This window comes from Rhodobacter sp. NTK016B, assembly GCF_017303295.1.
Classification (GTDB): Bacteria; Pseudomonadota; Alphaproteobacteria; order Rhodobacterales; family Rhodobacteraceae; genus Pararhodobacter.
On sequence record NZ_JAFKOK010000016.1, the window covers coordinates 1 to 54418 of the forward strand.

Consider the following 54418-nt stretch of genomic DNA (forward strand, 5'->3'; position numbering starts at 1 on the left):
ACTGCGACCTAAGTCGTGGGAGAGTAGGTCACCGCCAAACCTGATAAGAAACAGAAAATCATTCTATTGCGATAGTCATTCATACAAACGAGCCGCCCTTCGGGGCGGCCGTTTGCGTTTCGGGCACTGATTTCATCGCGATGGCTTTGCCCCGAGACGCGTCAGGCCATTTGCTGCAGGTTGGCGATCATCTTTTTCATCACATGGATGAACACCTCGATATCTTCGGGGGCGATCCCATGGATGAGCTCACGTTCGCGTTCAAGCGCTACGTCAAGCATGGCCTCGTACAATGCGAGGCCACGGGCATTGAGTGTCCATGTCTTTCGCCGCAGATCCTGTTCGGTCGCCTCGTGTTCGAGATAACCCAGCGCGTCGAGCTTGGACAGCGAGCGGCTGGCAGCGCCTTTGTCGAGTTCGATGATCTGGCAGATGCGGGTGGCCGAGGCGCCGGGTTCCATCACCACACTGGACAGAACGCGCCAGTCGACGATGCCGATCCCGAAGCGTTCAAGGTAGAGCGCGGATGAGCCCCGCGCGAGCTTGTTGTGCACCACGGTGATGAAGTAGGGCACGTATCGGCTGATATCGAGAACGGTCTGGCCGTCACGGATATAGGTCGAGGCTGAAACACTGTCTTCGGGGGCCGTTAGGCTCTCGTTTGGCTGGGTCACAAATCACCTTGCTCAGCGAGGGTAGAATTCAGGTCTTCTGAACCGCTGCGCAGAGCGGGGCTTCCGTGCCCTGCACGGTCCATAATCATACGATGAACGCCCGGGTATGGATCTGTGATCGACCCGCTTCGAACGTTGCGAAATAGTTACTATCTCCGGCTCGACGCCGCGCCGCGCCGTGAATGCGGGGCTATTTTGTTGTCCTGTCGTTGAAGGGAAGCATGCGCATCCGGTTGAAGGGGAGGGCGCAAGTCGGGACGCTGCGCCGTCTCTCGGGATGACGACAGGAGCACCGAAAACGGCTCGGCAACAGGGATGGTGAATGAGTGATCCATCGGAACCGTCCCTTCTGTTACAATACATTCACACAACCTGAAGTGATAGGGTAACTGAGTTACCTAATCCGTCAAGCCCCTAGGTTGTGTGCGGAATGCAAAAGGCCCGGTCGGTTGACCGGGCCTTTCGTCGTTCTGCGGTAGGGTGGGGGGCCTTAGCGGCTGAATTTCTTGTATTTCACGCGCTTAGGTTCGACCGCATCCGGGCCGAGGCGGCGGATCTTGTCTTCTTCATAGGCTTCGAAATTGCCTTCGAACCATTCGACACGGGCCTCGCCTTCGAAGGCGAGGATATGCGTGCAGAGACGGTCGAGGAAGAAACGGTCGTGCGAAATGATGATCGCATTCCCGGCGAAGTCTTCGATCGCGGCTTCCAGCGCTTGCAGGGTTTCGACGTCCAGATCGTTGGTCGGTTCGTCGAGCAGCAGCACGTTGCCGCCTTCTTTCAGCAGCTTGGCCATGTGCACGCGGTTGCGTTCCCCGCCCGAGAGCAGGCCCACCTTTTTCTGCTGGTCGCCGCCCTTGAAGTTGAACGCCCCGCAATAGGCGCGGCTGTTGACCTGCGCGTCGCCGAGTTCGATCAGCTCGGCCCCGCCCGAGATCTCCTCCCAGACCGTGGCGTCGGGATCGAGCGCATCGCGCGACTGGTCGACATAGGCCAGCTTCACGGTATCACCCAGCGCGACGGTGCCCGAATCCGGCTGCTCATTGCCGGTGATCATGCGAAACAGCGTTGATTTGCCGGCGCCGTTGGGGCCGATCACACCGACGATGGCGCCGGGCGGGATCGAGAAGGACAGGTTCTCGATCAGTTGGCGGTCGCCGTAATGTTTGCTGAGATTCTCGACCTCGATCACCTTGCCGCCCAGACGGGGGCCGTTGGGAATGATGATCTGGGCCTTGCCCACGCGTTCCTTCTCGGACTGATCGGCCATTTTCTCGTAGGCCGAGATACGCGCTTTGGACTTGGCCTGACGAGCCTTGGCGCCGGCGCGGATCCAGTCGAGTTCCTTTTCCAGAACCTTCTGCTTGGCCTTGTCTTCGCGTGCTTCCTGCGCGACGCGCTTGGCCTTTTGTTCCAGCCACGAGGAATAGTTCCCCTCGTAAGGGATGCCGCGCCCGCGCTCGAGCTCGAGGATCCACGAGGTGATGTCGTCGAGGAAGTAGCGGTCGTGCGTGACGCAGAGGATCGTGCCCTTGTACTCGATCAGGTGCTTTTGCAGCCAGGCGATGGTCTCGGCATCGAGGTGGTTGGTCGGCTCGTCGAGCAGCAGCATGTCGGGCGCTTCCAGCAGCAGCTTGCACAGCGCCACGCGGCGACGTTCACCACCCGACAGCTTGGCGACATCGGCGTCGTCGGGCGGGCAGCGCAGGGCCTCCATCGCGACATCGACCTGACTGTCGAGATCCCAGAGATTCTCGGCGTCGATCTCGTCCTGAAGCTGGGCCATTTCCTCGGCCGTTTCGTCCGAGTAATTCATCGCCAGTTCGTTGTAGCGATCAAGCTTGGCCTGTTTCGCCGCGACGCCCAGCATGACGTTACCGCGCGCATCAAGGGTTTCGTCAAGCGCGGGTTCCTGCGGCAGATAGCCCACCTTGGCCCCCTTGGCAGCCCAGGCTTCGCCCGAGAAGTCCTTGTCGATCCCGGCCATGATGCGCAGCAGCGTCGATTTACCGGCGCCGTTCACGCCGACGACACCGATCTTCACACCGGGCAGAAAGTTCAGGCGGATGTTTTCGAAGCATTTCTTGCCGCCGGGATAGGTCTTGGACACGCCATCCATGTGATAGACGTACTGATACGAGGCCATGTCAGCTCCAGTGTTTTGGGCGCCAGTATGTGGGGCCAGATATAACGGGAATTTGCAGAGATCCCTACAGGCGCAGGGCCTTGGCTGCAAGCGCTGGCTCTTTCCCTTGCGCCCCGGCGGCGGCATAATGACGCCGAGATTTATGGATTTGGCCCCGCTGTGAAACCTGACGCGATCGAGATTACACAGCCTCTCATACCGGAGACATTCATGCCCTTCGATTATATCGGCGGCGGTACCATCGTGCTTCTGCTTCTTGCGCTTTTCATCATCCTGTCGATTTTTCTGGGCGTGCGGATCGTGCCGCAATCGCAGAAATTCGTGGTCGAGCGGTTTGGCCGCCTGCGCGCGGTGCTGGGGCCGGGGATCAACCTGATCGTGCCTTTCATCGACACGGTGGCGCACAAGGTGTCGATCCTTGAGCGTCAGCTGCCCAATCAGCAGCAGGACGCGATCACCTCGGACAACGTGCTGGTCCAGGTCGAGACCTCGGTCTTCTACCGCATCATGGAGCCCGAAAAGACGGTCTACCGGATCCGCGACGTCGATGCGGCGATCCTGACGACGGTGGCCGGTATCGTGCGCTCGGAAATCGGCACGATGGAGTTGGACGAGGTTCAGTCGAACCGCGCGCGGCTGACGCAGAAGATCGGCGCCTCGATCGCGGATGTGGTCGATGACTGGGGCATTCAGGTGACGCGGGCCGAATTGCTGGACGTGAACCTTGATGAGGCCACGCGCGCGGCGATGCTGCAGCAGCTCAACGCCGAGCGCGCCCGCCGCGCCGCCGTGACCGAGGCCGAGGGTAAACGCCGCGCGGTCGAGCTGGCCGCAGACGGTGAGCTTTACGCCGCCGAGCAGGCCGCCAAGGCCAAGCGCATCAGCGCCGATGCCGAAGCCTACGCGACCGGCGTCATCGCCGAGGCTATCGCCCGCAACGGGCTTGAGGCCGCGCAGTACCAGATCGCCATCGCGCAGGTCGAGGCGATGAAAAACGTGGCCGAGGGCGAGGGCAAACAGACCATCGTTTTGCCCGCGCATATGATCGATGCCTTCGGCGACGCGTTCAAGCTGCTGAAAGGGCGCGGGTGATGGAAGATTTTTGGTGGATCTGGATCGCCGCCGGACTGGGGCTGGCGATCCTTGAGGTGATCGTGCCGGGCTTTCTGTTCGCGGGTTTCGCGGTGGGCGCCGTGATCACCGGCGGGCTGGTCTGGATCGGCCTGCCCTCGACCGAATGGATCGTGGATTCGCTGGTCCTGTCGCTGCTGCTTTTCGCAGTGATTTCGGTCATCGCGTGGCTGGTGATGCGGGCGGTGCTGGGGGTCCGGCAGGGCCAGATGAAGCGCATCGACCACGACATCAACGAAGACTGAAACGGGGCCTTGCGGGGCCCTTTTTGCGATCTGTCCGCCGTTACCGGGCGGACGAGAACAGCGTCTTGCGCACGACATTGAGGTCGAAGCAAAAGCTCCAGTGCCGCTGGTACATCATGTCGATGCGCGCCTTGCGCGGCACGCAATTGCGGACATAGACGGCGTCGGTTTCCTGGCGCGAGGCGGTGCGGCCCAGCAGCATGTATTCGTGGCGCGAGTAATAGATCGTCGCGAAGCCCGTCAGACCAGGGCGGCATTTCAGGACTTCGTTATAAATATCGGGATAACGCTCGACATATTGCCGCAGCGGCGGGCGCGGTCCCACGACCGAGATGTCGCCGCGCCACAGGTTCCAAACCTGTGGCAGCTCGTCGAGGCGCTTCTTGCGCAGCCAGCGGCCGATGGGCGTGATGCGCGCGCTCTTGTCGCCGCCCGAGACGCCGCTATCGGTCGGATCGACCTTCATGCTGCGGAATTTCCACAGGCTGAAACCCTTGGTCGGGGATTTCATCCGCTCGCCGCCATAGAAGATCGGCCGCCCATCCGTAATCAGGATGGCCAGCGCGATGACCGCGATCATCGGCGCGACGATGGGCGTGATCATCGCTGCGGTCCACAGGTCGAAAGCGCGTTTGAGCGGGTTCATGACGGCTCCTTGCAGGCGCGCCATTCTGCGATCATCGTCTCGGGCGCGCTGTCGGTATCGGCGAAGGGAAAGAGCTGTTCAAGCTGCGTCGTATCCAGCGTCAGCGCGGCGATGGCACCGGGTGGCGCGAGCTGGCGTTCGACCGGCAATCCGGCCGCAACGGCAAGGTCGGCCATGTCCACCGGGCGGGGCGTCCCGATATTCAGCACGGGCGGCAGGGCAGGGACCTGCGCCAGCCGCTGCAGCAGCCGGGCGAGGGTCTGCGGCCCGATATAGCTGCGCCGCGGGCCGGTGCCATCCGCGAACTGGTCCAGCAGCAGCGGGCGGCGCGGATTGGTCAGCAGCGCGTCCGCGCCCGCGACATTGCCGATGCGCAGCATGGTGACGCCTTGCGCGGCGCAGGCCCGCTCCATCGCCAGCTTGGCCTCGCCATAGGGGTTGGCGGGCCGGGAGTCGTCGTCTTCGGACCACGGTTGCGCGCGGCCATGGCCGTAAACGGCCGAGCTTGAGGCCAGCAGCACGCGCCCGATCCCGACGGCGCTTGCGGCCTCGACCGCGGCGCGGCCCAGGGCGACGTTATCCTCAAGCCGCGCGCCGGGGCCGGGGGTAACGCCCGCCAGCATGCACAGCGCCTGCGGCTTGCCGTGGCGCGCGCAGTAATCGACCAACGCCTGCGGGCCGTCGAGCGGCGCCCAGTCCAGATCGGCACCCGACCCGCGCTGCGACCAGAGCGCCTTGTCGAGCGGCGCGCGGCGCAGAAGGCGGGCGACGCGGCCATTGGCGCCGGTGATAAGCAAAGCTGTCATGCGTCCTGATTGCCATGGCGGCGGCGGCAAGGCCAGCGGGCAGGATGCCGTTCTGGCCGCAGAAATTCATTGACTGACCGTACGGTTGATGAAAAAATCACCCCCGGAGCGCAGGGATGCGCAGGGAGGAAAACATGAGCGAATCGGACACCGTGCTGGTGCGCCTTGAGGCGGGCGTGCTGCATGTGACGCTGAACCGCCCCGAGCGGCTGAATTCATTCACCGAAGAGATGCACGCCGCGCTGCGCGCAGCCCTGACCCGGGCCGAGGCGGAGGCCCGCTGCGTGCTGCTGACGGGCGCGGGGCGCGGCTTTTGCGCCGGGCAGGATCTGGGCGACCGTGATCCGCGCAAGATGGACGGCCCGCCCGATCTGGGCGACACGGTGCGCCGTCTCTGGGCGCCGCTGATCCGGCAGATCAAGGCGCTGCCGATGCCGGTGATCTGCGCGGTCAACGGCGTGGCGGCGGGCGCGGGGTCGTCGCTGGCGATTGCCTGCGACATTACCTTTGCTGGCGAAAGCGCGAAATTCATCCAGTCTTTCAGCAAGGTTGGCCTGATCCCCGACACGTCGGGAAGCTGGCACCTGCCCAAGCTGCTGGGCCCGCAACGGGCGATGGGGCTGGCCCTGACCGCCGAGCCGCTGCCCGCGCAGAAGGCCGCCGATTGGGGGCTGATCTGGAAATGCCTGCCCGACGCGGCGCTTATGGACGAAGCGGGCGCGCTGGCTGCGAAATTCGCGGCGGGGCCGACCTTTGGCTATGCCTCGACCAAGCGGGCGATACAGGCGGCGGCGACCAATACGCTCGACGCGCATCTGGAGTTGGAAGAACAGCTGATGAAAGCCTGCGGCGAAAGCGCAGATTACGCCGAGGGCGTGGCCGCGTTCCTCGACAAACGGCAGCCGGAGTTCCGCGGCAAATGACCCCCGATGAACTGGCACAGGCCTGCGCCGATGCGATGTGGGCCGATGACAATGCGACCCAGCACTTGGGGATGGTGTTGTCCGACGTCCGGGCGGGGCAGGCGGTAATGACCATGATTGTGCGCCCCGAAATGACCAACGGGCACAAGATCTGTCATGGCGGCTATATCTTCACCCTGTCCGACAGCGCCTTTGCTTTTGCCTGCAACACCTACAACCAGCGGGTCGTCGCGCAGATGGCGCAGGTGACCTTCCTTGCCCCCGCTTTTGAGGGCGACGTGCTGCGCGCCGAGGCGCGCGAGGTCTGGCGGCAGGGGCGCGGCGGTATCTACGACATCAGCGTGACCCGGCAAGACGGCGTCAAGATCGCGGAATTCCGCGGCCATTCGCGTACCGTCAAGGGCACGCATCTACCCGAGGAGTGAGACATGGAAGACCTGTCACCCCGTCCCGGCGATCTGGAGCCGATCGAGACAGCCTCGCGCGATGAAATCGCCGCGCTGCAGCTTGAGCGCCTGAAATGGTCGCTGAGCCATGCCTATGAAAACTCGTCTTTCTACCGCAAGCGGTTCGACGATCACGGCGTGCATCCCGACGATCTGAAAACCCTCGCGGATCTGGCGAAATTCCCGTTCACGGTGAAAACCGATCTGCGCGACAATTATCCGTTCGGCATGTTTGCCGTCCCGCGCGAGAAGATCGCCCGCATCCACGCCTCGTCGGGGACGACGGGCAAGCCCACGGTCGTGGGCTACACCGCGAAGGATATCGACACCTGGGCCGATCTGGGCGCGCGGTCGATCCGGGCCTCGGGCGGCCGTGCGGGCGATATCGTGCATGTGGCCTATGGTTACGGGCTGTTCACCGGTGGCCTCGGGGCGCATTACGCGGCCGAGAAACTGGGCGCGACGGTGGTGCCGGTGTCGGGCGGCATGACCGAGCGTCAGGTCACGCTCATTCAGGATTTCAAGCCGCGCGTCATCATGGTGACGCCCAGCTACATGCTGTCGATCCTTGACGAATTCCATCGTCAGGGGATCGACCCGCGCGAAAGCTCGCTGGCTGTCGGCATCTTCGGGGCCGAGCCCTGGACCAACGCCATGCGTCGCGAGATCGAAGACGCGTTCGACATGCATGCCGTCGATATCTACGGCCTGTCCGAGGTGATGGGGCCGGGCGTGGCCAATGAATGCGTCGAGACCAAGGACGGGCTGCATATCTGGGAAGACCATTTCTATCCCGAGATCATCAACCCCGAAACCGGCGAGCCGGTCGCCGATGGTGAGATGGGCGAGCTGGTCTTCACCACGCTGACCAAAGAGGGCCTGCCGATCATCCGCTACCGCACGCGCGACCTGACGCGGCTGTTGCCGGGCACCGCCCGCTCGATGCGGCGGATGGAAAAGATCACCGGGCGCTCGGATGACATGATCATCCTGCGCGGCGTCAATGTCTTCCCCACGCAGATCGAAGAGCAGATCCTGAAATGCTCGGGCCTTGCGCCGCATTTCCAGATCGAACTGGCGCGCAAGGACCGCATGGATGTCATGGTCGTCCATTGCGAGGCGACCGAGGCGGCTGCGGGGACCGAGGCCCGCGCGGCATCGTCCAAGGAACTGGCGCATCACATCAAGTCGGTGGTGGGCGTGTCGACGAAGATCACCGTGCACGAACCCGGCGGGGCGCCGCGCTCCGAGGGCAAGGCCAAGCGCGTGGTCGACAACCGGCCCAAAGAGTGACAGCTCGGTCCCGCGCGCGGCCCCGGTGAGCGCGCGCGGGACAGGCAAGGCGGGAGGCGAGCGATGGCGCGCACCAGAGCGGCGGATTTCGAGGACAAGCAGCGCGCGATCCTGTCGAGCGCGGCAGATGTTTTGGCCGAGCAGGGCATGGACAAGGCGTCGATGGCGCAGATCGCGCGTGCGGCGGGCGTGTCCAAGGCTTTGTTGTACCATTATTATCCGGGCAAGGATGCGCTGATCTTCGATATCATCCGCACCCATCTGTCCGAGCTGGACATGGCGCTGGAACAGGTCGACGCCTCGGATTGCGCGCCGCGTGAGCGGCTGCGCATCCTCGTCGGCGCGGTGCTGGAATGCTACCGCGACGCCGATAATTACCACAAGGTTCAGCTCAACGGCACGCCGACCCTGCCGCCCGAGCAGAAGGACGAGATCCACGCGATCGAACGGCGGGTCGTCAGGCGCTTCTCGGTCCTGCTCGCCGAACTGCGCCCGGACCTTCCGGCCGAGACGCTGATGCCGGTCACCATGTCGCTCTTCGGGATGCTGAACTGGGTCTATATGTGGTTTCGCGACGGTGGGGCCGTCACGCGCGAGGATTACGCGCAGATCGCGACCGCGCTGGTGCTCGACGGGCTCGATGGCGTGCCGGCGCTGCGCTCGGGCAGCGTCACTCGGTAACGAGCGGCGCCAGCGCTTCGCGCAGCCGGGCGCTTTCGCTCAGCAGGGTCGAACTGCGCTGCACAAGGCCCAGCCGATCGAAAACCGCGCCCGGATCGGCGGGGACCACGTCTTCGGGCGGCGTGGCCGGGGTGTCGTCCGCCCTTTCGGTCTGGTCTGGCTGAGGCGTCTGCTCTGATGCCGTTTGAGCGTCGGGTTCGGTGCCCCCCTGTTCCAGCGCGATCTCGGCATGGCCCGGATCGCGGCCCAGAAGCGGGCCGATGGTTGCCGCATCGGCCTCGGCGGGCGAGAGTTGCTCGACCCGCCGCCAGTCACCGGCAAGGATCGCCGCACGCAGCGCCGCATCGGTGATGCCCAGTTCGGCAAAAGCGCGCGCCGCCGCCGCGTGGTCGCCCAGCCGGTCCATTGCCGCCGCGCGGACCTGTGCCGCCTCGGCGCTGTCATCGTCGCCCAGAAGCACGAGCGCGCCTTGCGCATCGTCGGTTTCCAACGCCGTACGGGCCTGCAGGATGCGCGCCTGCGCCGCAGCCGAGCCGTGCGCCAGATCGCGGGCAGGCAGCGCCAGCCCCAGATCAAGCAGGCGCGCGGCAAGGGCTTCGCGCGTCGCCTCGCTCAGCTCCGGATCGCGCCAGTCGTCGCGCGCAAGCACCGCCTCGGTCAGCGCGAAATCGGTGCCGTTTTCGGCCAAAGCCGACCAGATCGTGTCGCGCAGATCGGTGATCATCTGACGGTTCTCGCCCGTCTCGGGCATCCAGGTTTCCAGCCTGTCGAGCGCCGCGAAGGCATCGGTATGCGCGCCCGAGCGGGCATGCAGCCGGATCACCGCTGCCATCATTTCGGGCCCAGAGCCGCTCGACCGCTCGGTCGTTGCCAGAACCTCGGCCGTGGCGAGGTAATCGGCGCTGAGCGGCTGGTCGGTGTCTAGCGCAAGGTCGAGCCGGGTTGTCACCGTGTCGGTATCGCTGCCCCCTTCATGGTCGAGCCGCGCAATCGCGTCTTCCGCCAAGCCCCGCGCCCGGTCGAGCCGGGCTTCGAGCAGCGTGATCTGTTCGGGCGGGATGCGCCCTGAGCGCTGCAGCCGGTCCGCCACCACGCGGGCCGCATCGACCGCCCCGGCCTGTGCCAGCATCGTGCTCAGGTCGATGCCGATCAGATCCTGCAAGGCGTTGGGAAGGTTGATGAAGGTCAGGGCAATGCGATCGGCGTGGTCGCGGATCAGCGCCGGATCAGCGCCGGCAAGAACCGCCAGAACCGACGCGGTGCCGCCGCATTCGACGCTCTGCGCCAGCTGCATCCGTGAATTGGTCGAGCGGTCTTCGAAGATGTCGGCCATCCCCAGCAGGAATTCCTGTCCCTCAAGCGGGGTTTCGGCGGCGCCGATCAGCGCGCGGGCCTCGGCGCCGAAGCCGACGGCGAGGTAAAGGCCCACGAGGTCACGCAGCGCCTGCGGATCGGGCTGGTCGAATTCGCCGTAGAGCGCGCGCGACAATTCACCGAAACGGGTGTCGAAATCACCGACATCGCGCGCGATGACAGCGTCGAGTACCTCGCTGCCGTCGCATTGCGGGGGGCGGGGCGGGTCGGCCAGGCGCGACGGGTCGTCGCGGTCGAGCACCGAGGTGACGCGCATGTTGGACGGGAAATCGGCGGGCGCCTCTTCCGGGCCCGAGAGCAGCTGCGTCGAGGGCATCGGCGCGTCGACCGCCGGGTCGAGCACCCCCTGTCCCAAAGCTGTCGACAGGATCGCACCCAATTCGCGGCCCAGATCCTGCAATTGTGCGTCCTCTTCGGGTGTCGCCGGTGCGTCGGAAACCGGTTGCGCGGGGCGGCTGCGCGCCAGCGCGGCACCGGCGGCGCGCGCGGCGGCCATGGGGTCCGGACGTGAAGCTCCGACAGGGCGCGGCTCGGGCCGGCTGACGGGACGGGGCTCGCGATCCGGCGACGACGGGGCTTCGGGACCCTGGGGCGCTGCGTCTGAGATATCGAGGATCAGCAGACCCGGTCGATCCTCCCACGCGCGGATCGGGCAGTCGCAGGCGAGATCGAGCCTTATCGTCGACCCATCGGCGCCGATATCCGCCAACCGGTCGCGTGGGATGCGCTGAAAAACGCGGTCGAGCCGGATGCGCAACGTGTCGGCGCCCAGGGTGAGCGTGCGTGTCCGACCGTCGGGGCTGAGCGACCACGGCGTGTCCGGCGGCAGGGGCACCACGAGACGCGTGAAGCTGTCATGCTCGCCCGCATAGGGGGCGACGATCTGGGCCGCGGCGGGCGCGGCGAGCAGCAGGACGGCGAATGGCGCCAGAGCGCGATGAAGGGGCATCACGCCGCCTCGCGTTTGAGCGCGCGCATGGCCTCTTCGAGATCGCCATAGCTGGGGCGCACGTGGTGAGGCGTGTTCTGGCGCCCGACCTCGATGCACATATTGGCGGGGTGGTTGTGCAGATTGGCGATCAGCACTTCGCGGATGAGCTTGTAGAAATGCGCATCCTCCTGCACCACCATCGCCATCTTCGCGGCAAAGGGACCGACGAAGCCATAGGCGAGGAACACGCCCAGAAAGGTACCGACCAGCGCGCCGCCGATTAGGCCGCCCAGCACTTCGGGCGGCTGGTCGATGGCTGCCATCGTCTTGATCACGCCCAGAACGGCGGCGACGATGCCGAGCGCGGGCAGACCATCGGCGACCGTCTGCATTGCGTGGCTGGAATGAAGCGCGTGATGCAACGAGGCTTCCATGCGCTTGTCGAGTACTTCCTCGACCTGCATCGGATCGTCGTAGCTGAGCGTCATCGAACGCAGCGTATCGCAGATGAGTTCGGTCGCTTCGTGATCCTTCAAGACCTTGGGATACCGACTGAAAATCTCGGAACTGTCGGGCGCTTCGATATGTTCTTCCAGCGCGACGGGGTTCTGGCGCGCAAGGCGGATCAATTCGAAAAGCAGGCACAGCAATTCGCGGTAATCCTGCGGTTTCCACGCCGCGCCCTTGAACACCTTGCTGATGTCTTTCAGCGTTTGCTTAACCCCTGCGCCGTTATTGGCGATCAGGAAGGCGCCGACGGCGGCGCCGCCGATCATGGTCATTTCATAGGGCAGCGAGTGAAGGATGATGTCGAAATGCCCGCCAGCCATGACGAACCCCCCGAACACCATCACGAATACGACGACGATGCCGATGATTCCAATCATGACGCACTCCGATATTCCTGGATGAGTAGGGTGACAAAAGGGCGTTAAGAAAGCCTGACCGTCCGAGGCGTGTGACCCCCGAAAGGCCGTCGCGTACCCGTCATTCGCGCGGGACGAGGGCATTGCGCCCGGCGACGATGGCGCTGAGCGCATAGGCGAGGCGCGGTTCCATCCCGGCAAGGATATCGGCGGCGCTTTGCGGCTCAAGCCGGGCGAGGAAGCCGGCGGCGAATTCGGGGTCCATCTCTGTGAACACGGCGGCGGCGTCCTCGGGCTTCATCGAGCCGAAGACGGCGACGAGGCGGGCGATGTCGTCCTCGGCCGCGCGGTCGGCCAGCGCCATCGTCGCCGACAGATCGGACTCGGCCGATTGCAGGGCGTCAATTTGGGCGCGCAGGCGCTCTTCGGCGGCGGCCATCAAGGCGGCGCGTTCTTCGAGCTGCGCCTCGCGCTCGGCGACCTGACGCTCACGTTCGCGGATCTGCAGCGAGAGTTCCGCGTCGCTTGTCGGGCTGGTGCGCAGCGGGCGCAGCGGGTCGGCGGGAAGCTCGGCCTGCGCGGGCTCGACCGGGGCCGGATCGCGGGCCAGCGCCTCGGGTACCAGCGGGGCCAGCCGCAGCGCGCCGCCCGAAACGAAGAGCAGGGCCAGAAGCGGCAGCACGCGGGCGGCCCGGCGACCGGGGCGGCGTTTGGGCCGGGACTTCGCCGGGCCGCCCTTTGGTGCCGTCGCCGGGGCAGGGCGCCGGGACGCTGGCGCGGCACTTCCGGCAGGGGCGGCTTTGGGGCGCGCTGGCATCAGCGGCTCTCAGCCGCTTGTGCGGTCTGACGGCGGCGCAGAACGCGCGCGCGGGCCGGGGCTTTCAGAGGGGCGTCGTCATCCTGACCCTCGTCCGGTTCGCCCAGCGGCGCGCGGCGTCCGGCGCTGGCAGGCCAGGGGCTGGGCGGACGGGCCGAGCGCAGCGCCGCAGTTTGCGGGGGCGTTGCGGCGGCGGGATGCCGGGCCACGGCATTGCTGCCGGGATCGCGCGGCGGGTCTTCGGGCAGGTCGTGCATCGAGGCGACCAGCAATTCGAGCTTGCGTGCCACGGCCTCGGCGCGGGTCGTCTGGGCGTCGAGCCGCGAGCGGGTTTTGCTCGAGGCCTCACGCGCGGCGTCGAGTGAATGCGACAGGTCGTCGACCTGCGTCGAGAGCAAGGCGATCGCGCTGCCCATCCCGCCTTCGAGCGAGGCCAGCGCCTTCAGCCGGCGCGAGAGCACGACGCAATAGGCGGCGGCACCGAGCGTCGCGGCGGCGAGCAAGAGGTTTGACATAAATTCCATTGTTCAGGCCCTCAGTTGATGACGAATTCCATGATGAGCAGGTCGTTGACCATGCCCGGCCCGGTCACGATCTGGACCCGGCGCAACATCTGCGCGCGCAGCCGCATCAGCGCGGCGGGCTCTTCAAGTTCATAGGGATCGAGCGCGCGCAGATAGATGTTGAGCACGTCGATGATGCGCGGCAGCACGTTCTGAACCGCGCCCGCCGCACCGGGCATGACGGCAAGTTGCGCGAGAAAGCGCAGATGACGCGTCTCGCCGCGCTGGCCGATGGTGACCACGATCGGCGCCAGCGGCACGTAACCGGCCGCGCCGCCATCGCCCCCGTCACCACCGCCATGCCCGTCATCGGCGGGCGCGGCGCCGTGGCCGCCCCCCGCGTCGGCCGGGGCAGCGCCATGGCCGTCCTCCGCCGGGGCGGCGTGTTCGCCCCCCTCGCCGCCGCCGCCCAGAAGCGAATCAAGCATCCCCGAATAGGTGACGAAGAATCCTCCGCCCGCCCCCAGAAGCGCCAGCACGAGGCCGATGATCAGCGGGAGTTTGGATTTTTTCTCAGGCGTTTGGACGTCCGTGTCTGCGCTTGCCATGGGGAGGGTTCCTCGAATCCGGATCTGCGTTGCGGGGCTGTTCCGGCATTCGTTTTCGCATGAGGTGGCTAACCGATTGTTAATCGAGATGGTGCAAGGATCAGGGCATCGGGACAGAACGTCCGTGCAAAGGAATGGCCTTGGAACAGCTGCTATCGACCTGGAATTCACTCGAGCCGAGGCGCCGGATCATCGTCGCTCTCGCCGCCATCGGGGTGTTCGCCGCCGTGCTTGGCCTGACCCGTCTGGCGACCGCACCGGGCATGGCGCTGCTCTATGCGGGGCTCGAAGGGCCGCAATCGGGCGAGGTGATTCAGGCGCTGGACCAGCGGGGCGTGGCCTATGAGGTGCGCGGCGACGCGATCTATGTGGATGCGACCCAGCGCGATGAAATGCGCATGGCGCTGGCCGCGCAGGGGCTGCCGGCGAATTCGTCCTCGGGCTATGAATTGCTCGACGGGCTGACCGGCTTCGGCACCACCGCTCAGATGTTCGACGCCGCCTATTGGCGCGCGAAAGAGGGCGAACTGGCGCGCACGATCATGGCCAGCCCGCATATCCGGCAGGCGCGGGTGCATATCTCGCAGGGCGCGGCGCAGCCGTTCCGGCGCGATGGCGAGATGTCGGCCTCGGTCACGGTGACGCCGGTCGGCCCTGCGCTGTCGCCTGCGCAGGGACAGGCGCTGCGCTATCTGGTGGCCGCGGCCGTGGCCGGCATGCGCCCCGAATCGGTCGCCGTGATCGATTCGGCGGGCGGCATGGTCGTCGCCGAAGAGGAAGGCCCCGACATGCAGGGCAACGACCGCGCCGAACAGATGCGCCGCAATGTCGAGCGGCTGCTCGAGGCGCGTGTGGGGCAGGGCCGCGCGGTGGTCGAACTGAACATCGAAACCGTCACCGACCGCGAAACGATCACTGAACGGCGGATCGACCCCGAGGCGCGCGTGCCGGTCAGTCAGGAAACCGAAGAAAGCACCCAGACCAGCAGCGATACCGGCGGCAGCGGGGTTACGGTGGCCTCGAACCTGCCCGACGGTCAGGCGAATGCCACCGATGGACGCTCGGAATCGCGCGAACAGACCTCGCGCGAACGCATCAGCTGGGAGGTCAGCGAAACCAGCCGCGAGCTTGAGCGCGGGCCGGGCGCGATCCGGCGCCTGACGGTGGCGGTGCTGGTCGATGGCGTGCGCAGCACCGATGATGCGGGCGTCGCGCAATGGGCGCCGCGCTCGGACGAAGAGCTGTCGGCACTGCGCGAACTCGTGGCCTCGGCCGTGGGGTATGACGAGGCGCGCGGCGACGTGATCACGCTGCGCTCGCTGGAATTCGAGCCGGTCTCGACCGAGCTGGGCACGGCGGGCGTGCAGAGCTGGCTGGCGATGCTCGACGTGATGGGGCTGATTCGGCTCGCCGCTCTGGCCATCGTGGCTCTGGTGCTCGCGCTCTTCGTGCTGCGCCCGATCCTGAAGGGCGGCGGCGGTTCGGGCGGTAATGCGGCGATGGCCGACGACGACGACGACCCGATGGCCGGATTTGCACCGATGATCGCCATGGCACCCGGCCTTAGTGGCGAGATTGACGGCGATTTCAGTGGTTCGGATTCGGGCGACAGCGAGGATTCGGTCGAGCGTATGCGCCAGCTCATCGCCGAGCGTCAGGATGAGACGATCGAGGTTCTGCGCGCGTGGATGGATGACACCGAGGAGGCCCGCTGATGTCGCAACCCCTGCGTCTTGAGGTCTTCGAAACTGCCGATACCGTGGACGGCCCGGTCCTGATGACCCCCGAAGAGGTCGAGGATCTGCGCCTCAACGCCTATGAAAAGGGCTATGTCGCCGGCTGGGACGATAGCGGGCAGCAGGCCGATGCCGAAGCCAGCACCCGCCGCGCCGCGATCGAGCGGCAGGTCGAGCAGCTCAGTTTTACCTATCACGAGGCGCGCGGGCATATCCTGTCGGCGCTCGATCCCCTGCTGCGCGCGATTGCCGAGACGATCCTGCCGCCGATGGCGCGGGCTTCGGTCGTGCCGCTGATCATCGACCAGCTTCTGCCCCTGGCGCAGGCCGGGGCCGAGGCGCCGATCACCCTGCGCGTCGGGCCGGGCAGTGAGGCTGCGTTCCGCGAGGCGATGGAGGGCCTGCTTCTGCCGCCCCTCGACATCGTCGAGACCGAGGATTTGACCGAGGGACAGGCGGAATTCGCGCTGGGCGCCGCGCAGACGCGAATCGACCTGACCGACGCGGCGCTGGCCATCGCCACCGCCATCGACCGTTTCTATCAGATCCAGCCCGAGGAGAGCCAACGTGCCTGACAGCGAATCCCAAGACAGCGCCCCCGGCATCGGCCGCAGCGCATTTACACAGGTGCCCATCGAGATCGTCGTGGCCGTGGGCCGCGCCCGTCCGCTGGTGCGCGACCTGTTGAAATTGCAGCGCGAATCGGTGCTGCCACTGGACCGGCGGGTCGAAGACCCGGTCGAACTTTTCGTCGGCGACCGGTTGATCGCCCGCGGCGTGCTGGAAGAGCTGGAAGACGATCAGGCGGGCCAGATGGCGGTGCGGCTGACCGAGGTGGCCGACCTGTCGAACGGGTTGTGATCATGCCGGGAAAAGGCGTCCGGCAGTCACGCAACGCATTCTTTGCGGCGCGCGGTTCGGGCGCCGTCCGGTCCGTTTCGGCGGTGCTCTGTCGTGGGGACGAAAAGACAGAAGTCGATCCTTTCGCAGGTGACGAGCCAAAGGCTGCAACTCTCTTCCCGACCGATCACCTTCACCCGAATGCGCCTCGCTCCGGCCCGGCCCGCGCCGCGCGGTTCGGGCCAGCCATCGCATGGGCGGCCCTTTTTGCGCTCTTGCCCCTCGCCGCCCCGGCGCAGGAACTGACCTTGTCGATGGGCGATGGTGGCAGCCTTGCCGTGCGCTCGGTGCAGCTTCTGGTGCTGCTCACGCTGCTGAGCTTGGTACCCGGCCTGATGGTGATGGTGACCTGCTTTCCTTTCCTCGTCACCGTGTTGGCGATCCTGCGGCAGGCCGTGGGCCTGCAGCAATCGCCACCCGGAATGCTGCTGACGACGCTCGCACTGTTTCTCACCTATTTCATCATGGAGCCGGTCTTCGTCGCCGCTTGGGAGGCGGGCGTGGTGCCGCTGGAAGCGGGCAGTATCGGTATCGAGGAAGCCGCCAGCCGCGCCATCGAGCCGTTTCGCGCCTTCATGGCCGCCCGCACCGATCCGGCGACGTGGCAGGGCCTCGCCGATCTTCGCCCCGAGCCGCCCGCTTTCGGCGCGGACGGCCCGCTTTCGGTGCTGATCCCCTCGTTCCTGCTGTCAGAACTCAGCCATGCCTTCGAGGTGGGGTTCGTGATCTTCCTGCCATTCCTGATCATAGACCTCGTGGTCGCGGCGGTCCTGATGTCGATGGGGATGATGATGGTCCCGCCGGCAATCGTCTCATTGCCTTTCAAACTGGCCTTCTTCGTGGTGGCAGATGGCTGGACGCTGGTCTCGGCCTCGCTGGTGCGGGGATATTTCTGAGGCGCCGGAGGCGAGCGGTGAAAGGGGGCCGTCTGCCCCCTCTTGGCCTTGCGGCCAATTCACCCCCGAGGATATTTTCGGATCAAAGATGCGCGGTTAACGGTGTGTTAAGGCCTCATCTTTGTTCCTTAAGTATCCACGGAGGGGGTCCGGGGGAGGGGCGTGCCTCTCCCCCGGGGATCGCCATCTGTGCGCGGCCGGGCGGGGGCGGTCGCCGTCGCCATGCGGAGCCGCCGGGCGCAATCCCGCCTTCAGCTCCACGTGACGTCGCCCAGGAAGATATAGCCCGCGCCGTAGATCGTCTTGATCAGTCGCGGGTTCTTGGGGTCTTCGCCAAGTTTCGCGCGCAGCCGTGAGATTCGGACATCCATCGCGCGGTCGAAGCTTTCGCCCGCCGCGCCGCCCAGGCTTTCCTGCATCTGGTGGCGCGAGATCAGGCGTTTGGGGGCTTCGAGGAACAGCCGCAGGACTTCGCCTTCGGCGTGGCTGAAAGGAACCTGCGTGCCGTCTTCCGCAACCAGCATGTATTGGTCGAACTGCGCTTCCCAGCCGTTGAAACGCGCAAGGTTGGCGCTGATTTCCGGTGCGGCGCGCGACTTGCGCAGGCGGGCGCGGATGCGAGCCACGACCTCGGCCGGCTCAAAAGGTTTGATGATGTAATCGTCAGCGCCGAGTTCCAGCCCCGTGACCCGGTCGGCGGTATTGGCGCGGCCCGAAATGATGATGATCGTCGCCCCCGATTCCAGCGCCAGCCGGTGCACCAGCGCCAGCCCGTCGCGGTCGGGCAGCCCCAGATCGACGAGGCAGACATCGGGCGCGGTGCGTTTGAGCGCGGCTTCGAAATCCGAGGCGCGGGAATAGGTCGAGGTTCGGAACCCGGCCTCGGTCAGTGCATCGGCGAGGATGCGGCGGATTTCGGCCTCGTCGTCGAGGATCGCCACATGCGGCGCCGCGTCTGCGCGCGGGCGGGACGAGGTGGCCGAGGGCGCGGCGGGGTGTTGCATCACGAGGGTTCCGGCACTGAATTCTGAAGAACGGGATCGCCGCTGAGGACGCGCAGAAAGGCAGTCAATTCGCGGGCGTCGAAGGGTTTGGCGAGAAGCGGATGAAGCTGCGCGGCCGCACGGTGCAGCGGATCCGAGGCGGGAAGCGAGGTCATCAGCCCCGCTGCCAGCCCCGGTCGTTCCCGCGTGAGTGCCGCGAGCAAGGCGAGGCCGGTTTCACCGTCCTTCAGCTGGATGTCGGACAGCACGATACCGATTTCCGGCAATTGCGCCAGGGCGCACGCATCGGTGGCATTCTCCGCCTCGATCACCCGGTGGCCGAGACCGACCAGCATCTCGCGCACATGGGTGCGGATTTCAGGGCTGTCCTCGACCAGTAGCACGAGCCGCGACGGGTCGGCCTCGCCGGTGGGATCGGCGGCGGGACGCAGCGGCAGGCGCAACGTCACGCGCGCGCCGCCGGCCTCGCGATTGGCCAGCCGCACCGAGCCGCCCCCCAGCGTAGCGTGGTCATAGACCATGGCAAGGCCCAGCCCGGACCCTTCGCCACCCTTGGTGGTAAAGAACGGGTCGAGCCCGCGGCGCAGTGCTTCGGGCGTGAAGCCGGGGCCGTCATCCTCGACGGTGAGTTCCAGCCACGTATCCTGCACGCGGTGCGCGGTGAGGGTGATCGTGCCCTTGCCGGCGTCGCGGCCGGTGCGCCCCGCCTGCGCACTCAGGATCGCGTCGCGGGCATTGAGGACGAGGTTCAGAAGCGCGTCCTGCAGCGCACCCTGATCCAGCATCACGCGTCCCAGCCCCTTTTCGAGCGCGATCTCGAAGCGCAACCCGTCGGGCAGAGACGGCGAGGCCATCATGCGCAGATCGTCAAGCAGGGGTTCCAGCTCGGTCGGCGCGGGTTTGAGCGCGCGCGCGCCCGAGATCTCGCCGATCCGGCGCAAAAGCGTGCCGCCGCGCCGCGCCGCCGCAAGCGTACCGCGGACAAGGTCGGCGGCCTCGGGCGGGAGGTCGGGCAGGCGCGCGAGCTTGTCCTGCTGCCCAAGAATGATGGTGAGCAGATTGGCGAAATCATGCGCGAGCCCCGAGGTAAGCTGCGCCGCCAATTCGCGCTTGCGGGTCTGCAGCAGGGCCGCGCGGGCCTGTGTTTCGGCGGTGATATCGGTCGTCAGCAGGTAGACGCCGCCATCGCTGCCGCGCGCGCCGTCGTTTGTCGTGTTGCGCGGATCGGGGGTCATCACAACACGGATGCGTCGCCCGCTGTCTTCATGCGTGAGCTCGCGCACCGAAGCTTCGCCTTCCAGCGCGCGGTGCATATGCGGCATCAGGCTGGTGGCCAGCTGCGGGCCGACCGCTGCGGCGAATTCCATCCCCACGACATTGGCGGGCACCCCGGGCACCAGCGACGAAAGCCGCCGGTTGGAATAGGTATAGACCAGATGGCGGTCGAGATGGGCGATATGCGCGGGCATCATCTCGGTCACCAGGCGTGTGCGCGCTTCCATCTCGGTCAGTTCGCGCTGGGTTTCAGCCAGAGCGGCATTGGTCGCCGCCAGTTCGCGGTTGGCCATGCTCAGACGTTCGGCATGGGCCAGAAGCTGATCCGACAGCTCTTCGGACCGCGCGCGCAGCAATTGCTCCTGCAGCTTGATCTCGGTGATATCGGTATAGACCGTGACCCAGCCACCCTGCGCCAGCGGCGCGCCCTCGACCGACACCCAGCGGCCATTGGCGCGCTCGCGCTCCATGTAATGCGGGCGAAAGGCGCGGGCGGTCTCGACACGCAGGCGCACGGCGGCCTCTTCGTCGGATTGCGGCCCGTATTCGCCGCGCTGGACTAGGAAGCGGATCGTGTCCTCGAAGGCCGCGCCCGGCCGAACCAGCGCGTCGGGCAGGCCGAACATTTCCTGATAGCGCGGATTGCAGACCGCAAGCCGCAGATCGCTGTCGAAGATCGACAGCGCCTGCTGGATCAGCGTCAGCCCGGCGCGGGTGAGCTTTTCGAACGTGTCACCCGAGGGGGAGGGCGAGGGCGAGGGGGGCGGGGCCTGCATGGCGCGACGCTATCGCCTGCGCGGGGGGTCAGTCCAGCACTTCGCCGGGTTCCAGACCCCAGACATCCGCGCGCGAGATCCAGCCGCGGGTGCCGTCGATGCTGACGCGGCACCAATCGGGGTCGCATTCCATGATCCGGGCGACAACGCCGGCTTCCAGATAGGCGACCTGCGGCGCATCGCCGCGCGGGCGGCTGCGCAGCGAGGCCATGTCGGTAAGCACCAGCACGGTGCGCACGCCCGAAAGTAGCGAGTAATGCACCCAGCCGCCTTCGCCCTCGGAATCCTCGACCCGGCGCCAGTGTTCGAATTCGCCGGTCACGCGCACGGGAAGGTCGCGGCGCTCATAGATCCAGTCAACGCGGTGGGTTTCGGACGGGCCGCGCCGGGCAAAGGCCCGCGAGGTCTTGATCGAGACGAATCGCGGCAGGGGGAGGTTGGTGACCGGGCCGGTGGCGGGCATAGGCTGGCTTTGTGGGCGGGCCGGCTCGGTTTCGGTCTGGGTTGCGGGGGCGGCGGCGGCCTGGCTTTGTGCGCGGGCGGCGCCCAGCGGAGACGCGCCCAGAAGGACGCCCAAAGCGGCGATCGCAAATACGTTTCGCATTCTGTCCTGCCCGGCCCGCTTGCGCGGGTCTCGATGCGCCATGGCCGCCCGTTCTGCCACCCAGCGCGGGGCGGTTGCGCAATTTTATTTCGCGCCGGGTCGTGCGGATGGCTTGTGCCTCGGTTCGCTCTGCGCCACTTTGCCAGCAGCCGGACGGATTTGAAAGACCCAAGGAGGTTTCCATGCCCCTCAAGCGCCTGAGTGTTGTCGTGACGCGACGCCTGCCCGACCCGGTCGAGACCCGGCTGAAGGAATTGTTCGACGCCGAGCTGCGCGACGACGATTCGCCGATGTCGCGCGAAGAGCTGGTCGCGGCGATGGCCCGCGCCGACGTGCTGGTGCCGACTTTGTGCGACCATATCGATGCGGGTATGCTGGGCGGCGCGGGCGAGCGGCTGAAGCTGATCGCCAATTACGGCGCCGGGATCGACCATATCGACGTGCAATCGGCCCGCCAGCGCGGCATTCTCGTGTCCAACACGCCCGGCGTGGTGACCGAGGACACCGCTGACATGGCGATGGCGTTGATGCTGGCGGTGACGCGGCGCATCCCCGAAGGGCTGGCCGAGATGCAGGCGGGCGACTGGCGCGGCTGGTCGCCGATGACGCATCTGGGCGGAAGAATCGGCGGCAAGAGGCTGGGGATCCTGGGCATGGGCCGAATCGGTCAGGCCGTGGCACGGCGCGCGCAGGCTTTCGGCATGCAGATCCACTACCACAATCGCAAGCGTCTGCGCCCCGAGATCGAGGAGCCGCTCGAAGCGACCTATTGGGAAAGCCTCGATCAGATGGTCGCGCGCATGGACGTGATCTCGATCAACTGCCCGCACACGCCCTCGACCTTCCACCTGATGAATGCGCGGCGGCTGAAACTGCTCAAACCCTCGGCGGTGATCGTGAACACTTCGCGTGGCGAAGTCATCGACGAGAATGCGCTGACCCGGATGCTGCGCGCGGGCGATATCGCCGGCGCGGCGCTCGACGTCTACGAGCGCGGCGCCGAGGTCAATCCGCGCCTGCGCGAGCTGCCCAACGTGGTGCTGCTGCCGCATATGGGCTCGGCCACGATGGAGGGGCGGATCGAGATGGGCGAAAAGGTGATCCTGAACATCAAGACCTTCGCCGACGGCCACCGCCCGCCTGACCAGGTGCTGCCCGGTATGCTATAACGGGATTGCTTACAGCCCAGCGGTCGCATGAGCGGCGAGGCCGGGGGATCCTCCCCCGGACCCCCTGGGATATTTTCAGATTAAAGATGGGCGGTAAGATTTGGTTAACTGCCCATCTTTAATCCGGAAATATCCTCGGGGGTGAATTTTCCGCAGGAAAAGAGGGGGCCGACAGCCCCCTTTCCGTGGCGCTTGCCAATTACGACTTCGGCCGGGGCGGACGCGCGGGTTTCGATCCGGGTTTCGCGCCCGCTTTGCCCGCCGGTTTGCGCGCAGGTTTGCCCAGACGGGCCGAAGGGTTGCGGGCCGCGTCGGGATCGATGCGCGGTTTCGCAGGGGCGCCGTCGGCGCGGGGTTTCTTCGGCTTGGCGTCGTATTTCGCGCTACGCGGCTTGTCGCCGTCGGCGGCACGCGGCTTCGCGCTGTAGGGTTTCGCGCCATAGGGTTTGGCGGGACGGTCGCCCTTGTCGGCGTCGCGGTTTCCGAATTCCCGGTTCCCGAATTCCTTGTTTGCGGGGCGCGGTTTGCGCGGGGCGTCTCCGTCTTCACGGCGCGGCTTGTAGGGGCGGTCGCCATCGGGGCGCGGGCCGCGCGCCTTGTAGCCGCCGTCACCCTCTTCGCGGCGGGGCTTGAAGGGGCGCTCGCCGTCCTTGCGGGGGCCGCGCGATTTGAAGCCGTCGCCATCGGGACGCGGGCTGCGCGGGCGCGGGGCCGGGCGTTCGCCTTCGGCGGGGGCTTCGGCCGGGGCGAGGCTGACCTCGCCTTCCAGCAGGCCTTCCTTGCCTGCCGCCGACCAGAAGCGGTCGGCGCAATCGGCGTGAAGCTGGGCCAGCGTGTGATCCTGATAGATCCGGATCGCGCCGATATCGGCCTTGGTCAGGTCGCCCGCGCGGCACAGCATCGGCAGCAGCCAGCGCGGTTCGGCGCGTTGTTCGTGGCCGACGCCGAGACGGATCCAGAAGCTGCGGTCGAACTCGGCCCGCGCGCGCGGTTTGGGGCCGTCGGCGGTGATCGGAACCACGTCCTCGGGCGCCGAGCGCCCGCCGAGATAGAGCCGGGCGACGGCCGCAGCCAGCGCGCGGGGCTCGAAGGTTTCGGTGAGCTGGGTGATCAGCGCCGCTTCGTCCTCGTTCTCGGGGGCGGTGAGGGCCGCGTCGGACATCAGCCGTTCGCTGTCGCGGGTCGAGACCTCGGCCGCAGTGGGGGCGGGGCCCCATTCGGCGGAGACGCCGGCAAAGCCCAGAAGGCGTTCGGTTTTCTTGCGCGCCGAGGACGGCACGACCAGAACGCTGACGCCCTTGCGGCCCGCACGGCCGGTTCGGCCCGAACGGTGCAGCAGGGTTTCCTTGTTCGAGGGCAGGTCGGCATGGATCACCAGTTCCAGCCCCGGAAGGTCAATGCCGCGCGCCGCAACGTCGGTCGCAACGCACACCCGTGCCCGGCCGTCGCGCATCGCCTGCAGCGCGCGCGAGCGTTCTTCCTGTGCCAGTTCGCCCGACAGCGGCACGACCGAGAAGCCGCGGTTGAGAAGCCGCGCCGTCAGGTGGTTGACCGCAGCCCGGGTCTTGCAGAAGACCAGCGCGTTCTGTGCCTCGTAGAAGCGCAGGACATTGACGATGGCGTGTTCGGCATCCTCGTTCGCGACGATCATCGCGCGGTACGAGATATCGCCATGCTGCTCGCGCGACGCCTCGGTGGCGATGCGCTGGGCGTCTTTCTGATAGGTCTGCGCGAGGCGGGCGATCTGCGGCGACACGGTGGCCGAGAACAGCAGCGTGCGGCGCTCTTCGGGCAGTTGCTGCAGAATGTATTCGAGGTCTTCACGGAAGCCCAGATCGAGCATCTCGTCGGCTTCGTCCAGCGCGACCGAGGTCACGGTCGACAAATCGAGCGCGCCGCGTTCGATATGGTCGCGCAGGCGGCCGGGGGTGCCGACAACGATATGCGTGCCGCGTTCCAGCGCGCGGCGTTCGCTACGCGCATCCATGCCGCCGACGCACGAGGCGATCACGCCGCCCGCCGCGCCATAGAGCCACTCGAATTCGCGCCGCACCTGCATCGCCAGTTCGCGCGTCGGCGCGATCACCAGCGCGCGCGCGGTGTCGGGCGGGGGCATCATATCGGCATCACCCATAAGGCTGTCGGCCATGGCGAGGCCGAAGGCCACGGTCTTGCCTGAGCCGGTCTGCGCCGAGACCAGCAGGTCTTTTCCGGCCACCTCGGGTGCCAACACTGCGGCCTGTACGGGCGTCAGTGTTTCATAGCCCTTGTCGGCGAGGGCGCGCGACAATGGGGCGGGCAGGGGAGGCAGGGCGGTCATGGCAGGTCCTTTTGGGTGAAGGCGCCCCAATACGCCCCGCGCGCGCTGCTGTATAGGGGAAGAATAGCAAGACAGGTAAATTCCGCCCATGCAAATAAGGGGGGCGGGCCTGCGGGTGGTACAGGAAAGCGAGGGACAATGGCGGTCGATTACCGGGAACGGCTCAGGCGGGTCTATGCCGCGATCCATGACGATCCCGCGCGCAGCTATTCGCTCGACGAAATGGCCGATCTTGCGGCGCTGTCGCGGTTCCATTTTCATCGCGTTTTCGCGGCGATGACGGGCGAGACGCTGGCCGAGGCGGTGCGCCGTATCCGGCTTAACGGGGCAGCGCATGCGCTGGTGCGTGACACGGCGCCGGTTGCCGCGATCGGGCGCGCACATGGTTATCCGTCGGCGGCCAGTTTCTCGCGGGCCTTTCGCGCGGCTTACGGCGTGACGCCGGCCCGGTTCAGGGCGCGCGGGCTGGCCTTGCCCGACGCGCTGAAGACAACGAAAGGAGGACAGGCGATGTTTCCGGTCGAGATTCGCAACGAAGCACCCCGGCGGCTGATCGGCCTGCCGCATCGGGGCGCCTATCATCAGATCAACCGTACCTATGCCGCACTGGGCGCTGAACTGGCCGCGCGGGATCTGTGGCGACAGTCGCGGGGCATGGCGGCGGTCTATTACAACGACCCTGCGCTCACGCCCGAGGGGGATCTGCAATCCTTTGCCGCGATCATGGTGGACGCGGATGTTCCCTGCCCCGATCCGTTGCAGAGCCGTGAGGTTGCGGGCGGACGTCACGCGGTGATGGTGTTCAAGGGGCCCTATACCGGCCTTGCGGCGGCCTATGACTGGCTGTTCGGGGCGTGGCTGACAGAGAGCGGCGCGGCCCTGCGCGATGCGCCGAGCTGGGAATTGTACCTCAACTCGCCCATGGATACCGCGCCCGACGCGCTGGAAACCCTGATTTTCGTACCTTTGGAGGACACGCCATGAAAGATCCGTTGTTGAATGGCAAGGCCGGTCGGATCGACCGGGTCGAGGTGCCCGCGATGCGCTTTTTCGCTATCGAGGGGCAGGGCGAACCGGGGGGAGCGGGATACGCGGCGGCGGTCGGGGCGCTGTACGCGCTGGCCTATGGCGCGCGATTTGCGGGCAAGGCGCAGGGCCATGACGAAAAGGTCGGACCGCTGGAAGGGCTTTGGTGGGCCGACGATATGAGCGTCTTCCGGGCCGGAGGCGACAGGGAAAGCTGGCGCTGGCGGATGATGATCCGCGCGCCGCAATGGCTGGACCCGGACGGGGTCGAGGCGCTGCGCGAAACGGCGATTGCCAAGCGGCGCAAGGATAAGCCGGAGGTGGCCGAGGCTCTGCCGGGCGTGCAACTCTGGCCCTATGCGGAAGGGCTTTGCCTGCAGGCGCTGCATGTCGGGCCCTATGCCGACGAAGGGCCGCTGATCGCGCGGCTGCATGCCGAGGCTTCCGCGCAGGGGCTGGCATTGACGGGCCTGCACCACGAGATCTACCTTTCCGATCCGGGCCGTACCGCGCCCGAAAAGCTCAGGACGATCTTGCGGCAACCCGTCGCGGCAGAGGCGTGATGACACAGCGAAGCGATCCGACCGATGCCATCCCGGAGACCACGCTTGCAGCGCTGGGGGCGATGCCCGAGGCCGCGCGGGCCGGGGTGCATGCACTGCGGCGGATGATCCTGCGTGTCGCCGCAGAAGAAAACACTGCCGTCCGTGAAGAGCTGCGCTGGGGCCAGCCCGCATTTCTGTCGCCCAAGGGCACGACGATCCGCATCGGCACGCACAAAGCCGCGCGCTTCGCGTTTTTCGTGCATTGCCAGACAAGCCTGATCGACGACTTCCGCGCGGGGCCGGGCGCGGCCATGGCGTTCGACGGAACGCGCGGCGTGCTGTTCAACGATCCGGACGAGATCGACGCGGCGGCGATGACGATCCTGATCCGCAACGCTTTGAGCTATCGCCAACCGCGTCGCTAGGGCCTGCGGGCTGAGACATTTCCAACCTTTGACTCACTGATGGGCCGCACCTCGCGCCGTAACCTTGTCTTCTTCAGGCAGAAGGGTTCTCGGGGCGCCGTCAGGGCGGTTGCCTCTATCGCCTAAGAAAAAAGCGCGCGCCTCGCAGATGCGGGCGCGCGCTTCTCCTCCCCGGTGCCCGGCTGGCCCTCCCCGGCCGCCGGGCCGGATTCACTTGCGGGCGATCAGCTCGGCCTGTTTCACGATCACCTCGGCTTGCTTCATCGAGGCGATGTCGATGAGCTTGCCCTTGTAGGTCGTGGCGCCCTGGCCCTGCGCTTTGGCCTCTTCCATCGCGCTCAGGATCGCACGGGCATCGGCGACGGCCTCGTCCGAGGGCGTGAAGACCTCGTTGGCCAGCGCCACTTGCTTGGGATGGATGGCCCATTTGCCGACCATACCCAGCGTGGCCGAGCGGCGCGCCTGCGCGCGGAAGCCGTCATCGTCCGAGAAATCGCCGAACGGGCCATCGACGGGCAGCACGCCATGCGTGCGACACGCGGCGACAATCTTGGCCTGCGCCCAGTGCCACGGATCCGACCAATAGGACGCGCCGTCGCGCAGCATGTAGTAGTTTTCCTGCGTGCCGCCGATCCCGGTGGTCTGCATCCCCATTGAGGCCGCGAAATCGGCGGCGCCGAGGCTCATCGCCTGCAGGCGCGGCGAGGCGGCGGCGATTTCCTCGGCATGAGCGATGCCGGCGGCGCTTTCGATGATGACTTCGAAACTGATCGGCTTGGTGCGGCCCTTGGCGCGTTCGATCGCCGTCACCAACGCGTCGACGGCATAGATGTCGGCGGCACAGCCCACTTTCGGGATCATGATCTGATCGAGCCGCTCGCTCGCCTGTTCCAGCAGATCCACGACATCCTTGTACCAATACGGTGTGTCGAGACCGTTGATGCGCACCGAAAGATATTTGGTGTTCCAGTCCACATCATGCGTGGCCGCGATGATATTGGCGCGGGCGGTGTCCTTGTCCGACGGCGCGACGCTGTCTTCGAGATCGAGATTGATCACGTCCGCCGCCGAGGCTGCCATCTTCTCGAACAGCGCTGTGCGCGAGCCGGGGCCGAAAAGCTGGCAGCGGTTCGGACGGGCCGGAGAAGCGGGCTGGATACGGAAGGACATTCGGGTCTCGCGATAGGAAGTTTCGAATTTCTTGCCTCTGTGGTTATTATGTTGCGCTGCGCTGCGCAAGAGATTTTCTGCGACTGCGAGAAATCCGGGCATTGGCGGCAAAAACCGGCGCGAAATCCGGCGCTGCGCGGACCGGGCAGGGAGAAGGGCGATGTCGGCGATTCTGCGTCAGGCTGCGCGAATTCGGCGTGGCTTGGGCGGCATGCCAGAAGAAAACATCGCAAATTCGCCAAAGTGTCGAAGAATGTTCGCAAGTTCGGGTTCGGCCTGTCGGAAATATCAAGGACATTTCCCGTATCCCGTTGCATGCTTGGAGCAACCTGAATTGGAGCCTGCGATGATCGAAACACCTTATCTGCTCTTCCTGGGCGACGCGCCCGACATGCTGGCCGCCAAGGTGGCTCAGGGTATCAAGGACTGGCGCCCGGAATACGCGCTGGGGCAATTGCGGCTCGAAGGCTGCAAGGCCGATATGGGCCTGCCCGACATGACGCTGGCAGAGGCCAAGGAAGCGGGTGTGAAGACCGTGGTGATCGGCGTCGCGAATCGCGGCGGGGTCATCAGCCAGAAATGGAAAAAGGTGCTGATCGAGGCGCTGGAGGAAGGGTTCGACCTGGCCTCGGGGCTGCACAACCTGCTGCGGGACGAGGAAGACCTCGCCGCCGTCGCCAAGGCCACCGGCCGCACCCTGCATGACGTGCGCATCCCCTCGGTCAAGTATCCCATCGCCAATGGCGAGAAGCGGACAGGCAAACGCTGTCTGGCCGTGGGGACGGATTGCTCGGTCGGCAAGATGTACACCGCTCTGTGCATGGAAAAAGACATGCGCGAGCGCGGCATGAAGGCCACGTTCCGCGCCACCGGTCAGACCGGGATCCTGATCACCGGCGGTGGTGTGCCGCTGGACGCGGTGATCGCCGATTTCATGGCGGGCTCGATCGAGTACCTGACGCCCGACAACGATGCCGATCACTGGGACCTGATCGAAGGGCAGGGATCGCTGTTCCATGTCAGCTATTCGGGCGTCACCATGGCGCTGGTCCATGGCGGCCAGCCCGACGCGCTGATCCTGTGCCACGAGCCGACCCGCAGCCATATGCGCGGTCTGCCGGGCTATCAGCTGCCGTCGATCACCACCCTGCGCGACACCGCGCTGACGCTGGCGCGGGTGGCGAACCCGGCCTGCGTGGCGGTGGGCGTGTCGGTCAATACCCAGCATATGAGCGATGACGAGGCGAAGGCCTATCTGGCGCAGGTCGAGGAAGAGACGGGGCTGCCCGCGACCGACCCGTTCCGCTATGGCGCCGCCAAGCTGGTCGACGCGCTGGAAGCGATCTGAGCCGGGCGAGGGGGGCTTTGTGTCCCCGGTTTCCGACAAGAGGCGAGGGGGCTGCGCGCCCCCTCGCGCTCCCTGCGCCAAGGGGGGGCTGTCTGCCCCCCCCCTTGGCTCCCCCCGAGGATATTTCTGGATTAAAGATGAGGGTGGCATGATCCGCGTTGACGCCGAGAGTTTCCGGTTGGCCGAAGTGTTCACCATATCGCGCGGCTCGCGCACTGAAGCGAAGGTGCTGACCGTGCGCATCGAGCGAGACGGCGTGGTGGGTTGGGGCGAATGCGTGCCCTATGCGCGCTATGACGAGACGCTCGAGAGCGTGGCCGGGGAAATCCGGGGTCTGCCCGACGGGATCGATCGGGTGGCCTTGCAGGCGGCGCTGCCCGCCGGGGCCGCGCGCAATGCCGTCGATTGCGCGCTGTGGGATCTGGAGGCCAAGCGCGCGGGCAAGCGGGTCTGGGAGTTGGCCGGGTTGCGCCGGCCGGGGCCGGAGATCACCTGTTTCACCCTGTCGCTGGATACGCCCGAGAAGATGCAGGAGGCCGCCGCGCGGCATGCGCATCGACCGGTGCTGAAGATCAAGCTGGGCACGCCCGACGACATGGCGCGGCTGGAAGCGGTGCGGCGCGGTGCACCCGATGCGCGCATCGTGGTCGACGCGAATGAGGGCTGGACGGCCGAGGTCTATTCCGAACTGGCACCGCATCTGCTGCGGCTGGGCGTCGCGATGGTCGAGCAGCCCCTGCCGGCCGGGCAGGACGATCTGCTGGGCGAGATCGCGCGGCCGCTGCCGGTCTGCGCCGATGAGAGCTGCCATGACCGGGCCTCGCTGCCGGAGCTGAAGGGCAAGTACGACATGGTCAACATCAAGCTCGACAAGACCGGCGGACTGACCGAGGCGCTGGCGCTGCGCGATGCCGCGCGGGCCGAGGGGTATCAGGTGATGGTGGGTTGCATGGTGGGCACCTCGCTGGCGATGGCGCCTGCGGTTCTGGTGGCGCAGGGGGCGGAGGTGACGGATCTCGACGGGCCGCTGCTGCTGGCCGAGGACCGCGACGTGCCGCTGGCCTTTGACGAGCGGGGCGTGCATCCCTCGGAACCCGGGCTCTGGGGATGAAACTCGCCGCGCTCGCGGATATCCACGGCAATGCCGATGCGCTGGCGGCGGTGCTGGCCGATGCCGTGGCGCAGGGTGCCGGGCAGATGGTGATCCTGGGCGATCATTTCAGCGGGCCGCTGGATGCCGCCGGGACCTGGGCGCAGCTGAAGGGGCTCGATGCGCTGTGTCTGCGGGGCAATCACGACCGCTACCTGCTGGATCAGCCACGCGAGGCGATGGGGGCCTCGGACGCGGCGGCGCATGACGCGCTGCCGGGCGAGGCGCTGGACTGGCTGGCGGGTTTGCCGACGGTGCTGCGCTTCGACGGGGTGTTTTGCTGCCATGGCACGCCGGCGAGCGACGAGACCTATCTGTGCGAGCGCATCACGCCCGACGGCGCGGTGGCGCAACGCGACTGCGAGACGATTTCGCGGCTTCTGGCCGGGATCGAGGCGGGGCTTGTCCTGTGCGCGCATTCGCATCTGCCGCGCGCACTGCGCCTGCCCGACGGGCGGCAGGTGGTCAATCCCGGCTCGGTCGGCTGCCCGGCCTATCTGGACGATGCGCCGGTGCCGCACCGGGTGGAATCGGGCTTTCCCGAGGCCAGCTATGCGCTGATCGAGCCGGGCGCGCGGGGCTGGGATGTGAGTTTTCGCCGGGTGGCTTATGACAGCCACGGGCAGATCCGCCGCGCCGTGGGGGCCGGGCGGACCGACTGGGCCGGCGCTTTGCGCACCGGCTGGATCGCCTCTTGACGTGCCGCCCGGCAGGGCGGAAGAACCTGACAAAAGTGATGGAGACCCGCATGACCCGCACCGTGTATCTGAACGGCGACTTCCTGCCCGAGGACGAGGCCAAGGTCTCGATCTTCGACCGTGCCTTCCTGATGGCGGACGGCGTGTACGAGGTGACCTCGGTTCTGGGCGGCAAGCTGATCGATTTCGACGGCCATGTGACGCGGCTGCAGCGCTCGCTCGACGAGCTGGAAATGGTCAACCCGCTGAGCCGCGACGAATGGCTGGAAATCCACCGCAAGCTGGTCGAGATCAACGGCATCGACGAGGGCATGATCTATCTGCAGGTCTCGCGCGGGGCGCCGGGCGATCGCGATTTCGTCTGGCCCGATCCCGCGACCTGCCCGCCGACGGTGGTGCTGTTCACGCAAAACAAACCGGGGCTGGCCGACAGCCCGGCGGCGAAGAAGGGCATTTCGGTGATCTCGATCCCCGATATCCGCTGGGGCCGTCGTGACATCAAGACGACGCAGCTTCTGTACCCGTCGATGGGCAAGATGCTGGCCAAGAAGGCGGGCGCGGACGATGCGTGGCTGGTCGAAGACGGGCTGGTGACCGAGGGAACCTCGAACAACGCCTATATCGTCAAGGGTAACCAGATCATCACCCGCCAGCTGTCCAATGACATCCTGCACGGGATCACCCGCGCGGCGGTGCTGAAATTCGCGCGCGAGGCGCAGATGGAGGTGGTCGAGCGCCCCTTCACCATCGAAGAGGCGCAGCAGGCGGACGAGGCTTTCGTGACCTCGGCCTCGACCTTCGTGATGCCGGTCGTGTCGGTCGATGGCGCCGCGCTGGGCGATGGCACGCCGGGGCACGTGGCAGCAAGAATGCGCGAGATCTATCTGGACGAGATGCGCAAGGCGGCGATCTGAGCGCCATTGCTCAGGGATAACGGGAAAGGGGGCACGCGGTCGGCGGCCCCCTTTTTTTGCGGCTTGTCTGGCCCGCCCCTAGGGGGACGGTTCTGATGTGATGACAATCTGGTCGGGGTCGAAGTTCTCGGGCGAGAGAAGAACCATGACTTCGGTTCCGTTCAGCGTGATCGTCACGTCGCCTGTCTCGGGATCGGTCTCGGTCTCAAGAGCATAATCGGGGGGCGGCGAGGGATCGTCGGGATTGCCAGACGGATAGGTGACATTCAGCGTCAGCGTTTCGGAACTGCCATCGTAATCGGTGATGATCGTGGCACCATTGTCGATGGGCGCCGGGTTGTCGTAATCGGAGATCAGCGCGCTGACGGTGAAGCTGTCGGCCCCCTCGCCCCCGGTCAGCGTCGCGCCGTAACCGCCTTCGAGGATATCGTCGCCTTCACCGCCTTCGGCCCGGATACTGCCATAGGCCGCAAGGTAATCGTCGCCGTCGCCCCCGGACAACAAGCCTTCTTCATCGCCTTCGAGGTTGTTGCCGACCAGCGTGTCGTTGCCCTGACCGCCCAGCAGGGTGATGTCTCCGCGGCCTTCCATCCAGTCGTCGCCGTCGCCACCATCCATGTAGCGGCCGCCCATCAGGCTATCGTCGCCCGCGCCGCCCAGAAGCGTGCTGTCGCCACGAGGATCGGCCTGAAGGGTCAGCCCGCCGGTCGCGTTTCTCGCATCGATCAGGTACTCGCCGCGGCCCACGGAATAACGCTCAATGTTCTCGAACACCACGGTCGAGGTGCCGTCGGTGACAGAGCCCGAATTGTCGTCGTCGAGCCGGATCGTCGCGCCGCCCAGTACGTTGAGGGTAAGGCGGTCATGCCCCTCGCCCCCGTCGAGCGCACCGTTGCCCAGATTGCCAAAGAGCTGAAGCGAGTCGGTGCCATCGCCGCCGTTCATGATGATGTCGTCGCCGCGCGAGATCAGCGTGTCGTTGCCCGAACCGCCGTCGAGCACATCGTTACCCATGCCGCCGTCGAGGTTATCGTCGCCCTCGTTGCCTGTCAGGGTGTCGTTACCCACGCCGCCGAAGAGCCAATCTTCGCCTTCGCCGCCGACCAAAGCATCGTTTCCGCCGTCACCGTGAAGCGTGTCATCCCCGCCGCCGCCGTTGATCGTGTCGTCGCCGCCAAGACCGTGGATCTCGTCATCCTCATCGCTGCCGTCGATGAGATCGGCGCCTTCGGTGCCTTCCTCGGGTTCTTCGATCGGGGGCTCTTCGGGATCGACCGGGTCATCGGGGCCGGGGGCGAAGCCCGCCGCTGCGAAAGCCAGCGCCGCGCCGATCAACAGGAATGCCAGTACCATTACACACCTCGGAAACACGAATAGGTTGAATGCTCGACCGCAAGCCGAAAGTTGTCAAGTTTAATCAATCTGTTCTGAGTTTGGCGCGGGGAAGCGGGGCGTTCCGGCCGGGCATTTGCGCGGCAGAGGAAACAGTCAGAAATTCAGCCTGAAACTGTTTCCCTTGCCAACGCAATTGAGGGGGCCTGCTAAGCCTCGGTCGCGCTGGTGTACTCGACCACAAGATCGGTCGCGGAATCGAATCCAGTGGCATCGCCGATCACCGCCCAGACCTGCCCGCCCACCAGAATGCTCAGCGCGCCGGTTTCGGGGTCGGTCTCGGTCGTGACGTCGGGTTGGGTCTCGCCATCGGTTTCGATGCGCAGAACCATCGTGTCCTGACCGGCCTGGAAATAGCCCAGTTGCAGCGCGTCGCCGCTATCGGTGTCGGAATAGCTGTCGGCCAGAACGAAAGTGTCCTGCCCTTCGCTGCCATCCATCGAATCCATGCGGTCGCCGACCAGCGTGTCGTCGCCGATCCCGCCCAGAAGCGTATCCGACCCTTCGCCACCGGACAGGAAATCGTTCCCTTCGCCGCCAATCAAAAGATCGTTGCCGATCCCGCCGTAAAGCGAATCGTTGCCGGTGCCGCCGTCGAGTTCATCGTTGCCGCTGCCGCCATAAAGCGTGTCGTCTTGGGCGCCGCCGTCGAGGCTGTCATTACCCTCGCCGCCGAACAGGATGTCGACGCCGTCCTCGCCTGCGAGCGTGTCATTGCCAAAGCCGCCGAACAGTTCGTCATTGCCGTTGCCGCCGTAAAGGTCGTCCCAGCCGCCATCGCCGTAGAGCGTGTCGTTCCAGTCGCCGCCCCAGAGGGTGTCGCCGCCGTCGCCCCCATGAAGCAGGTCGCGCCCGCCGCCGCCGTCCAGATTGTCGCGCCCGTCACCGCCGAACAGGGTGTCGTCGCCTTCGTCGCCGCTCACATTATCGTTGCCCCAGCCGGCATAGATCAGGTCGTTGCCGCCACCGCCATACAGGCCGTCATTGCTGCCGCCCCCGTAAAGCGAGTCGTTGCCTTCGCCGCCATAGACGCGGTCGGACCCGTCGCCGCCGCCGAGCACGTCATTGCCGCGCCCGCCGTCGAGCTGGTCATTGCCCGAGCCGCCCCAGAGGCTGTCATAGCCATTGCCGCCGAACAGGTGGTCATTCCAGTCGCCGCCGGCCAGCATGTCGTTGCCATCGCCGCCATAGAGCCAGTCACGTCCGCCGTCGCCGTAAAGCGAGTCGTTGCCACCCCCGCCCGAGATCGTGTCATCGCCGCGCAGGCCCCGGATGAAGTCGCCAGCGCCGGTCCCGTCGAGGCTGTCATCGCCATTGGATCCGAGCCGGTCGATTTCCATGCCGTCTTCGGGCGCGGCATCCTCGTCGAACGGCGTTGCGGTGCTGACACCGCCGAACGCTGCGGCAAGCCCCAGCGTTGCGAACAAACCGATCAGTGGCATGACGATTACCTCGTAAACAATCCGTCTTTAATTCGTTAACGAACTCTTAATGTCCTTGGATATCAAGGTCCGACCGTACGGGATGTATTGGAACTGCGCCTATTTGGCGCGATTGAGGAAACAATCGGGTTTTGGATTGCTAATTGTTTCCACAATGGATCGTCGTGTTTTCAGCCGCGCGTGGCGACGAGATCGACGATCACCTCCGATTCGAGGTCGATCATCGCGCCGCCCGACAGGATCGTCATGACCGAGCCGTCGACGATCACCAGCAGGTCGCCCGCGTCATTGGCGTGGAACGAGACCTGCGGCGGCGGGGTGCCGCGCCGATAGGGGATCGCCAGATGCAGGCGGTCGCCGGCCTCGAAATCCGAAATCACCCGGGCGTCGCGCGGGCGCTCCGTCGGTTCGGCCTGAATGTGCGGGGCGGTGGCGTGCGGGGCGGTGGTCTGCATCGGAATCGGGATAGCCTCTTGCTCGGTGCGGGCCTGCTTGCGGTTCGGTCGCACCGGATTTCAGCCGGTGGGTCCGACCCGGAAGGGGCCCGGAAGTGTCGGTCGTTTCTTTGTGTTCCGGTGACCAGACGACATCCGCCACATCTTCGTCAAGTTTTTGCCTTATTTCGCCCCTGTTTCGTTCTTCTGCGATAACAGTCGTTTGTCGTGCGGAAGATTGTCGGGCGAGCGGAAAAGACAATGCCGTCCGCTGCCCCGATTCACCCCCGAAATGACAACACCCGGCTCTTGTGGCCGGGTGTTGCGATTCGCGGGGAAGGGTGGGCGCGTCAGTCCTTGCGCGGACCCACATTCTGTTCAAACGCGGTGTCGAAGGCCTTGAGCTGCTCGGGCGTGGCTTCGCGCTGGTTCTTCGCGCGCCATGCGTCATAGGGCATGCCATAGACGATCTCGCGCGATTCCTCTTTCGACATCTCGATGCCTTCTTTCGCCGCCGCTTCACCATACCAGCGGCTCAGGCAGTTTCGGCAGAACCCGGCGAGATTCATCATGTCGATATTCTGCGCGTCGGGGCGGTCGTTCATCAGGTGCTCGATCAGCCGCCGATAGGTCGCGGCCTCGATGCGGGTCCGGGTTGCGTCATCCATGACAGCCTCGCTCAATCTTTGTTCGCTTCGCTTCAGAACTGGCGTTTTGGCCCGCACGGGTCAAGACATGCCCCACAGGGCGCTGAGACAGAGTGACGCTTAACATTTGACGAAAACTGGTGTTAGCGTTCACACGAACCAAGCCTGGACGGTTGCCGCATCGTAACATTTGCGCGATAGGAAACCGCAAAGCCCAGGTACAGCAGGAAGGAGGCGCCATGCGCCGCAACCGCAACGTCAAGATCGTGGCCACGCTGGGCCCGGCATCGTCGGACATGGCGACGATCCGCGCGCTGTTCGACGCCGGCGCCGATGTGTTCCGCCTGAACATGAGCCACGGCTCGCATGCCGAAATCGCCGCGCGCCACGCTATCGTGCGGCAGATCGAAAAGGATACCGGCCGCCCGATCGCGCTGCTGGCCGATCTGCAGGGGCCGAAGCTGCGGGTGGGAACCTTCGCGGTCGGCGCCGTCGAGCTGGAAGAGGGTGAGCGCTTTCGCTTCGATCTCGACGAGACCGAGGGCGACCACAAACGCGTCACGCTGCCCCATCCCGAGATTTTCGCTGCGCTGAAGCCGGGCGCAAGCCTGCTGGTCAATGACGGCAAGATCCGCCTGAAGGTCGAAGATTGCGGCGAGGATTACGCCGATTGCATCGTCGTCGTGGGAGGCGTGATTTCCAACCGCAAGGGCGTCAACGTACCCGATGTGGTGCTGCCGTTGCGCGCGCTGTCCGACAAGGACAAGGCGGATCTGGAATTCGTCTGCGATCTGGGCGTCGACTGGCTGGCGCTGAGCTTCGTGCAACGCCCCGAGGACGTGGAAGAAGCCCGCGAACTGGCGCGGGGCCGGGCGGCGATCCTGGCCAAGATCGAGAAACCGGCGGCGGTGAACTGCTTCGACGACATCGCGGCGGTGTCCGACGGCATCATGGTGGCGCGCGGCGATCTGGGCGTTGAACTGCCGGTCCATGCGGTGCCGCCGATCCAGAAACGGTTGGTGCGGCGCTCGCGGGCGCTGGCCAAGCCGGTGATCGTGGCCACGCAGATGATGGAATCGATGATCGAAAGCCCGATGCCGACGCGGGCCGAAGTGTCGGACGTGGCCACCGCGATCTACGAGGGGGCCGACGCGGTGATGCTGTCGGCGGAATCGGCGGCGGGCAATTACCCGGTCGAGGCTGTGCGCACGATGCACAACACCGCGCTGTCGGTGGAAAAGGACGCGACCTATCAGCAGGTCATCGCCGCTTTCCGCACCTATGAGCGGACCTCGATCGCCGACGGTATCGTGGCGGCCGCGCGCGAGATTGCGGAATCCACGGATATCAAGGCGATCTGCTGTTTCACCGAATCCGGGACCACTGCGCTGAAAGTCGCGCGCGAGCGTCCGCATGTGCCGATCCTTGCGCTGAGCACCTCGGTGCATACGCTGCGGCGGCTGTGCCTTGTCTGGGGCGTGACCTGTGTCGCGACCGGCCCGATCGAACGGTTCAAATCCGCCGTGGTCAGCGCCGCGCGCGCGGTGCGCGAGCTGGGTTTCGGCACGCAGGCCGATCAGATCGTGGTGACGGCGGGCGTGCCGTTCAACCAGCCGGGCACGACCAACATCCTGCGCGTCGCCCCCTGCGACGAGCGCTTGATTTACCGCGCCGAGAGCGATTGACTCGGGCCCACACATCAAAGGCCGCCGATTCATGGATATGCTCGACCGCGACCTGCTCTTTCTCGTGGGGCTGGTCTTTTTCCCGCTCGCCTTCGTGGCGTTGGTCTCGGCCTGGGCCGACCGGCGCTTTCCCTGGGCCGCGCTGATCCTCGTGGTTCTGGGGGGGCTGGTCGTGGGCTGGGCGCAATTCACCCATCCCGGTGACGGCTATGACTGGCGCAACGTTCCGAATCTTCTGCTCGAGACCGCGGCCCGGTACTGGCCGCGCTGAGGCGCGCGGCCACCCGTCAGGCGTCAGCCTGTCAGTACCGGTCAGTGGACGGGCGGTCGATCACCGCCAGCGTCATGCGCGACACGCAGACGAGCTTGCCGTCATCGTTGGTGATGTGGATTTCCCAGACATGCGAGCGGCGCCCCAGATGCAGGGGCCGCGCGGTGCCGGTGACAAAGCCCCCGGTCGCCGAGCGCAGGTGGTTGGCATTGATTTCCTGCCCGACGACGGATTGCGTCTTGGGGTCGACGCAGAACGCCCCGGCGAAAGACGCAAGCGTTTCGGCCAGCAGCACCGAGGCGCCGCCATGCAGGATCCCGGCGGGCTGCTTGGTCCGCTCATCGACGGGCATGCGGGCGACGACATAGTCGGGACCGGCCTCGATCAGCTCGATCCCCAGCCGCGCGTTCACACATCCTTCGCTCAGCTGGTTCGCGCGTTCGATGGAGAAGGGGGTTTTCCAGATCGGTTTGGCGGCGTTTGTCTCGGTCATGGGGCACCTCTGTTGTTGAAACAGAGCTACCCTCGTCGCGCGCCGATGCAAAGCAGGGGGCGCCGTGACCTTGCGTCGGGGCGTTTTCTGCGCGACAGGGGCGATCGCGGGCCGATGGCTCTTGCAAAGGCTGCGGGCGCGCGGTAGAGGGCGCGCTCATCACCCGCGTGACCGGCCAAAGTGGCATGCCGAGTCGCGCGTTCTGACCTCTCGATCAAGACAGGAGACGGAAATGCCCAAGATGAAGACCAAGGCGAGCGCCAAGAAGCGCTTCAAGGTCACGGCCAATGGCCACGTGAAATCGGCTCAGGCCGGCAAGCGCCATGGCATGATCAAACGGACCAAGAAGTTCATTCGCGACGCGCGCGGCACCACGGTGCTGAGCGATCAGGACGCGAAGATCGTCAAGTCCTACATGCCCTACGACCGCTGAGCTGAGGAGAGACACACATGGCACGCGTCAAATCCGGCAAGGTCACCCACGCCCGTCACCGCAAGGTTATCAAGCAGGCGTCCGGTTACTATAGCGCCCGTTCGCGCAACTTCCGTACCGCCACGCAGGCGGTCGACAAGGCGAACCAATACGCAACCCGCGACCGCAAGGCCCGCAAGCGCAGCTTCCGCGCGCTGTGGATCCAGCGGATCAACGCCGCGGTCCGCGCGATCGATCCGTCGCTGACCTATTCGCGCTTTATCCACATGCTGGACGTTGCCGGGATCGAAGTCGACCGCAAGGTTCTGGCCGATCTGGCCGTTCACGAGCCCGAAGCGTTCGCCCAGATCGTGAGCAACGCGCAGGACGCCGCCGCCAAGGCGTAAGCGATCCGCTGAGCGTTTGAGAATTCGGCAGGGGCCGTCCTTCGGGGCGGCCCTTTGTCTTTGGCGTTACCGGCTTTGATGTTACCGGCGCATCGCGCCGCATTGGCGCGGCGCGCGCGATAAGCTAGGGTCGCGCGCATGAACGCGGCGATGGATTGGCACTTGGCCCGGGCCCTGCTGGAATGGCAGGTGGAACTGGGCGTGACGGAGGCGCTGGGCGCCGATCCGGTGGACCGATTCGCCTCGGTGGCCGAAGCGCGGGCCGAGCGTGAAGCGGCGCGCGAAGCCCCGCCCGAAACCCGGCGCGACGCGCCTTCTGCCGCAGCGCCCGCCACGCCCGTAGCCCCGCCGCCCGACGATGCCGCCGTGGCCATCGACGCGGCCGAGCGCGCAGCACGCGCGGCGCAGGACCTGCCGTCGCTGCACGAGGCGCTGTCGGTCTTCCCGCATTGCGGCCTGAAGCGCGGCGCGCGCAACTGTGTCTTCGCCGATGGCAATCCGCAGGCGCGGGTGATGATCGTGGGCGAGGGGCCGGGCGCCGACGAGGACCGCATCGGACGTCCCTTCGTGGGCCGCGCGGGCCAGCTTCTGGACGTGATGTTCGGCGCGATCCGGCTGTCGCGCGAAAGCCCCGATCCGGGGCAGGCGCTGTATATCACCAACACAGTCCCATGGCGTCCGCCCGCCAATCGCGAGCCCACGAAGGACGAGCTGGCGATGTTGCGGCCTTTCCTGTTGCGCCATATCGAGCTGGCCGATCCCGAGATTCTGGTCGTGGTGGGCAATGTCGCCTGCGACGCGCTGCTGGGGCGGCGCGGCATCCTGAAACTGCGCGGCAAATGGGCCGAGGTTGCGGGGCGTCCCGCGATCCCGATGATGCACCCGGCCTATCTGCTGCGCTCGCCCGAAGCCAAGCGCGAGGCCTGGGCCGATCTGCTGGAATTGCAGGCGCGGCTGAGGGCCTTGCCGTGATCGAGCCCGTGGTCCTGCTGACCTATGTCCCGGCGGCGCTGGCGCTGAACCTCACGCCCGGCGCTGACATGATGTTCTGTCTGGGGCAGGGGTTGCGCGGCGGGCCACGCGCGGCGATGGCGGCCAATCTGGGCATCGCGCTGGGCGGTATGGTGCATGTCGTGGTGGCGGGGCTTGGGCTTGAGGCACTGGTCGCCGCGCATCCGGCGCTGTTCGACGCGATCCGCTGGCTGGGCGTGGCCTATCTTCTTTGGCTCGCGTGGAAATCCCTGCGCGCGGCGGGCCTGCCCGAGGTGCCGCCGGTCGCGCCCCGACGGGCGTTCCGCGAGGGGCTGACGGTCAACCTGACCAATCCCAAGGTCATCCTGTTCGTTCTGGCCTTCATCCCTCAGTTCCTCGACCCTGCCGCGGCGGTCCTTCCACAATTCCTGCTCTTGGGCGCTATTCTGTCGCTGGGCGGGCTCTTGGTGAACGGGGCGGTCGGTCTTGCGGCCGGAGGGATGGCCGGGCGGCTGATGCGCTCGGCACGCTTCGCCACGGTGCTGGGACGCGTCTCGGCCGTGATCTTTGCCGGGCTCGCGACCCGGCTCGCATTCCTGAAATGAGGCTGAGCATGGGCCGTATCGACGAAAGCAAATCCTTCATCCCGGTACGCATCGCCGTGCTGACCGTGTCGGATACCCGCACGCCGGACGACGATCGCTCGGGCGACGTTCTGGTCGAGCGGCTGACGGCGGACGGGCATATCCTTGCCGGGCGCATGATCCTGCCCGACGAACGGGCGATGATCGCCCAGCAGCTGCGGCAATGGATCGACGATGACGGCGTCGATGTCGTCCTGTCGACAGGCGGCACGGGGCTGACGGGCCGCGACGTGACGGTCGAGGCGCATCGCGATGTCTACGAGAAAGAGATCGAGGCCTTCGCCACCGTCTTTACCATGGTGTCGATGCAGAAGATCGGCACCTCGGCAGTGCAGAGCCGCGCCACCGGGGGCGTTGCGGGCGGGACCTATCTGTTCGCGCTGCCCGGCTCGCCCGGCGCGTGCAAGGATGCGTGGGACGAGATCCTGCACTGGCAGCTCGATTTCCGTCACCGGCCCTGCAACTTCGTGGAAATCATGCCGCGTCTCGACGAGCATCTGCGACGGAAGTGACGCGCCGGGACGTGCTATGCTTGCCGGGTTATGCTTGTCCAGTGATCCAACCGGTTGCATCCTTCGTAAGTTAAATATGTCGAAAGTCCCGCGATGCGTTTTCTGACCCGAAGCTTGATCGCCGTGTTCCTCGGTGCTGTCGCGCTGGGCCTGCTGGCCTTTGCGGGCGGTATGGTGCGCGACACGCTGGCCGACCGGGCCGCGCAGGAAAGCCGGACTCGCGCGCCGCGCGAACGGGTCTTCACCGCGCGCGTGCTGACACTGGAGCCGGGCATCGTGGCGCCGGTCCTGTCAGCCTTTGGCGAGGTCGTCTCACGCCGCACGCTGGAACTGCGCGCGCCGTCGGGGGGGCGCATTCTGGAATTGGCCGAGGGGTTCGAAGAAGGGGCCAGCGTGCAGGAAGGGCAGGTTCTGGTCCGGCTCGATCCGGCGGATGCGCAGGCGGCACTGGAGCTGGTGCGGGCGGATCTGGCGCAGGCCGAGGATGAGCTGCGGGATGCCGAGCTGGCGCAAGAGCTGGTGCGGCTGGACCGCGAGGAAGCCGAGGCGCAGGTCGATCTGCGCCGGCGGGCCTTTGAGCGGCAACAGACGATACAAGAGCGCGGCATCGGTTCGGCGGCGGCGGTCGAAGAGGCCGAGCTGGCTTTCGCCTCGGCCCGGGCGGCGCTGATCTCGCGGCGACAGGCCGAAGCGACGGCGCTGGCGCGGGTGGCCACGGCACGCTCGGCGCTGGAACGCCAGCGCATCAATCTGTCGGAAGCCGAGCGCGCCGTGGCCGAGACCGAGATCACCGCCAGCTTCGCGGGCGTGCTGAGCGGCACCAGTGCCGTGGCGGGCGGGCAGGTCGCGTCGAACGAGCAGCTTGCCTCGATCATCGATCCCGACCGGCTGGAAGTGTCGTTCCGGCTGTCGACGGCGCAATATCTGCGGCTGCTCGACGACGCGGGCGATCTGGTCGATGCCGGGGTCGAAATTTCGCTGGAACTGGGCGGGGTCGAGATCACCTCGACAGGACAACTGAGCCGTGTGGCCCCTTCCGTGGGCGACGGGCAATCGGGGCGGGTGATCTTTGCCTCAATCCTGCAGCCGCGCGGTTTCCGGCCCGGCGATTTCGTCGTCGTGCGGATCACAGAGCCGGAAGTGGCAGGCGTGGCGCTGGTGCCCTCTGCCGCCGTCGATGCCGGGGGCGAGGTGCTGGTTCTGGGGGCGGACGACCGGCTGGAAGCGGCGCGGGTCGAGGTGGTGCGGCGGCAGGGTGACGATGTGCTGATCCATGCCGAGGCGCTGGCCGGGCGCGAGATCGTCGCCGCGCGCAACCCGCTTCTGGGCGCGGGCATCCGCATCAACCCGCAGCGCAGCGCCGATGCCGCACAGGCCGAGATCCCGCAGGCGCCGGAACTTGTGACGCTGGATGCCGAACGGCGCGCGGCGCTGATCGCCCATGTCGAGACCAACACCCGCATCCCCGAGCCGGTGCGCACGCGCATTCTGGCGCAGCTTGAGCAGGACACGGTCCCTGCAAGGCTGATCGAGCGTCTGGAAAGCGGCACCGGGCGGCAGGGCGGATGAGCGCGGGTAGGGCTAGGAGCGTGATCCATGGCGCGTGACAAGTCGATCATTTCCCGCGCGTTCGGTCTGTTCCGGTATTTCACCCGCCACCGCACCGCCGCCAATCTGGTTTTGGTCCTGATGCTGGCGGCAGGGGTGTTGTCGCTGCCACGGATGCACGCGCAGTTCTTTCCCGACGTCGTGGTCGATACGGTTTCTGTCAGCATTGCGTGGCCGGGCGCCGGGGCGGGCGATGTCGACGCGGCCATCGTGCAGGTCGTCGAACCCGCGCTGATGGCGGTCGAGGGCGTGATGTCGACCGAGACCCGCGCAACCGAGGGGCGGGCGTCCTTTTCGCTGGAATTCGAACCCGGCTGGGATATCGAGCGTGCCACGGCGGATGTCGAGGACGCGATCGACAGTATCTCGACGCTGCCCGAAGAGGCCGAGGATGCGCGCATCCTGCGCTCGACATGGCGAGACCGGGTGACGAATGTCATCATTTCGGGACCGGTTTCGATCGAGCAACTGGCGCTGTTCACGGACGAATTCGTCGCGCGCCTGTTCTCGGCCGGGATCACGAGAGCGTCGATACAGGGCATCGCCTCGCCCGAGATTTCGGTCGAAGTGCCGTCGATGCGGCTGGTGCAATACGATGTGACCATGGCCGAGATCGCGGCAGCGATCGATGCGTCGGTTTCGGTCGATCCGTCGGGCGAATTGTCGGGCGGCGCGCAGCGCGTGCGCACGGGGCAAGAGCGGCGCAGCGCCGAAGAGATTGGCGCCATCGTGCTGCGCTCGGCGCCCGATGGCAGCACGCTGACCGTGGGGGACGTGGCGCAGGTCCGGGAAGAGGCCGTGGACCGCGATCTGGCCTATTATTCGGATGCCGGGCAGGCGCTGACGGTGCGGGTCGACCGCTCGGAGAACGGTGACGCGATCGGCATTCAGGAAACTGTGCAATCGGTGGCCGACGACATGATGCTGTCGCTGCCCGAGGGCACGACGATCATGCTGGCCAATGCGCGCGCGGATCTGATCTCGGGGCGGCTGAACATCCTTGTGTCGAACGGATTGCAGGGGCTGGGGCTGGTCGTTGTGTTGCTGTTCCTGTTCCTGAATGCGCGCACCGCGTTGTGGGTGGCGGCGGGGATCCCCGTGTCGATGCTGGCGGCTGTGTCCTTCATGTATGCGACCGGCATGAGCTTGAACATGATCTCGCTTTTCGCGCTGATCATCACGCTGGGGATCGTCGTCGACGACGCCATCGTCGTGGGCGAGCACGCCGACTGGCGGTTCCGTGTGCTCAAAGAGACGCCCTTCGAGGCTGCCGAGAACGCCGCGACGCGGATGGGGATGCCGGTCATGGCGGCGTCGCTGACCACGGTCATCGCCTTTGGCGGCCTGACAGCGGTGGGCGGACGCTTCGGCGACATGATCGCCGATATTCCGTGGACGGTGATCGCCGTGCTGATCGCCTCGGTCATCGAATGCTTCCTGATCCTGCCCAACCACATGGCCCATGCGCTGGCCGGCGCGGCCAAGGAACATTGGTACGACTGGCCGTCGCGTATTGTGAACCGGGGCTTTGACTGGTTCCGCGACCGGATCTTCCTGCGCTTCATGCATCTGGTGATCCGCGCGCGCTACGTGGTGCTGGCGGGGCTTGTCGTGCTGCTGGCCTGGGGCGCGACGGCGTTTCTGGGCGGCACGGTGACGTGGCGCTTCTTCTCGTCGCCCGAACAGGGGACGCTGCGGGCCAATTTCGTCATGACCTCGGACGCCACGCGCGAGGATACGATGGCGGTCGTGCGCGAATTGCAGCGCGCGTCGACAGCCCTGTCCGAGCGGCTTGAGGCCGAGCACGGGGCGTGGCCCGTGGCGTCGATCCTGGCCGAGGTAGGGGCGAATTCGGGGCGCGGGCTGGCGGCGTCGGAAAACCGCACGCCCGATCAGCTGGGATCGCTGACCATCGACCTGATTGACGCGGATAACCGGCCCTATTCGTCTTTTGAATTCACCGCCATGCTGCAAGACGAGGTGCGCGAGCATCCGCTTCTGGAAGAGCTGAGCTTCCGCTCTTACGGCATGGGACCGGGCGGGGATTCGCTGTCGGTGGATCTGATCGGCGCAGATGCCGAGACGCTGAAAGCCGCCGCCGAGGCGCTGAAGGCGCTGCTCGAAGCCTATCCGATCGTCACCGGGCTGGAAGACACGCTGGCCTATGACAAGGAAGAGCTGGTTCTGGAGCTGACGCCGCAGGGGCAGGCGCTGGGCTTTTCGACCGACATTCTGGCGCGCGAATTGCGTCAGCGGCTGAGCGGGATCGAAGCGGCGGTCTTCCCCGACGGCGTGCGCTCGGCCGAGATCTGGGTGCGCCTGCCCGAAAGCGAGCGCGCCGCCGATTTTCTGGAAAGCACGCTGTTGCGCAGCGAATCGGGGCGCTATCTGCCGCTGGGCGACATCGTGCGGGTGCGCACGCAGCAGGGGTTCAGCGCGATCAACCGCGAGAACGGGCTGCAACTGGTCACGGTAAGCGGCACGCTGGACGAAGAGGACGCCGCCGCCGCCTCGGCCCTGCTGGCCCAGCTTGAAACCGAGATCCTGCCGCAGCTAGCCTCGGATTTCGGCGTGACCTTCCGGCTGTCGGGGCTGAGCGAGCAAGAGGACCAGTTCCTCAGCGACGCCGCTCTGGGCGCGATGATCTGCCTGATCGCGATCTACCTCGTGCTGGCCTGGGTGTTCTCAAGCTGGCTGCGGCCGCTGATCGTGATGTCGGTCATCCCCTTCGGCATGATCGGGGTGATCTATGGCCATGCGGCGTGGAACATTCCGCTGACGATGTTCTCGGTCGTGGGGATCATCGGCATGGCGGGGATCATCATCAACGATTCCATCGTGCTGGTGACGACCGTGGACGATTACGCCAAGGATCGTGGCCTGTTGCCCTCGATCGCCGATGCCGCCGCCGACCGTTTGCGGCCCGTCTTCCTGACCACGGCTACCACGGTGATGGGGCTTGGGCCCTTGTTGTTCGAGCGCTCGAACGACGCGCAATTCCTTCGGCCCACGGTGGTGACGCTGGCCTATGGGCTGGGCTTCGGGATGTTCCTTGTGCTGCTCATCGTGCCGTCGCTGCTGGCGGCAGGGCACGACATGAGCCGGGCGGCGCGGTCGCTTAAGCGCGCCTTGCGGATGCCGCGCGCGCAAGTCGGGGCGGGGCTGCGGGCGCTGCCATGGGTTGCGGCAGCGCTGGTCACGCTGGCCTTCGCGCTGACGATGGGCTGGACGCTGGCGATGCAGGAAGCCGGGCCGCTGACCGCGCTGGTCCTGCCGGGCGCGGCGGGAATGGTCCCGGCGTTCGGCGTGTTCCTGACGGCGGTGGGCGGCGGCGTGCTGGCGCTTTGGGGGCTGGGCGGGTTGCTGACGCTGTTGCCCGGTCGCAAGCGGGCGCTGCCACCGGCGGCGGAATAACGGCTCAACCGCCGGTGCAGCCCTGACCCCAGACCATGCTGGTATCGCTCAGCACGGTGAAGATGACCGATGAGCGGTCGATGGCGGCGGCCTCGCCCCGGCGCGGCGCGCGCAGTTGTGTCTCGGCCACCAGCTCACCGCCTTCGCGGCGGGTGTCGCGGCGGATGACACGGTAGGCCGAGCCGGGAAGCTCGACGATGACATGCTCGTCTCCGCCCTGCGGCGGGATGGTCGCGCGCAGGGTCAGCGCAGCCCCGTTCGCGCCGGGCACCAGACGGCAGGTCGCGCCGCCGAGACCCGCGCGACTGCCGGGACGGGAGGCGCTGTCGAGCGCGCTCTGGATGCGTGGATCGAGCCCGCCCGCGCCGCGGATCACGTGTTCGACCGAGACATCGGCGGGCACGCAGGTTTCGTTGCACACCCCCAGAGCCATCTCGCCCATCAGCGCCATCGGACGCCCGGCATCGGCGGGGGTGATCTCGATGGGCAGGATCAACTCGTCTTCGTAGCCGTAGCTGCGATAGCCGTTCTGATCGAAAACCTCGGGCCGCGGCCAGATCGGCCGGATCGCGGCTACGTTCTGCGAGCGGCTCCAGTCGAAGCGCGGCGCAATGCCAGCATCGCCCGGGACACGCCAATAGGTATGCCAGCCCGGTGACAGGCGCAGGTGCAGCGCGGCCATATGCGTGCCGCGATCGGTGGCCCAGCCGGGCAGGATCTCGGCTTCGACGACCGGCGCGCCGCGGCTCTGGGCGGCAGCGGCAAGCGGGGCTGTGACGAGAGCGAGGGCTGCCAGCGCGCCCCGTAGGGCGGCGCGAAGGGTGGGGCTATGCGAAGTCATGGCGTTGTGCTTAGCAGAACGGCGGGGGGCGAAAAGTCACAAAACGGCGAGAGGCGGAAGAGCCCGGCCTTGGCAATCGGCGGAGCGCGCTCCACATTGAGGGGAGAGGGAGCACGCCACCATGTCGATGACTTTGGATCTGACCGGAAAGCTGCTGATTTCGACCCCGGCCATGGGGGACCGCCGTTTCGAGCATTCGGTGATCTATATCTGTGCGCATAATCCGGAAGGCGCGTTCGGGCTGGTTCTGAACCGACCGCTGCCGCATCTGTCGCTGGGCGACGTGCTGGAGCAGATCGGCATCGAAGCCAACGAGGCTCTGGCCGATGCGCCGGTCCTGTCGGGCGGCCCGGTCGAGACCCAGCGCGGTTTCGTGCTGCATGGCGATGACGGGTTCGAGGACGAGGATGCGCAGCCGCTGCCCGAAGGACTGATGCTGAGCGCCTCGACCGATATCCTGCGCGCGATCGCCACCGGCACGGGGCCGCATCAATGGCTTCTGGCGCTGGGCTATTCGGGCTGGGGCCCCGGTCAGTTGGAAGACGAGATCGTGCAGAATGCGTGGCTGACCACCGCCGCGCCGCGCGGGCTGATCTTTTCCGACGATCCGGGCGAGCATCAGTGGAACGGCGCCCTGAAATCCATGGGCGTCGATCCCGTCGGCTTGTCGGCGGTGGCGGGGCGCGCCTGACGCGCAAAGCCCCGCCTGCACGCCCTTCGGTCAGTCGTGATCGGGCAGGGTTTCGGTGATTTCGCGCAATTCGTTGAGCAGATCGAGCAGAAGCGCCATCTTCTCGGGGCCGAACGCGTCGTAGATCTCGCGGCGCGAGTGTTCCGAGGCGCCGACCAGTTCGTCGAACATCGTCTGCCCCTTTTCGCTGAGCGTGACCATGTGGCGGCGCGCATCGGCGCATTCGACCTGCCGGGTCAGTCCGCGCTCACCCAGTGCGCGCAGGATGCGCGTCAGCGACGGGGGCAGGATCACGCACCGCTCGCACAGCGTCCCCGCATCGAGCGGTTCGCCATCGGCCAGCGCGCGCAGGACCCGCCATTGGGGCAGCGACAGGTCCCTTTCATCGACGTATTTCTTGAAACGCCGCATGGTCGATTCCCGCGCCCTGAGAAGGGCCACGGTCAGCGAGCGTTCGTAGTAATTGGTTGCCGTAGGGGCCTGAGACGGCTCTTCGGGCGCGGCGGGGGAAGTGGGGGCTGTCAATGCTACCATACGGTAACAATTCATCCCTTGCGGCGAAAATCAAGAGATTTTTAACGCGTAAAGCAAAGTGACCTCGGGAGAGGGGGCGAAAGCCATGTCAGCGCCGTTTTTTGAGCGCCCGCGCGCGTGGATTGACGGGCGCGCAGGGCGGTGTCAGGCTGTGGGTTCGATTTTATCGATGACCATTTTACACCTTTTTTCGACTGCAAGGATTTCATCATGTCATGGCGTGATATTACCGGCGCCGCCAAGGCGGCGGCCATTTTCGCTGGTCTGAGCTTCATCATCAGTGTGACCTATCTGTCGACGTCCAGCCGCAACGGCGTGGGCACCTGTCGTTTCATGGATTACGGCGCGCTGGCTTTCGGGGCGCTGGCGGTTTTGGCCGGGCTCGTGGCGCTTGCCCGGCCCGGTACAGGCGAGAATGCCAATGTGAACCGGATCATCGGCGCGGCGGCGGTGCTGGTCGGGCTTTACCGCGCGGGCTACGGTCTGGGCCTTGTCGGCGGGCCCTGCTGACCCCCTTTACCCCGATGGCCGCGCGGCCTATACGCCGCTTCATGGGGTATCGTCTCGCGGCCATCATTCGAATTAGCGGCCCGGCGCTCTGACCAGAGTTGCCGGGACAAGGCGTATGGCGACCTGCGCCGACCTTTGCTATTCCCCCTGTGATCGAGACGACCGGAGCTCACGCGATGTGCGCGGATACCCCTGACTACAAAGACACCCTGTTTCTGCCCGAAACCGATTTTCCGATGCGCGCGGGCCTGCCCCAGCGCGAGCCCGAATGGCTGGCCCGTTGGGAGCGGATCGGCGTCTATGAGGCGCTGCGCGAAAAGGCCAAGACCTCGGGCGACCGCAAGCCTTTCATCCTGCATGACGGCCCTCCCTATGCGAATGGGCATCTGCATATCGGCCACGCGCTGAACAAGACGATCAAGGACATCATCGTGCGCTCGCACCAGATGATGGGCTTTGACAGCCGCTACGTGCCGGGTTGGGATTGCCATGGTCTGCCCATCGAGTGGAAGATCGAGGAACAATACCGCGCCAAGGGGCTGGACAAGGACGACGTCGATATCGTCGATTTCCGTCAGGAATGCCGGAAATTCGCCGAAGGCTGGATCGACGTCCAGCGAGAGGAATTCAAGCGTCTGGGCATCACCGGGACGTGGAACGATCCCTATCTGACGATGGATTTCCACGCCGAGGCGGTGATCGCCGAGGAATTCATGAAATTCCTGATGAACGGCGCGCTCTATCAGGGCTCGAAACCCGTGATGTGGTCGCCGGTCGAGAAGACCGCACTGGCCGAAGCCGAGGTTGAGTATCACGACCATACCAGCCATCAGATCTGGGTGCGTTTCAAGCCGGTGGACGGAGCGCTGGACAGGGCCTCGGTGGTGATCTGGACCACGACGCCCTGGACCATCCCGCAAAACCGCGCGGTCGCCTATAACCCGGACATTGCCTATGGCCTGTACCGCGTGACCGAGGCCGACGAGAAGGCCACGGCGACGGTGGGCGAGATGATCCTGCTGGCTGATGCGCTGGCCGAGGGCGTGATGACGGCAGCCAAGGTGACCGGCTTCGAGAAGCTGCGCGACGTTGCGGCTGACGAGCTGTCGGGGCTGGTGCTTGCCCACCCGTTCCGCGGTGTCGAGAACGGCAATGGCGAATGGGATTACGATGTCCCCATGCTGCCCGGCGACCACGTGACCGACGATGCGGGGACGGGCTTCGTGCATACCGCGCCCAGCCACGGCGATGACGACTACCAGCTTGGCCTGAAATTCAAGCTGCCGATGACCTACAACGTCGAGCCCGACGGCACCTATCGCGCCGATCTGCCGATCTTCGGCGGCGAAGCGATCATCGCGCAGGACGGCAAGGACGGTCCGGCCAATGTGAGCGTCATCAAGAACCTCGCCTGGGCCGGGGCGCTTCTGGCCAAGGGCAAGCTCAAGCACTCCTATCCGCATAGCTGGCGCTCGAAAGCGCCGGTGATCTACCGAAACACGCCGCAATGGTTCGCCGCGATCGACAAGGTGCTCGATGACGGGATGGGCCAGTATGGCGACACGATCCGCCAGCGTGCGCTGAAGTCGATCGAGGATCTGGTCAAGTTCACCCCGGTCTCGGGGCGCAACCGCCTGCATTCGATGATGGAAAGCCGCCCCGACTGGGTGCTTTCGCGCCAGCGCGCCTGGGGCGTGCCGCTGACCTGCTTCGTCAAGAAAGGCGCGAAACCGGACGATGCGGATTTCCTGCTGAAGGACCCGCAGGTCAATACGCGAATTCGTCTGGCATTCGAGGAAGAGGGCGCGGATGCATGGTATGTGGAAGGCTTCAAAGAGCGGGTGCTGAAAGACCTGCACGATCCCGAAGCCTATGATCAGGTTTTTGACATTCTCGACGTGTGGTTCGACTCTGGCTCGACCCATGCCTTCGTGCTGCGCGACCGCGAAGACGGCGTGCCGGACGGCATCGCTGATGTCTACATGGAAGGCACCGACCAGCATCGCGGCTGGTTCCATTCCTCGATGCTGCAGGGCTGCGGCACCAAGGGGCGTGCGCCGTATCGCAATGTCGTGACGCATGGGTTCACGCTGGACGAGAAGGGCATGAAGATGTCCAAGTCCATCGGCAACACCGTGGTCCCGCAGGAAGTCATCGACCAGTACGGCGCGGATATCCTGCGGCTGTGGGTGGCGCTGTCGGACTACACGCAGGATCAGCGGATCGGCAAAGAGATCCTGAAAGGGACCGCCGACAGCTATCGCCGCTTGCGCAACACGCTGCGCTTCATGCTGGGCGCTCTGGGCGCTTACGATCCGGCCAAGGCGGTGGCGCGCGACGCCATGCCCGAGCTGGAACAGCTGATGCTGCACCGGCTGGCCGAGCTCGATGCGCAGGTGCGCAAATCCTATGCCGCCTTCGACTTCCAGGGCGTGTTCCAGTCGCTGTTCGCCTTCGCGACCACGGATCTGTCGGCCTTCTATTTCGACATCCGCAAGGACGCGCTTTATTGCGATCCGGCGGACAGCCCGGTGCGGCTGGCCACGCTGACGGTGATGGACGCGCTGTTCCACCGCCTGACCACGTGGCTGGCGCCGATCCTGCCCTTCACGATGGAAGATGTCTGGCTGTCGCGTTTTCCGGGCGAGGGCGAGAGCGTCCATCTGCACGACTTCCCGGCCACGCCGGACAGCTGGCTGGACCCGGAACTGGCGGCGCGGGCGCAAAAGGTGCGCGCGGTGCGCCGGGTCGTCACCGGGGCGCTGGAAGTCGAGCGTCGCAACAAGACCATCGGTGCCAGCCTTGAAGCCGCGCCGAGTGTCTACCTGTCGCCGGAACTGGCGCAGATCGTGACCAATCCCGACACGTTCTCGACCCTCTGCATCACCTCGGCCATCACCCTGACGCAGGGCGAAGCCCCCGAGGGCGCTTTCACGGCTGAGGACGTGCCGGGCGTGGGCGTGGTGTTCCACCATGCCGAGGGCCAGAAATGCCAGCGCTGCTGGAAGATCCTGCCCGATGTCGGCACGCACAAGCATCCGGGCACCTGCGCGCGCTGCGACGCCGCGCTGGGCTGATCCCGCAGGCTTCAGGCCGCCCCGGCGCAATCGCCGGGGCGGCCTGCACATTTTGCAACCCTGCTTTTCGACACGCTGAATCGGGTTGACCGCAGGCAGATCGTGCTCGATTCCTGTGTCCGCACGTTAGGACAAGCCGCATGAAGATCCGTTTTTACACCGGCCTGATGATGGGGACGCTGATGTCGCTCATCATGTCGGGCTTCGTCACCCTGCTGAATACCGGTTTTGATGCGGGCTTTGTGCTGCGCTGGCTGCTGGCATGGCCGTTGACCTGGCTGCTTGCCGTGCCGCTGGCGATTGGGCTGGGGCCGGTTTCGCGCCGTTGGGCCGAACGCTTGGCACGGATCGGCTGAGGCCTCGCTTGCGGTCGCTTCCGTGCTAGTCTCTGGCAAAGGAGGACGCTATGAGCGGATTCGAACACATGGTCGAGCGTCAGATCGCGCTGGCGCAGGCCGAGGGCAAGATGGACGAGATCGCCGGGCAGGGGAAACCGCTGCCTAAACGCCCCGAGGATGCCTTCGTCTCGGCCGGTGAGCGCGCCTCGATGCGGATCGTCGCCGAGGCGGGCGGGCTGCCCGATGAAATCACGCTGAAAAAGCAGGCCGCCGCGATCCGCGCAGCCTACCGGGCCGAAACGGACCCCGAGCGCCAGCGCGAGATCATGGCGGAACTGTCCAAGGTCGAGCTACGTCTTGCCCTTGCGCAGGACGGTCGCCGCAAGCTGATGCGCTGATGCCCGCGCTTACCATCGACACCCCCACCGGCGTCTTCACGCTGGTCGAGCAGGACGGCGCCATCACGCGGGCCAGCTGGGACGAGATGGACGCAGAATCCGGCGACACCCCGCTGCTCGCCAAGGCCGCGCGACAGGTCCGGGCCTATTTCGACGACGCCCTGACCGCGTTCGACCTTCCGCTGTCGATCAAGGCGAGCGCGGCGCAGCAAGCGGCCTGCGCGGCGATGCGGGCGATCCCGACCGGCGAGACGCGGACCTATGGCGAGCTCGCGCGCGGTCTGAAGATCAGCGCACAGGCGATGGGGCAGCTCTGCGGGGGCAATCCGATCCCGCTGATCGTGCCGTGTCACCGGGTGCTCGGCGCAAACGGGCTGGGCGGGTTCTCGGCCCCCGGCGGGATCGAGACCAAGGTCTGGCTCTTGCGCCATGAACGCGCGGGCGGGCTGCTGATCTAGGCGTCCTGTCCGTCGCGTCGGGCTTCGGCCACCAGCCAGTCACGAAACAGCCGGGCCGGACGCGACGGCTCGGGGCGCGTCAGGGCGACATAGGCCATGCCGCTGGGCTGAAAGCCATAGGGCGCGATCAGCCGGCCTGCGGCAAGCTCCGAACGGATCAGCACTTCCGGCAGGACGGCAGCGCCGAGGCCCGAAAGCACGGCTTCGAGTTTGTAGTGGAAATGTTCGAATTCGCTTTGCCTGCCCGGGGCGACAGTGCGACCGGCGGCCTGCGCCCATGTCTCCCACGTGCCTTGGCGAGACGATGAGGTCAGGCGCGGGATGCGGGCGAAATCGGATGTGACATACCCGGCCCAGCGGGGCGCGACGACCGGGCCGATCGTGTCGGCAAAGAGCGTCTTGATGCCCCAACCCGAGGGCCAGCCGCCCGCGCCGACCCGGATCGCCACATCGGGCCCCGAAGCCGAGGTGTCGACCGGCGCGTAATCCGAGGTCAGCCGCACGCGCAGGCCCGGCTGCCGGGTCTGGAAATTGTGCAGCCGGGGAATGAGCCAGCGCATGGCAAAGGTGGCGAGGCTCGACACATCGACGCTGTCGGTCTGGCGGGGCAGAGCGCGCAGCGCCTCTTCCAGCGCGTCGAAGCCGCGCGAGAGCTGCGGCAGAAGCTGCGCCCCGGCCTGTGTCGGGCGTGTGGCGCTGCGCGGGCCTTCGACCAGCGCGACGCCCAGACGCTCCTCAAGCTGCCGGATCTGGCGCGAGACGGCGGAATGGGTGACGCCAAGCGCCTCGGCCGCCGCCGACATCGAGCCGGTGGTGCCGAAAGCCTCGTAAGCCCGAAGCGCTGAGAGGGGAAGGTCGCGGCGGCTCATGTTCCAAAAACGCACGAAGCGGGGAGAATTAGTTCTTTGTCTTCTTAGTCGCTTTGTGATGTCTGCGCGACAGGAAGTTTCCCGTTGAGGCTCGGCCATGACCCCTGCCATCCTGCTTGCCGTCCTGTTTGCCGCGTTGCTCCATGCGGGCTGGAACGCGGTCATCAAGACCGGGCTGTCGAAGCAAAGCTCGATGTTCGTGCTGTCGACGACGCAATCGCTGATCGGATTGGCGCTGGCTTTGACGCAGCCTTTCCCGGCCCCCGCCGCGTGGCCGTGGATCGCGGGCTCGGCGCTGGTGCACATGGCGTATCAGCTGTTCC

At 66.2% G+C, this 54418-nt stretch carries 56 protein-coding genes (1 of these 56 cut by a window edge); 34 read left to right on the forward strand and 22 right to left on the reverse strand.

Annotated elements, in window-relative coordinates; all coding sequences use genetic code 11:
* Positions 1 to 161 precede the first annotated feature (161 nt).
* Entirely contained in the window at positions 162 to 674 is a 513-nt protein-coding gene (locus JI664_RS24185) for a MarR family winged helix-turn-helix transcriptional regulator (RefSeq protein ID WP_207015382.1), read from the reverse strand.
* Positions 675 to 1164: 490 nt separating this feature from the next.
* Positions 1165 to 2820, reverse strand: coding sequence for an energy-dependent translational throttle protein EttA (ettA, locus tag JI664_RS19130; protein WP_207015383.1), 1656 nt, complete (start codon positions 2818 to 2820; stop codon positions 1165 to 1167).
* Positions 2821 to 3030: 210 nt separating this feature from the next.
* Here ettA and JI664_RS19135 point away from each other — a divergent pair, with 210 nt between their 5' ends.
* Positions 3031 to 3912, forward strand: a complete 882-nt coding sequence (locus JI664_RS19135) for an SPFH domain-containing protein (RefSeq protein WP_207015384.1) — start codon at positions 3031 to 3033, stop codon at positions 3910 to 3912.
* Positions 3912 to 4196 carry an NfeD family protein gene (locus tag JI664_RS19140; protein ID WP_207015385.1) on the forward strand — a complete coding sequence of 95 codons (285 nt, stop codon included), beginning with the start codon at positions 3912 to 3914 and terminating at the stop codon, positions 4194 to 4196. The genes JI664_RS19135 and JI664_RS19140 overlap by 1 nt, the downstream gene beginning before the upstream one ends.
* Before the next feature lie 40 nt (positions 4197 to 4236).
* On the opposite strand, the gene JI664_RS19145 is transcribed toward JI664_RS19140, so the two are convergent.
* Together JI664_RS19145 and JI664_RS19150 are read right to left on the reverse strand one after the other, a co-directional pair.
* Positions 4237 to 4842, reverse strand: coding sequence for a sugar transferase (locus JI664_RS19145; protein ID WP_207015386.1), 606 nt, complete (start codon positions 4840 to 4842; stop codon positions 4237 to 4239).
* Positions 4839 to 5648 carry an NAD-dependent epimerase/dehydratase family protein gene (locus tag JI664_RS19150; RefSeq protein ID WP_207015387.1) on the reverse strand — a complete coding sequence of 270 codons (810 nt, stop codon included), beginning with the start codon at positions 5646 to 5648 and terminating at the stop codon, positions 4839 to 4841. The genes JI664_RS19145 and JI664_RS19150 overlap by 4 nt, the downstream gene beginning before the upstream one ends.
* Positions 5649 to 5782: 134 nt before the next feature.
* Here JI664_RS19150 and paaG point away from each other — a divergent pair, with 134 nt between their 5' ends.
* The 4 genes from paaG (at position 5783) to JI664_RS19170 (ending at position 8991) form a co-directional block, all read left to right on the forward strand.
* Positions 5783 to 6571 (forward strand): 2-(1,2-epoxy-1,2-dihydrophenyl)acetyl-CoA isomerase PaaG, encoded by a 789-nt coding sequence (paaG, locus tag JI664_RS19155; protein ID WP_286174188.1) that lies wholly within the window; start codon positions 5783 to 5785, stop codon positions 6569 to 6571.
* Positions 6568 to 6996, forward strand: coding sequence for a hydroxyphenylacetyl-CoA thioesterase PaaI (paaI, locus tag JI664_RS19160; protein ID WP_207015389.1), 429 nt, complete (start codon positions 6568 to 6570; stop codon positions 6994 to 6996). The genes paaG and paaI overlap by 4 nt, the downstream gene beginning before the upstream one ends.
* 3 nt (positions 6997 to 6999) lie before the next feature.
* Positions 7000 to 8310, forward strand: coding sequence for a phenylacetate--CoA ligase PaaK (paaK, locus tag JI664_RS19165; protein ID WP_207015390.1), 1311 nt, complete (start codon positions 7000 to 7002; stop codon positions 8308 to 8310).
* A gap of 63 nt (positions 8311 to 8373) precedes the next feature.
* Positions 8374 to 8991 (forward strand): TetR/AcrR family transcriptional regulator, encoded by a 618-nt coding sequence (locus tag JI664_RS19170; RefSeq protein ID WP_207015391.1) that lies wholly within the window; start codon positions 8374 to 8376, stop codon positions 8989 to 8991.
* Here the strand turns inward: JI664_RS19170 and JI664_RS19175 are convergent.
* From JI664_RS19175 to JI664_RS19195, 5 genes are all read right to left on the reverse strand, one after another.
* The gene (locus JI664_RS19175; protein WP_207015392.1) at positions 8981 to 11314 is read right to left on the reverse strand and encodes a hypothetical protein; all 2334 of its coding nucleotides are present in this window, start codon (positions 11312 to 11314) and stop codon (positions 8981 to 8983) included. The two genes, JI664_RS19170 and JI664_RS19175, sit on opposite strands and share 11 nt — an antisense overlap.
* Positions 11314 to 12183: a flagellar motor stator protein MotA gene (motA, locus tag JI664_RS19180; RefSeq protein ID WP_207015393.1), complete on the reverse strand. Its 870-nt coding sequence runs from the start codon at positions 12181 to 12183 to the stop codon at positions 11314 to 11316. Before motA ends, JI664_RS19175 begins: the two co-directional genes overlap by 1 nt.
* Positions 12184 to 12283: 100 nt before the next feature.
* Positions 12284 to 12844, reverse strand: coding sequence for a MotE family protein (locus JI664_RS19185; protein ID WP_207015394.1), 561 nt, complete (start codon positions 12842 to 12844; stop codon positions 12284 to 12286).
* 134 nt (positions 12845 to 12978) lie between these two features.
* Positions 12979 to 13503, reverse strand: coding sequence for a hypothetical protein (locus tag JI664_RS19190; protein WP_207015395.1), 525 nt, complete (start codon positions 13501 to 13503; stop codon positions 12979 to 12981).
* A gap of 11 nt (positions 13504 to 13514) precedes the next feature.
* Positions 13515 to 14090 carry a flagellar basal body-associated FliL family protein gene (locus JI664_RS19195; protein ID WP_207015396.1) on the reverse strand — a complete coding sequence of 192 codons (576 nt, stop codon included), beginning with the start codon at positions 14088 to 14090 and terminating at the stop codon, positions 13515 to 13517.
* A 134-nt stretch (positions 14091 to 14224) separates the two neighbouring features.
* On the opposite strand from JI664_RS19195, the gene fliF reads away from it, so the two are divergent.
* The 4 genes from fliF to fliP all read left to right on the forward strand — a co-directional run bounded on the left by fliF (position 14225) and on the right by fliP (position 17622).
* Positions 14225 to 15805, forward strand: coding sequence for a flagellar basal-body MS-ring/collar protein FliF (gene fliF / locus JI664_RS19200; protein WP_207015397.1), 1581 nt, complete (start codon positions 14225 to 14227; stop codon positions 15803 to 15805).
* Positions 15805 to 16401, forward strand: a complete 597-nt coding sequence (locus tag JI664_RS19205) for a hypothetical protein (protein ID WP_207015398.1) — start codon at positions 15805 to 15807, stop codon at positions 16399 to 16401. The genes fliF and JI664_RS19205 overlap by 1 nt, the downstream gene beginning before the upstream one ends.
* Positions 16394 to 16687 (forward strand): FliM/FliN family flagellar motor C-terminal domain-containing protein, encoded by a 294-nt coding sequence (locus JI664_RS19210; RefSeq protein ID WP_349768748.1) that lies wholly within the window; start codon positions 16394 to 16396, stop codon positions 16685 to 16687. The genes JI664_RS19205 and JI664_RS19210 overlap by 8 nt, the downstream gene beginning before the upstream one ends.
* A 254-nt stretch (positions 16688 to 16941) precedes the next feature.
* On the forward strand, positions 16942 to 17622 hold the full coding sequence (gene fliP / locus JI664_RS19215; protein WP_414707748.1) for a flagellar type III secretion system pore protein FliP: 681 nt from the start codon (positions 16942 to 16944) through the stop codon (positions 17620 to 17622).
* 251 nt (positions 17623 to 17873) lie between these two features.
* Here the strand turns inward: fliP and JI664_RS19220 are convergent, their stop codons facing one another.
* From JI664_RS19220 to JI664_RS19230, 3 genes are read right to left on the reverse strand one after another with little or no spacing between them, the layout of a single operon-like run.
* A complete protein-coding gene (locus JI664_RS19220) occupies positions 17874 to 18626 on the reverse strand; it encodes a response regulator transcription factor (protein WP_207015399.1) in 753 nt (250 codons plus the stop codon).
* Positions 18626 to 20677, reverse strand: coding sequence for a hybrid sensor histidine kinase/response regulator (locus JI664_RS19225; RefSeq protein WP_207015400.1), 2052 nt, complete (start codon positions 20675 to 20677; stop codon positions 18626 to 18628). Before JI664_RS19225 ends, JI664_RS19220 begins: the two co-directional genes overlap by 1 nt.
* A 28-nt stretch (positions 20678 to 20705) precedes the next feature.
* The gene (locus JI664_RS19230; RefSeq protein WP_286174189.1) at positions 20706 to 21281 is read right to left on the reverse strand and encodes an SH3 domain-containing protein; all 576 of its coding nucleotides are present in this window, start codon (positions 21279 to 21281) and stop codon (positions 20706 to 20708) included.
* 182 nt (positions 21282 to 21463) lie between these two features.
* Here JI664_RS19230 and JI664_RS19235 point away from each other — a divergent pair, with 182 nt between their 5' ends.
* A complete protein-coding gene (locus tag JI664_RS19235; protein ID WP_207015402.1) occupies positions 21464 to 22450 on the forward strand; it encodes a 2-hydroxyacid dehydrogenase in 987 nt (328 codons plus the stop codon).
* A gap of 199 nt (positions 22451 to 22649) precedes the next feature.
* Here JI664_RS19235 and JI664_RS19240 read toward each other — a convergent pair whose 3' ends face one another.
* Positions 22650 to 24770 carry a DEAD/DEAH box helicase gene (locus tag JI664_RS19240; RefSeq protein ID WP_207015403.1) on the reverse strand — a complete coding sequence of 707 codons (2121 nt, stop codon included), beginning with the start codon at positions 24768 to 24770 and terminating at the stop codon, positions 22650 to 22652.
* A 138-nt stretch (positions 24771 to 24908) separates the two neighbouring features.
* Here JI664_RS19240 and JI664_RS19245 point away from each other — a divergent pair, with 138 nt between their 5' ends.
* From JI664_RS19245 to JI664_RS19255, 3 genes are read left to right on the forward strand one after another with little or no spacing between them, the layout of a single operon-like run.
* Positions 24909 to 25754, forward strand: coding sequence for an AraC family transcriptional regulator (locus JI664_RS19245; RefSeq protein ID WP_207015404.1), 846 nt, complete (start codon positions 24909 to 24911; stop codon positions 25752 to 25754).
* A complete protein-coding gene (locus JI664_RS19250) occupies positions 25751 to 26359 on the forward strand; it encodes a GyrI-like domain-containing protein (RefSeq protein WP_207015405.1) in 609 nt (202 codons plus the stop codon). The genes JI664_RS19245 and JI664_RS19250 overlap by 4 nt, the downstream gene beginning before the upstream one ends.
* Positions 26359 to 26766, forward strand: a complete 408-nt coding sequence (locus JI664_RS19255; RefSeq protein WP_207015406.1) for a DUF1801 domain-containing protein — start codon at positions 26359 to 26361, stop codon at positions 26764 to 26766. The genes JI664_RS19250 and JI664_RS19255 overlap by 1 nt, the downstream gene beginning before the upstream one ends.
* Positions 26767 to 26976: 210 nt before the next feature.
* On the opposite strand, the gene JI664_RS19260 is transcribed toward JI664_RS19255, so the two are convergent.
* Entirely contained in the window at positions 26977 to 27936 is a 960-nt protein-coding gene (locus JI664_RS19260) for an HpcH/HpaI aldolase/citrate lyase family protein (protein WP_207015407.1), read from the reverse strand.
* Between the two features lie 346 nt (positions 27937 to 28282).
* Here JI664_RS19260 and dgcN point away from each other — a divergent pair, with 346 nt between their 5' ends.
* From dgcN to JI664_RS19280, 4 genes are all read left to right on the forward strand, one after another.
* Positions 28283 to 29284 (forward strand): N-acetyltransferase DgcN, encoded by a 1002-nt coding sequence (dgcN, locus tag JI664_RS19265; RefSeq protein ID WP_207015408.1) that lies wholly within the window; start codon positions 28283 to 28285, stop codon positions 29282 to 29284.
* 148 nt (positions 29285 to 29432) lie between these two features.
* Complete coding sequence (gene dgcA / locus JI664_RS19270) at positions 29433 to 30395, forward strand: N-acetyl-D-Glu racemase DgcA (protein WP_207015409.1); 963 nt, start codon at positions 29433 to 29435, stop codon at positions 30393 to 30395.
* A complete protein-coding gene (locus JI664_RS19275; RefSeq protein WP_207015410.1) occupies positions 30392 to 31132 on the forward strand; it encodes a metallophosphoesterase family protein in 741 nt (246 codons plus the stop codon). Before dgcA ends, JI664_RS19275 begins: the two co-directional genes overlap by 4 nt.
* A gap of 50 nt (positions 31133 to 31182) precedes the next feature.
* Complete coding sequence (locus JI664_RS19280) at positions 31183 to 32046, forward strand: D-amino-acid transaminase (RefSeq protein ID WP_207015411.1); 864 nt, start codon at positions 31183 to 31185, stop codon at positions 32044 to 32046.
* 78 nt (positions 32047 to 32124) lie between these two features.
* Here the strand turns inward: JI664_RS19280 and JI664_RS19285 are convergent, their stop codons facing one another.
* From JI664_RS19285 to JI664_RS19300, 4 genes are all read right to left on the reverse strand, one after another.
* Positions 32125 to 33399 carry a calcium-binding protein gene (locus JI664_RS19285; RefSeq protein ID WP_207015412.1) on the reverse strand — a complete coding sequence of 425 codons (1275 nt, stop codon included), beginning with the start codon at positions 33397 to 33399 and terminating at the stop codon, positions 32125 to 32127.
* Between the two features lie 188 nt (positions 33400 to 33587).
* Positions 33588 to 34880 (reverse strand): calcium-binding protein, encoded by a 1293-nt coding sequence (locus JI664_RS19290; protein WP_207015413.1) that lies wholly within the window; start codon positions 34878 to 34880, stop codon positions 33588 to 33590.
* Between the two features lie 170 nt (positions 34881 to 35050).
* Complete coding sequence (locus tag JI664_RS19295) at positions 35051 to 35335, reverse strand: hypothetical protein (RefSeq protein WP_207015414.1); 285 nt, start codon at positions 35333 to 35335, stop codon at positions 35051 to 35053.
* Positions 35336 to 35664: 329 nt separating this feature from the next.
* On the reverse strand, positions 35665 to 35982 hold the full coding sequence (locus tag JI664_RS19300; protein WP_207015415.1) for a DUF1244 domain-containing protein: 318 nt from the start codon (positions 35980 to 35982) through the stop codon (positions 35665 to 35667).
* A gap of 218 nt (positions 35983 to 36200) precedes the next feature.
* Here JI664_RS19300 and pyk point away from each other — a divergent pair, with 218 nt between their 5' ends.
* A complete protein-coding gene (gene pyk, locus JI664_RS19305; RefSeq protein ID WP_207015416.1) occupies positions 36201 to 37646 on the forward strand; it encodes a pyruvate kinase in 1446 nt (481 codons plus the stop codon).
* A 31-nt stretch (positions 37647 to 37677) separates the two neighbouring features.
* A complete protein-coding gene (locus JI664_RS19310; RefSeq protein WP_207015417.1) occupies positions 37678 to 37917 on the forward strand; it encodes a hypothetical protein in 240 nt (79 codons plus the stop codon).
* A 31-nt stretch (positions 37918 to 37948) separates the two neighbouring features.
* On the opposite strand, the gene JI664_RS19315 is transcribed toward JI664_RS19310, so the two are convergent.
* Positions 37949 to 38410 carry a PaaI family thioesterase gene (locus tag JI664_RS19315; RefSeq protein ID WP_207015418.1) on the reverse strand — a complete coding sequence of 154 codons (462 nt, stop codon included), beginning with the start codon at positions 38408 to 38410 and terminating at the stop codon, positions 37949 to 37951.
* A 232-nt stretch (positions 38411 to 38642) separates the two neighbouring features.
* Here JI664_RS19315 and rpmI point away from each other — a divergent pair, with 232 nt between their 5' ends.
* The 7 genes from rpmI to JI664_RS19350 all read left to right on the forward strand — a co-directional run bounded on the left by rpmI (position 38643) and on the right by JI664_RS19350 (position 46379).
* Positions 38643 to 38843, forward strand: coding sequence for a 50S ribosomal protein L35 (gene rpmI, locus JI664_RS19320; protein ID WP_109533816.1), 201 nt, complete (start codon positions 38643 to 38645; stop codon positions 38841 to 38843).
* 17 nt (positions 38844 to 38860) lie between these two features.
* On the forward strand, positions 38861 to 39229 hold the full coding sequence (rplT, locus tag JI664_RS19325) for a 50S ribosomal protein L20 (RefSeq protein ID WP_207015419.1): 369 nt from the start codon (positions 38861 to 38863) through the stop codon (positions 39227 to 39229).
* A 150-nt stretch (positions 39230 to 39379) separates the two neighbouring features.
* Positions 39380 to 40201: a uracil-DNA glycosylase gene (locus JI664_RS19330; RefSeq protein ID WP_286174190.1), complete on the forward strand. Its 822-nt coding sequence runs from the start codon at positions 39380 to 39382 to the stop codon at positions 40199 to 40201.
* Complete coding sequence (locus tag JI664_RS19335; RefSeq protein WP_207015421.1) at positions 40198 to 40806, forward strand: LysE family translocator; 609 nt, start codon at positions 40198 to 40200, stop codon at positions 40804 to 40806. The genes JI664_RS19330 and JI664_RS19335 overlap by 4 nt, the downstream gene beginning before the upstream one ends.
* An 8-nt stretch (positions 40807 to 40814) precedes the next feature.
* Positions 40815 to 41357: a molybdenum cofactor biosynthesis protein B gene (gene moaB, locus JI664_RS19340; RefSeq protein WP_207015422.1), complete on the forward strand. Its 543-nt coding sequence runs from the start codon at positions 40815 to 40817 to the stop codon at positions 41355 to 41357.
* 93 nt (positions 41358 to 41450) lie between these two features.
* Entirely contained in the window at positions 41451 to 42926 is a 1476-nt protein-coding gene (locus tag JI664_RS19345; RefSeq protein ID WP_207015423.1) for an efflux RND transporter periplasmic adaptor subunit, read from the forward strand.
* A 27-nt stretch (positions 42927 to 42953) separates the two neighbouring features.
* Entirely contained in the window at positions 42954 to 46379 is a 3426-nt protein-coding gene (locus JI664_RS19350) for an efflux RND transporter permease subunit (protein ID WP_207015424.1), read from the forward strand.
* Positions 46380 to 46383: 4 nt separating this feature from the next.
* On the opposite strand, the gene JI664_RS19355 is transcribed toward JI664_RS19350, so the two are convergent.
* Positions 46384 to 47220 carry a protein-disulfide reductase DsbD domain-containing protein gene (locus JI664_RS19355; RefSeq protein ID WP_207015425.1) on the reverse strand — a complete coding sequence of 279 codons (837 nt, stop codon included), beginning with the start codon at positions 47218 to 47220 and terminating at the stop codon, positions 46384 to 46386.
* A 121-nt stretch (positions 47221 to 47341) separates the two neighbouring features.
* Between JI664_RS19355 and JI664_RS19360 the strand changes: the two genes are divergently transcribed.
* Entirely contained in the window at positions 47342 to 47911 is a 570-nt protein-coding gene (locus JI664_RS19360) for a YqgE/AlgH family protein (protein WP_286174191.1), read from the forward strand.
* 30 nt (positions 47912 to 47941) lie between these two features.
* On the opposite strand, the gene JI664_RS19365 is transcribed toward JI664_RS19360, so the two are convergent.
* Positions 47942 to 48445 carry a MarR family transcriptional regulator gene (locus JI664_RS19365; protein ID WP_207015426.1) on the reverse strand — a complete coding sequence of 168 codons (504 nt, stop codon included), beginning with the start codon at positions 48443 to 48445 and terminating at the stop codon, positions 47942 to 47944.
* A 210-nt stretch (positions 48446 to 48655) separates the two neighbouring features.
* On the opposite strand from JI664_RS19365, the gene JI664_RS19370 reads away from it, so the two are divergent.
* The 5 genes from JI664_RS19370 to JI664_RS19390 all read left to right on the forward strand — a co-directional run bounded on the left by JI664_RS19370 (position 48656) and on the right by JI664_RS19390 (position 53226).
* Positions 48656 to 48955, forward strand: a complete 300-nt coding sequence (locus JI664_RS19370) for a hypothetical protein (RefSeq protein ID WP_207015427.1) — start codon at positions 48656 to 48658, stop codon at positions 48953 to 48955.
* Positions 48956 to 49131: 176 nt separating this feature from the next.
* A complete protein-coding gene (gene ileS, locus JI664_RS19375; protein WP_207015428.1) occupies positions 49132 to 52032 on the forward strand; it encodes an isoleucine--tRNA ligase in 2901 nt (966 codons plus the stop codon).
* Between the two features lie 140 nt (positions 52033 to 52172).
* Positions 52173 to 52388 (forward strand): DUF2798 domain-containing protein, encoded by a 216-nt coding sequence (locus JI664_RS19380; protein ID WP_207015429.1) that lies wholly within the window; start codon positions 52173 to 52175, stop codon positions 52386 to 52388.
* A gap of 50 nt (positions 52389 to 52438) precedes the next feature.
* Positions 52439 to 52768: a DnaJ family domain-containing protein gene (locus JI664_RS19385; protein WP_207015430.1), complete on the forward strand. Its 330-nt coding sequence runs from the start codon at positions 52439 to 52441 to the stop codon at positions 52766 to 52768.
* Entirely contained in the window at positions 52768 to 53226 is a 459-nt protein-coding gene (locus JI664_RS19390) for a methylated-DNA--[protein]-cysteine S-methyltransferase (RefSeq protein WP_207015431.1), read from the forward strand. The genes JI664_RS19385 and JI664_RS19390 overlap by 1 nt, the downstream gene beginning before the upstream one ends.
* Here JI664_RS19390 and JI664_RS19395 read toward each other — a convergent pair.
* The gene (locus JI664_RS19395; protein WP_207015432.1) at positions 53223 to 54095 is read right to left on the reverse strand and encodes a LysR substrate-binding domain-containing protein; all 873 of its coding nucleotides are present in this window, start codon (positions 54093 to 54095) and stop codon (positions 53223 to 53225) included. The two genes, JI664_RS19390 and JI664_RS19395, sit on opposite strands and share 4 nt — an antisense overlap.
* 97 nt (positions 54096 to 54192) lie before the next feature.
* On the opposite strand from JI664_RS19395, the gene JI664_RS19400 reads away from it, so the two are divergent.
* A protein-coding gene (locus tag JI664_RS19400; protein ID WP_207015433.1) for an EamA family transporter crosses the window boundary here: on the forward strand, positions 54193 to 54418 show its beginning. Its footprint extends 611 nt past the window's final position; 226 of the gene's 837 nt are visible here — the first part of the coding sequence; the start codon lies at positions 54193 to 54195; the stop codon falls past the right edge of the window.

Excerpts from the sequence above, each read along its gene's own strand:
- ettA (WP_207015383.1), bottom strand. The coding sequence starts at position 2,820 with ATGGCCTCGTATCAGTACGTCTATCACATGGATGGCGTGTCCAAGACC.
- JI664_RS19135 (WP_207015384.1), top strand. The coding sequence starts at position 3,031 with ATGCCCTTCGATTATATCGGCGGCGGTACCATCGTGCTTCTGCTTCTT.
- JI664_RS19140 (WP_207015385.1), top strand. The coding sequence starts at position 3,912 with ATGGAAGATTTTTGGTGGATCTGGATCGCCGCCGGACTGGGGCTGGCG.
- JI664_RS19145 (WP_207015386.1), bottom strand. The coding sequence starts at position 4,842 with ATGAACCCGCTCAAACGCGCTTTCGACCTGTGGACCGCAGCGATGATC.
- JI664_RS19150 (WP_207015387.1), bottom strand. The coding sequence starts at position 5,648 with ATGACAGCTTTGCTTATCACCGGCGCCAATGGCCGCGTCGCCCGCCTT.
- paaG (WP_286174188.1), top strand. The coding sequence starts at position 5,783 with ATGAGCGAATCGGACACCGTGCTGGTGCGCCTTGAGGCGGGCGTGCTG.
- paaI (WP_207015389.1), top strand. The coding sequence starts at position 6,568 with ATGACCCCCGATGAACTGGCACAGGCCTGCGCCGATGCGATGTGGGCC.
- paaK (WP_207015390.1), top strand. The coding sequence starts at position 7,000 with ATGGAAGACCTGTCACCCCGTCCCGGCGATCTGGAGCCGATCGAGACA.
- JI664_RS19170 (WP_207015391.1), top strand. The coding sequence starts at position 8,374 with ATGGCGCGCACCAGAGCGGCGGATTTCGAGGACAAGCAGCGCGCGATC.
- JI664_RS19175 (WP_207015392.1), bottom strand. The coding sequence starts at position 11,314 with ATGCCCCTTCATCGCGCTCTGGCGCCATTCGCCGTCCTGCTGCTCGCC.
- motA (WP_207015393.1), bottom strand. The coding sequence starts at position 12,183 with ATGATTGGAATCATCGGCATCGTCGTCGTATTCGTGATGGTGTTCGGG.
- JI664_RS19190 (WP_207015395.1), bottom strand. The coding sequence starts at position 13,503 with ATGGAATTTATGTCAAACCTCTTGCTCGCCGCCGCGACGCTCGGTGCC.
- JI664_RS19195 (WP_207015396.1), bottom strand. The coding sequence starts at position 14,090 with ATGGCAAGCGCAGACACGGACGTCCAAACGCCTGAGAAAAAATCCAAA.
- fliF (WP_207015397.1), top strand. The coding sequence starts at position 14,225 with ATGGCCTTGGAACAGCTGCTATCGACCTGGAATTCACTCGAGCCGAGG.
- JI664_RS19205 (WP_207015398.1), top strand. The coding sequence starts at position 15,805 with ATGTCGCAACCCCTGCGTCTTGAGGTCTTCGAAACTGCCGATACCGTG.
- JI664_RS19220 (WP_207015399.1), bottom strand. The coding sequence starts at position 18,626 with ATGCAACACCCCGCCGCGCCCTCGGCCACCTCGTCCCGCCCGCGCGCA.
- JI664_RS19225 (WP_207015400.1), bottom strand. The coding sequence starts at position 20,677 with ATGCAGGCCCCGCCCCCCTCGCCCTCGCCCTCCCCCTCGGGTGACACG.
- JI664_RS19230 (WP_286174189.1), bottom strand. The coding sequence starts at position 21,281 with ATGCGAAACGTATTTGCGATCGCCGCTTTGGGCGTCCTTCTGGGCGCG.
- JI664_RS19235 (WP_207015402.1), top strand. The coding sequence starts at position 21,464 with ATGCCCCTCAAGCGCCTGAGTGTTGTCGTGACGCGACGCCTGCCCGAC.
- JI664_RS19240 (WP_207015403.1), bottom strand. The coding sequence starts at position 24,770 with ATGACCGCCCTGCCTCCCCTGCCCGCCCCATTGTCGCGCGCCCTCGCC.
- JI664_RS19245 (WP_207015404.1), top strand. The coding sequence starts at position 24,909 with ATGGCGGTCGATTACCGGGAACGGCTCAGGCGGGTCTATGCCGCGATC.
- JI664_RS19250 (WP_207015405.1), top strand. The coding sequence starts at position 25,751 with ATGAAAGATCCGTTGTTGAATGGCAAGGCCGGTCGGATCGACCGGGTC.
- JI664_RS19255 (WP_207015406.1), top strand. The coding sequence starts at position 26,359 with ATGACACAGCGAAGCGATCCGACCGATGCCATCCCGGAGACCACGCTT.
- JI664_RS19260 (WP_207015407.1), bottom strand. The coding sequence starts at position 27,936 with ATGTCCTTCCGTATCCAGCCCGCTTCTCCGGCCCGTCCGAACCGCTGC.
- dgcN (WP_207015408.1), top strand. The coding sequence starts at position 28,283 with ATGATCGAAACACCTTATCTGCTCTTCCTGGGCGACGCGCCCGACATG.
- dgcA (WP_207015409.1), top strand. The coding sequence starts at position 29,433 with ATGATCCGCGTTGACGCCGAGAGTTTCCGGTTGGCCGAAGTGTTCACC.
- JI664_RS19275 (WP_207015410.1), top strand. The coding sequence starts at position 30,392 with ATGAAACTCGCCGCGCTCGCGGATATCCACGGCAATGCCGATGCGCTG.
- JI664_RS19280 (WP_207015411.1), top strand. The coding sequence starts at position 31,183 with ATGACCCGCACCGTGTATCTGAACGGCGACTTCCTGCCCGAGGACGAG.
- JI664_RS19285 (WP_207015412.1), bottom strand. The coding sequence starts at position 33,399 with ATGGTACTGGCATTCCTGTTGATCGGCGCGGCGCTGGCTTTCGCAGCG.
- JI664_RS19290 (WP_207015413.1), bottom strand. The coding sequence starts at position 34,880 with ATGCCACTGATCGGTTTGTTCGCAACGCTGGGGCTTGCCGCAGCGTTC.
- JI664_RS19295 (WP_207015414.1), bottom strand. The coding sequence starts at position 35,335 with ATGCAGACCACCGCCCCGCACGCCACCGCCCCGCACATTCAGGCCGAA.
- JI664_RS19300 (WP_207015415.1), bottom strand. The coding sequence starts at position 35,982 with ATGGATGACGCAACCCGGACCCGCATCGAGGCCGCGACCTATCGGCGG.
- pyk (WP_207015416.1), top strand. The coding sequence starts at position 36,201 with ATGCGCCGCAACCGCAACGTCAAGATCGTGGCCACGCTGGGCCCGGCA.
- JI664_RS19310 (WP_207015417.1), top strand. The coding sequence starts at position 37,678 with ATGGATATGCTCGACCGCGACCTGCTCTTTCTCGTGGGGCTGGTCTTT.
- JI664_RS19315 (WP_207015418.1), bottom strand. The coding sequence starts at position 38,410 with ATGACCGAGACAAACGCCGCCAAACCGATCTGGAAAACCCCCTTCTCC.
- rpmI (WP_109533816.1), top strand. The coding sequence starts at position 38,643 with ATGCCCAAGATGAAGACCAAGGCGAGCGCCAAGAAGCGCTTCAAGGTC.
- rplT (WP_207015419.1), top strand. The coding sequence starts at position 38,861 with ATGGCACGCGTCAAATCCGGCAAGGTCACCCACGCCCGTCACCGCAAG.
- JI664_RS19330 (WP_286174190.1), top strand. The coding sequence starts at position 39,380 with ATGGATTGGCACTTGGCCCGGGCCCTGCTGGAATGGCAGGTGGAACTG.
- moaB (WP_207015422.1), top strand. The coding sequence starts at position 40,815 with ATGGGCCGTATCGACGAAAGCAAATCCTTCATCCCGGTACGCATCGCC.
- JI664_RS19345 (WP_207015423.1), top strand. The coding sequence starts at position 41,451 with ATGCGTTTTCTGACCCGAAGCTTGATCGCCGTGTTCCTCGGTGCTGTC.
- JI664_RS19350 (WP_207015424.1), top strand. The coding sequence starts at position 42,954 with ATGGCGCGTGACAAGTCGATCATTTCCCGCGCGTTCGGTCTGTTCCGG.
- JI664_RS19355 (WP_207015425.1), bottom strand. The coding sequence starts at position 47,220 with ATGACTTCGCATAGCCCCACCCTTCGCGCCGCCCTACGGGGCGCGCTG.
- JI664_RS19360 (WP_286174191.1), top strand. The coding sequence starts at position 47,342 with ATGTCGATGACTTTGGATCTGACCGGAAAGCTGCTGATTTCGACCCCG.
- JI664_RS19365 (WP_207015426.1), bottom strand. The coding sequence starts at position 48,445 with ATGGTAGCATTGACAGCCCCCACTTCCCCCGCCGCGCCCGAAGAGCCG.
- JI664_RS19370 (WP_207015427.1), top strand. The coding sequence starts at position 48,656 with ATGTCATGGCGTGATATTACCGGCGCCGCCAAGGCGGCGGCCATTTTC.
- ileS (WP_207015428.1), top strand. The coding sequence starts at position 49,132 with ATGTGCGCGGATACCCCTGACTACAAAGACACCCTGTTTCTGCCCGAA.
- JI664_RS19380 (WP_207015429.1), top strand. The coding sequence starts at position 52,173 with ATGAAGATCCGTTTTTACACCGGCCTGATGATGGGGACGCTGATGTCG.
- JI664_RS19385 (WP_207015430.1), top strand. The coding sequence starts at position 52,439 with ATGAGCGGATTCGAACACATGGTCGAGCGTCAGATCGCGCTGGCGCAG.
- JI664_RS19390 (WP_207015431.1), top strand. The coding sequence starts at position 52,768 with ATGCCCGCGCTTACCATCGACACCCCCACCGGCGTCTTCACGCTGGTC.
- JI664_RS19395 (WP_207015432.1), bottom strand. The coding sequence starts at position 54,095 with ATGAGCCGCCGCGACCTTCCCCTCTCAGCGCTTCGGGCTTACGAGGCT.